33 protein-coding genes and 1 pseudogene are annotated in these 47,011 nt (G+C 33.7%); 14 read left to right on the top strand and 20 right to left on the bottom strand.

Annotated elements, in window-relative coordinates; all coding sequences use genetic code 11:
* The 6 genes and pseudogenes from BUB89_RS18285 to BUB89_RS17210 all read right to left on the bottom strand — a co-directional run.
* A pseudogene (locus BUB89_RS18285) lies at positions 1-94 on the bottom strand (transketolase); the annotation flags it as partial.
* A gap of 189 nt (positions 95-283) precedes the next feature.
* Positions 284-1,303, bottom strand: coding sequence for a glycoside hydrolase family 43 protein (locus BUB89_RS17230; protein WP_073247385.1), 1,020 nt, complete (start codon positions 1,301-1,303; stop codon positions 284-286).
* 36 nt (positions 1,304-1,339) lie between these two features.
* Positions 1,340-2,773: an MFS transporter gene (locus tag BUB89_RS17225; RefSeq protein WP_073247383.1), complete on the bottom strand. Its 1,434-nt coding sequence runs from the start codon at positions 2,771-2,773 to the stop codon at positions 1,340-1,342.
* A gap of 28 nt (positions 2,774-2,801) precedes the next feature.
* Complete coding sequence (locus tag BUB89_RS17220; RefSeq protein WP_073247382.1) at positions 2,802-3,926, bottom strand: endo-1,4-beta-xylanase; 1,125 nt, start codon at positions 3,924-3,926, stop codon at positions 2,802-2,804.
* 24 nt (positions 3,927-3,950) lie between these two features.
* Positions 3,951-6,842, bottom strand: coding sequence for a glycosyl hydrolase 115 family protein (locus tag BUB89_RS17215; protein WP_073247380.1), 2,892 nt, complete (start codon positions 6,840-6,842; stop codon positions 3,951-3,953).
* Positions 6,843-6,863: 21 nt separating this feature from the next.
* On the bottom strand, positions 6,864-9,044 hold the full coding sequence (locus tag BUB89_RS17210; RefSeq protein ID WP_083552985.1) for an alpha-glucuronidase family glycosyl hydrolase: 2,181 nt from the start codon (positions 9,042-9,044) through the stop codon (positions 6,864-6,866).
* Positions 9,045-9,246: 202 nt separating this feature from the next.
* On the opposite strand from BUB89_RS17210, the gene BUB89_RS17205 reads away from it, so the two are divergent.
* Complete coding sequence (locus BUB89_RS17205) at positions 9,247-11,487, top strand: glycoside hydrolase family 3 N-terminal domain-containing protein (RefSeq protein ID WP_083552982.1); 2,241 nt, start codon at positions 9,247-9,249, stop codon at positions 11,485-11,487.
* A gap of 174 nt (positions 11,488-11,661) precedes the next feature.
* On the top strand, positions 11,662-13,587 hold the full coding sequence (locus BUB89_RS17200; protein WP_083552979.1) for a sialate O-acetylesterase: 1,926 nt from the start codon (positions 11,662-11,664) through the stop codon (positions 13,585-13,587).
* A gap of 59 nt (positions 13,588-13,646) precedes the next feature.
* On the opposite strand, the gene BUB89_RS17195 is transcribed toward BUB89_RS17200, so the two are convergent.
* The gene (locus tag BUB89_RS17195) at positions 13,647-14,678 is read right to left on the bottom strand and encodes a LacI family DNA-binding transcriptional regulator (RefSeq protein WP_073247378.1); all 1,032 of its coding nucleotides are present in this window, start codon (positions 14,676-14,678) and stop codon (positions 13,647-13,649) included.
* Positions 14,679-15,093: 415 nt separating this feature from the next.
* On the opposite strand from BUB89_RS17195, the gene BUB89_RS17190 reads away from it, so the two are divergent.
* On the top strand, positions 15,094-17,865 hold the full coding sequence (locus tag BUB89_RS17190) for a glycoside hydrolase family 2 protein (RefSeq protein WP_073247376.1): 2,772 nt from the start codon (positions 15,094-15,096) through the stop codon (positions 17,863-17,865).
* A 105-nt stretch (positions 17,866-17,970) separates the two neighbouring features.
* Positions 17,971-18,465 (top strand): hypothetical protein, encoded by a 495-nt coding sequence (locus BUB89_RS17185; protein WP_073247374.1) that lies wholly within the window; start codon positions 17,971-17,973, stop codon positions 18,463-18,465.
* Positions 18,466-18,688: 223 nt separating this feature from the next.
* On the opposite strand, the gene BUB89_RS17180 is transcribed toward BUB89_RS17185, so the two are convergent.
* Positions 18,689-19,336 carry a nucleotidyl transferase AbiEii/AbiGii toxin family protein gene (locus tag BUB89_RS17180; protein WP_073247372.1) on the bottom strand — a complete coding sequence of 216 codons (648 nt, stop codon included), beginning with the start codon at positions 19,334-19,336 and terminating at the stop codon, positions 18,689-18,691.
* Entirely contained in the window at positions 19,336-19,833 is a 498-nt protein-coding gene (locus BUB89_RS17175; protein ID WP_073247370.1) for a helix-turn-helix transcriptional regulator, read from the bottom strand. Before BUB89_RS17175 ends, BUB89_RS17180 begins: the two co-directional genes overlap by 1 nt.
* 232 nt (positions 19,834-20,065) lie before the next feature.
* Here BUB89_RS17175 and BUB89_RS17170 point away from each other — a divergent pair, with 232 nt between their 5' ends.
* Genes BUB89_RS17170 through BUB89_RS17160 form a run of 3 tightly spaced genes read left to right on the top strand, consistent with a single transcriptional unit; the run spans position 20,066 to position 21,508 of the window.
* A complete protein-coding gene (locus BUB89_RS17170) occupies positions 20,066-20,275 on the top strand; it encodes a helix-turn-helix domain-containing protein (RefSeq protein ID WP_073247368.1) in 210 nt (69 codons plus the stop codon).
* A 2-nt stretch (positions 20,276-20,277) separates the two neighbouring features.
* Positions 20,278-20,592: a HipA N-terminal domain-containing protein gene (locus BUB89_RS17165; protein WP_073247366.1), complete on the top strand. Its 315-nt coding sequence runs from the start codon at positions 20,278-20,280 to the stop codon at positions 20,590-20,592.
* Positions 20,585-21,508, top strand: a complete 924-nt coding sequence (locus tag BUB89_RS17160) for a HipA domain-containing protein (RefSeq protein ID WP_073247364.1) — start codon at positions 20,585-20,587, stop codon at positions 21,506-21,508. The genes BUB89_RS17165 and BUB89_RS17160 overlap by 8 nt, the downstream gene beginning before the upstream one ends.
* Before the next feature lie 33 nt (positions 21,509-21,541).
* On the opposite strand, the gene BUB89_RS17155 is transcribed toward BUB89_RS17160, so the two are convergent.
* From BUB89_RS17155 to mnmE, 6 genes are all read right to left on the bottom strand, one after another.
* The gene (locus BUB89_RS17155) at positions 21,542-22,912 is read right to left on the bottom strand and encodes a 5-methylcytosine restriction system specificity protein McrC (protein WP_073247362.1); all 1,371 of its coding nucleotides are present in this window, start codon (positions 22,910-22,912) and stop codon (positions 21,542-21,544) included.
* Positions 22,913-22,915: 3 nt separating this feature from the next.
* Positions 22,916-24,607 carry an McrB family protein gene (locus tag BUB89_RS17150; protein ID WP_234982690.1) on the bottom strand — a complete coding sequence of 564 codons (1,692 nt, stop codon included), beginning with the start codon at positions 24,605-24,607 and terminating at the stop codon, positions 22,916-22,918.
* Positions 24,582-26,348 (bottom strand): restriction endonuclease subunit S, encoded by a 1,767-nt coding sequence (locus BUB89_RS18035; RefSeq protein WP_073247360.1) that lies wholly within the window; start codon positions 26,346-26,348, stop codon positions 24,582-24,584. Before BUB89_RS18035 ends, BUB89_RS17150 begins: the two co-directional genes overlap by 26 nt.
* The gene (locus BUB89_RS17140; protein ID WP_073247358.1) at positions 26,345-27,958 is read right to left on the bottom strand and encodes an HsdM family class I SAM-dependent methyltransferase; all 1,614 of its coding nucleotides are present in this window, start codon (positions 27,956-27,958) and stop codon (positions 26,345-26,347) included. Before BUB89_RS17140 ends, BUB89_RS18035 begins: the two co-directional genes overlap by 4 nt.
* A 6-nt stretch (positions 27,959-27,964) precedes the next feature.
* The gene (locus BUB89_RS17135; RefSeq protein ID WP_073247356.1) at positions 27,965-31,039 is read right to left on the bottom strand and encodes a type I restriction endonuclease; all 3,075 of its coding nucleotides are present in this window, start codon (positions 31,037-31,039) and stop codon (positions 27,965-27,967) included.
* Positions 31,040-31,323: 284 nt separating this feature from the next.
* A complete protein-coding gene (mnmE, locus tag BUB89_RS17130) occupies positions 31,324-32,727 on the bottom strand; it encodes a tRNA uridine-5-carboxymethylaminomethyl(34) synthesis GTPase MnmE (RefSeq protein ID WP_073247355.1) in 1,404 nt (467 codons plus the stop codon).
* A 146-nt stretch (positions 32,728-32,873) separates the two neighbouring features.
* On the opposite strand from mnmE, the gene BUB89_RS17125 reads away from it, so the two are divergent.
* The gene (locus tag BUB89_RS17125) at positions 32,874-33,707 is read left to right on the top strand and encodes a universal stress protein (protein ID WP_073247352.1); all 834 of its coding nucleotides are present in this window, start codon (positions 32,874-32,876) and stop codon (positions 33,705-33,707) included.
* 73 nt (positions 33,708-33,780) lie between these two features.
* Positions 33,781-35,553 carry a MutS-related protein gene (locus BUB89_RS17120; protein ID WP_073247350.1) on the top strand — a complete coding sequence of 591 codons (1,773 nt, stop codon included), beginning with the start codon at positions 33,781-33,783 and terminating at the stop codon, positions 35,551-35,553.
* Positions 35,554-35,816: 263 nt separating this feature from the next.
* Here the strand turns inward: BUB89_RS17120 and dnaN are convergent, their stop codons facing one another.
* The 4 genes from dnaN to BUB89_RS17100 all read right to left on the bottom strand — a co-directional run bounded on the left by dnaN (position 35,817) and on the right by BUB89_RS17100 (position 40,392).
* Positions 35,817-36,935, bottom strand: a complete 1,119-nt coding sequence (dnaN, locus tag BUB89_RS17115; protein ID WP_073247348.1) for a DNA polymerase III subunit beta — start codon at positions 36,933-36,935, stop codon at positions 35,817-35,819.
* Positions 36,936-37,113: 178 nt separating this feature from the next.
* Positions 37,114-38,799, bottom strand: coding sequence for a gliding motility-associated ABC transporter substrate-binding protein GldG (gldG, locus tag BUB89_RS17110; RefSeq protein ID WP_073247346.1), 1,686 nt, complete (start codon positions 38,797-38,799; stop codon positions 37,114-37,116).
* Complete coding sequence (gldF, locus tag BUB89_RS17105; protein ID WP_073247343.1) at positions 38,799-39,524, bottom strand: gliding motility-associated ABC transporter permease subunit GldF; 726 nt, start codon at positions 39,522-39,524, stop codon at positions 38,799-38,801. Before gldF ends, gldG begins: the two co-directional genes overlap by 1 nt.
* Positions 39,525-39,567: 43 nt before the next feature.
* Entirely contained in the window at positions 39,568-40,392 is an 825-nt protein-coding gene (locus BUB89_RS17100) for an SAM hydrolase/SAM-dependent halogenase family protein (RefSeq protein WP_073247341.1), read from the bottom strand.
* A gap of 195 nt (positions 40,393-40,587) precedes the next feature.
* Here BUB89_RS17100 and BUB89_RS17095 point away from each other — a divergent pair, with 195 nt between their 5' ends.
* From BUB89_RS17095 to BUB89_RS17080, 4 genes are all read left to right on the top strand, one after another.
* Positions 40,588-41,538, top strand: coding sequence for a PhoH family protein (locus tag BUB89_RS17095; RefSeq protein WP_073247338.1), 951 nt, complete (start codon positions 40,588-40,590; stop codon positions 41,536-41,538).
* Positions 41,539-41,721: 183 nt separating this feature from the next.
* Positions 41,722-42,537, top strand: a complete 816-nt coding sequence (locus tag BUB89_RS17090) for an SDR family NAD(P)-dependent oxidoreductase (RefSeq protein ID WP_073247336.1) — start codon at positions 41,722-41,724, stop codon at positions 42,535-42,537.
* Between the two features lie 104 nt (positions 42,538-42,641).
* Entirely contained in the window at positions 42,642-43,472 is an 831-nt protein-coding gene (locus BUB89_RS17085; RefSeq protein ID WP_073247334.1) for a Cof-type HAD-IIB family hydrolase, read from the top strand.
* A gap of 262 nt (positions 43,473-43,734) precedes the next feature.
* Positions 43,735-44,691: a phosphoribosylaminoimidazolesuccinocarboxamide synthase gene (locus tag BUB89_RS17080; RefSeq protein ID WP_073247333.1), complete on the top strand. Its 957-nt coding sequence runs from the start codon at positions 43,735-43,737 to the stop codon at positions 44,689-44,691.
* Between the two features lie 183 nt (positions 44,692-44,874).
* On the opposite strand, the gene BUB89_RS17075 is transcribed toward BUB89_RS17080, so the two are convergent.
* Positions 44,875-45,963 carry a M42 family metallopeptidase gene (locus tag BUB89_RS17075; protein WP_073247331.1) on the bottom strand — a complete coding sequence of 363 codons (1,089 nt, stop codon included), beginning with the start codon at positions 45,961-45,963 and terminating at the stop codon, positions 44,875-44,877.
* Positions 45,964-46,045: 82 nt separating this feature from the next.
* On the opposite strand from BUB89_RS17075, the gene BUB89_RS17070 reads away from it, so the two are divergent.
* Positions 46,046-46,729 (top strand): DUF4294 domain-containing protein, encoded by a 684-nt coding sequence (locus BUB89_RS17070; protein ID WP_073247329.1) that lies wholly within the window; start codon positions 46,046-46,048, stop codon positions 46,727-46,729.
* The last annotated feature ends 282 nt before the right edge of the window (positions 46,730-47,011 follow it).

The raw sequence follows: 47,011 nt of genomic DNA, 5'->3' as shown, positions 1-47,011 counted from the left end.
CCGGATGCCCTGAATTAACAGCGTGTACCATTCGAAGGATGTCTCTTCTTACTTGGATAATTAAATCGTTTAATTGTTGAGTGTTAGGTTTCATTGTGTTATATTATTAATTCTTTTTAGATGTACTTTATAAAATTATTTTGGACAGATAGTTTCAAAAAAAAACGTACTATTCAATTTTTATAACGAATGCTTTTATCGAAATTTTTATTTAATAGTTATTTAGTAAAAGCAATGACTAAAAAGGAGGAAACAATTATGTAAGTGTTTTTTATTTTAAAATTTATTCCTGATACGCATTTACAGGAACTATTGTACCGTCTTCCTTATAAGTGATTTCGGTTACTTTAATAGATCTTAAATGAGTTATTCCTTCGGACAACGAAGAATCGTGATAAAACAAATACCATTTTCCTTCTACTTCACAAATGGAATGATGAGTAGTCCATCCCACTACTGGTTCCAAGATAATTCCCTGATAGGTAAAAGGGCCATAAGGACTATCTCCTGTGGCATAACAAATAAAATGAGTATCACCTGTTGAATAGGAAAAATAATATTTTCCATTGTATTTATGAAGCCACGGACCTTCAAAAAAGCGACAATTATGGTCACCTGCTAAAAGTTCATTTCCTTCTTTATCTAAAATTTTAATTTCTTTTGGAGTTTCCGCAAATTCTTTCATATCATCTGAAAGCATTGCCACAATTGGTCCTAAAGCGACTTGGTTTTCAGTAGGCTCTTCATTTTCTTCAGCATACGTATTGTTTCGGTATTTTTGCAGTTGTCCTCCCCAGATTCCTCCAAAATACATATAATACTTGCCATCTTCATCTTCAAAAACGGCTGGATCAATACTGTAGCTTCCTTTTATTGGTTCTTTTTCAGGTATAAAAGGTCCGGTTGGTGAATCGCCAATAGCAACTCCTATCTGAAAAATACCATCTGCACGTTTGGCAGGGAAATAAAAATAATATTTTCCATTTTTATGTGCAGCATCGGGAGCCCACATTTGGCGTTCAGCCCAGGCAACATCCTTTACATGCAATGCCACCCCGTTATCTTTTGCTTCAGAGTTAATACTATCCATAGAGATAACGTGATAATCTTCCATCCCAAAATGATCTCCATTATCATTAAAAGGAATCCCGGCATCTATATCATGAGATGGATAAATATATATTTTTCCATTGAATACATGAGCGGACGGATCAGCCGTATATATATGGGATACTAGTGGTTGCGATATAGATTTTTTTACTAATTCTTTGAAATCTATATGTTCGATACTTTCTTCTGGCATATTGTTATTTTTAGTATTTGTGTTTGTGTTATGTAATTATGATCGTCTGTGTTTTAAATCGGATTCTATTTGATTTTCCATTTTTTTATTGATTTCATAGAAAAATAATAAGCCAACACCAATAAGGAATGGAATGGCAGGAAAGATGCTCACTAATAATTTTATTCCGTTAATAGCGCTTTCCGGCTGTTGTAATGAATTAGGAACATAGTTAAAAAGTCCTAATAGGGATGTGGTTAAGGCTCCGCCAATACTTAAACCCGCTTTTAATCCCACCATCATGGCCGAGAAAATGATAGCGGTAGCACGACGGTTGTTTTTCCATTCCGAATAATCGGCAACATCAGCAATCATGGCCCATAAAATAGGAATCGTAATTCCGTAGAAAAAACCATGTAATATTTGAGAAACAAACATTAAAGAAACCGATTGCGGAGGATAGAAATAAAAGGCAATAATAAACAGCGTAGAGATGAATAGGAAAAGTCCAAAAATGTCTCTTTTTCCATATTTATCAGCTAAGTTTTTTGACAATGTTATACCTACAATCATGAAAATAATACCTCCGGCATTAAACAAGCCAAATCCGGCGGAAATAGGATCATCGCCAAAATGGTTTAAACCTACGGAAGAAAGAAAATCCAATATTGGTTTAATAAAGGTGGCTAATTGTTTTTTGTCAACGTAATTTTCAAAATAATACACATAAGAACCTCCTTTTAAGGCTAACGTAATAAATACTAATGTGGTAAGTGTTAGCATTATTAACCAGGGTTTGTTTTTTACCAAATCTCTTAAATCTTCACTGACACTTGATTTTTGTTCCGGTTTTGGTACAATACGTTCTTTAGTGGTAAAAAAGGTAATCAACAGCATGATCGTCCCTACAATAGCCAGTACTGTCATTACTTTTTCGATACCAATGGCTTTATCTCCATTTCCGGCACTTTTAATAATACCTAACATAAATACCTGTACAAAAAACTGAGCAAACATTACCGCAACAAAGCGGTAGGAGGAAAGGCTGTTTCGTTCGGACATATCTCCCGTAATTACTCCGCTCAAAGCAGAATAGGGTAAATTATTGGCAGCATAAAGCAATAACAAAAAGGAATAGGTTACTACCGCATAAATTACTTTTCCTTCATAAGAAAAATTGGGAGTACTAAAAGCTAATAAAGCAACGACTCCTAATGGAATTGAAGTCCATAAAATCCAGGGACGAAATTTTCCCCATTTGCTGGTGGTTCTATCAGCAATTGCTCCAATAATTGGATTAAAAATAAAGGCAGCAATTAGCCCTACCACTAACATAATTATAGAGGAATGGGTGGGTGATAAGCCATAAATATCGGTGTAAAAATAAGCCAGATAAGTCATCAGGGTTTGAAACACCAGATTTGCAGCCAAGTCTCCTAAGCTATATCCAATTTTTTCTTTTATGGATAATTTTTGTGAAGTAGAAGTCATTTAATTATTTTGTATTAAGTAGATAGATTTATTTTTTTACTTTCAAAGACATCACACTTTCATAGGCTTTCTTTGGTTGCAAATTAGCATCGAATAATAAAGGATAATCGGTTCTTCCTTTGATAGGAAAATCGTTTAACCAGGACTGAGTGTCATTAACCCCCCAAAATGTTACTCTGCTTATTTTATCTTTATGTTTTAAAAACAATTTAAAGATATCGTTATAGCGTTGAGCGAGTTTAACCTGCATAGAATCCGGTAAAGATTTAGGATAAGGATTCATTCTTTCATTATTTTCAAATCTTTGGCTTATTTCAGCACCTTGTAGCCCATAAGGACTTGGAAGTACAGAAATGTCTAATTCAGAAAAAGATACTTTTACTCCCAGAGCAGAAAAATCCAGAATGGTTTTTTCTATTTCTTCAAGAGTTGGTCTGTCTAAATGCCAATGTCCTTGTTCTCCAACTCCGTCAATTTTAGCTCCGTTTTTTTGAAGGTTTTTTACCAGCTCAACAGCTCCTTGTCTTTTTTTAGCATTGCATAAGTTATAATCATTATAATATAATTCTACTTTTGAGTCTGTTGCAGCTGCTGTTTTAAAGGCATGCGTAATAAAATCTTTTCCGTACGTTTTTAAAAAAACCGATTTTCTTAAAGTTCCATCTTCGTTAAGCGCTTCATTAACTACATCCCAGGAATCAATTTTTCCTTTGTATTTTTTTACCACCGTAGTAATATGATTGGTTAGCATTTTAGCCATGCTTGCACTGTCTTTTATTTTTGTCATCCATGGAGCTAATTGGCTATGCCATACTAAGGTGTGCCCGTGAATAAACATTTTGTGTTTCTGCCCAAAAGCTACATATTGATCACTGACATCAAAATCAAACTTATTTTCTTCCGGTTGAAGAAACATCGATTTCATAATGTTTTCGGGAGTAATGCTATTAAATTCTTTCGAAATTAAATGAGTCACTTTAGGATCTTTCTGTTGAATTTGATTAATATCTAAGGCTGTTCCCATGTAAAAGTCACCATTATAAGCGTCTTTAAGCGAAGTGTTTCCGGTTGATTTTGTATTGATTTTATTATTGCAACTGCTTAAAGCAATTACAGCAGAGAAAAACAACAGAAAGGTTTTGGTTGATTTCATATACTTGATTTTTATATTTTTTGATTAATTTTTGATGTTTATACTTTCAGCAGGACCCAATAGCGTTGGTTTTAATTCGCTTTTTTCTGTTTCGATAATAATTTTTTGAAGTACCAGGCCTTCATCCATTCGATAGTAATTTAAAGTATGATTTCCTGCTTTATCAATTTTAAATTCGGTTGTTATAACCTTGATGTTGTCAGTAACATTTTTATCCCAGTTTTTTGTCACTTTTCCATTATAATCAAAAATTACAGGATCTGAGGCGTAGTTTACTTTAACCGGACTTTCTTTATCGAATGATAATCCGTAATACATTCCTTCTCTGATAGAATAATGAATAGTAGGAGAAAAATGCAACTGCACTTTTACTTTTCCCGGGGTTTTAAAATGAACATTATACGATAGTTTTGGAGCATTTTCATTCAGTTCCACTCTGCCTTTTTTAACAGGCGATGAAATAACTGCTCCATCCGTTTTTCCTAAATTAGCTACCACCTTCCATTTAAAAGCTTCCGGTTCGTATTTATTAGAAAAATTCACTGCATTTATAGCGATAAATCCATTGTTTTCAATAAATCCTTTAGCATTTTCTGCTTTTGAATTATTTATTTTGATAGTGATTGGAATATTCTTGCCTGCTCCAGATACCATTACAACAGCCGTTTGACTGCCTTTAGGTGCTTTTTTCCAATCTATTTGCACTATGATTCTTTCCTGTTTATCAATACTTCCTTTGGTTTTAGAAAATTGTATCCAATTTGATTTTGATGTAATTTTAAAATCAAAAGACGTCGTTCCTCTGTTGAAAATATCGATATAAGAAGTAATATTTTCAGTAGCATTAAAGCTTGGTAATGTAGCCGCTTCTGTAGCTTCTGGCCACCATTTTGTAGATCCTTCAACTGCAACACCTAATTCAGCTTTAACAGGGACTTCAATAGTGGTAGTTTTTGGAATTATGTTAGTTCTTGGATCTTGCCAATTTTTATATCCAATATGTGTTTGTGACATCATATGGTTCCATTTTCCATTTGCCATGGTTTTATTATAGTATGTCGAAAGTTCCGCATCTTTATCGAATAATGTTTTTACTTTTTCGGCATATTCATTGGTTGCAGCTCTTCCTTGACTGGCATACCAATTGTTTTTTGCTGTAGTAACATACAATTCATTCAAATTAGCACTGGCCAGAATAGGATATAAAAGCAACTGATAAAAAGCATCTTTATATTCCGGTTGAAGCTGTTCATTGATTTCTTTGGCTTTTTGAGCCAATTTATTATAGTCTGAAACTACATTTTCCGCTTCGTTATAATGGATTAAACTATAGCTGGAAGGATCTAATAATTCCGGTTTTCTATTGGCATTGTATTTAGAATACATCTTTAACAGATGAGCAATTTCTTCGGTATTTTGTCCTCCAAAATTATCCTTTGCCCATTGGAAATAATAGTCATTTAAGTTCGTTTCGTTCCAGTATTCCGGATTCCAGGCATAATCTAAAAAGAATTCTATAGGAAATTCAACTGGTTTTATATCACCCACATTTACAATCCAAACTTTATCGACACCATGCTCGTAAGCCAGGTGCATTTGTTCCCAAGTACGTTCAATTTGGTTGGTATTAATCCATTTGTAACTTCTGGGACCTCCCACATAATCAAAGTGATAGTAAATTCCATAGCCACCTTTTCTGGGTTTTGCATCCAGTGCAGGTAATTTTCTTAAATTTCCCCAGTTGTCGTCACATAGTAATAAAGTAACATCATCAGGTACTTTCATTCCTTTGTCATAATACTCCTGAACTTCTTTGTACAAAGCCCAAATTTGTGGGGTTTGTTCAGCCGGTTTTTTAGTAACAGTGGTTATAATTTCACGTTGTGTTTTAACAATGTTTTCTAAAAGTTCAATTGCTGTGCCTTCAGTCATAGGCTCGTCACCATCACCTCGCATACCTATAGTTACCAGCGTTTCTTTATTGCCCATTCGTTCTATTCCGTCTGTCCAGAATTTCTTTAAACCTTCCGGATTTTTATTAAAATCCCATACTCCATTAACAGACTTATTCCATTCTTGATGCGCTTTCGCTAAAGGTTCGTGATGAGAAGTTCCCATAACAATTCCGTATTCGTCAGCCAGAATTCCGTTTTGAGGATCATCGGCATAAAATTTTTCTCCCCACATGGCTGGCCATAAATAATTGCCTTTCATTCTAAGGATTAATTCAAAAACGGTATCGTAGAATTTAGCATTAAATTTTCCGTAATTCTGACGAACCCAACCGGTAAGAGCGGGAGCTTCATCGTTGATAAAAATGCCACGATATTTTACTTTTGGTTCTCCAAGTGTGTGGACACCAGGAAGAACATGCAGTTCCGATTGTTTTTTTGCCGGAACATCAGCCCAAAAATACCATGGAGTAACACCTATTTGATTAGAAAGATCATAAATCCCGTAAATAGTTCCTCTTTTGTCCGATCCTGCAATAACTAATGCTTTTTGTACTCCTGCAATAGGGTTATTGACAATTTGAGTGGTGAATTTTTCCCATTTCCCTTGCAGTGCACTGGCATCAATTTTTCCTTCCCGGGCTAATTGATCAATAATGGGATTTTTACCTAAGGTACCAATAATTACAACGTAGTTTTCGGCAGCTATTTTATTAGTAATTGTTGGTGAAATAGTAGTCACTAAACGAATATCATTTTGAAGATGATTCACCACACGCAACACTCCCGGAAAGTCCATATCACTTACCAATAGAGAAGCTGCTTTTCCATTGGAAGCCAAAGGAAAACTTTCTTTAGAAGATTTATTAGTTACATATTTATTTGGATTTATGGCATAGCCAATATTAACTATTGAAAAGAATAATAGTCCTAAAAATGTACTTTTTTGAATAGAAACTTTCATTATTTACGCTGTTTTCTTTTATTAATTCCCGGGTGCAAATGGAAATTTTAATGATTTAAAATAACTCAATGTTTGTGTTGGTTTTTCAACTCCTTTGGGTAATTCTTTACCCGAATATTGTTGAAAATACAACAGGCAGGCATCACGCCACCATTTGGCTTCTTTATGCTGAATGTTGAGCAACATTTGAACTTCTTTAAATGGTACTTCATCTACATAATTTCCCATTGTATTCCAGGTGGTATTCATTGCAGCTACCTGATTAACGCCTTCCTGATATTTCAATGCTAAGGAATTCCAAAGAGTTTCCCCGTTTTTTAATTTGTAATCCCAGGAGAGATGATGAAACCATAACAAATCTTTTTCCGGACAAGTTGCTGTATTATCAAACATTTTAGCTACTTCGGGAGCATATTGTGCCGTTGCATTGCTTCCAGTTGATGAGCGGTCAAATCCTATTCCGTTTTTATCAGCTTTGTGATAATACGTTGGATTCCATTCGGGTCTGGATAAATTACTCACCCACGGTCCCGGACCATAATGATGACCGGTATCCATAATATGGTGTAATCCTAACGGTGTCATGTAATTAACAACTGCTTCTCTGGATTCCAGCATCATTTCTTTTACCGGCTTAATGAATTTTTCTTCGTTCGAAAAAGTCATTCGTAACCAGTCTTCAGCGATAGTTTTCGAATCTTCATAGGGATTCCATGCCAGTCGTCCAAATCCATACCAATTAGCTTGCGCAAATGGATGTCCTGTCCAGTTAAGGTCATTCCCAATATTAGCCACTCCGGCTATTCCTGTAATTTTATGGTTGTCTAAACTTCCGTCAATTATTTTGGCAACAGTAGAACCTTTCCCTTTACTATAGGTGTCCGATTCTAAAACTTCCTGATATAGTTTAGGTAAATAAACTAAATGAGTACTAAAACCGAGATATTCCTGAGTAACTTGGAATTCCATCATTAAAGGTGTTTTAGGCATAGCGCCAAACATGGGATGAAAAGGTTCGCGGGGTTGAAAATCGATCGCTCCGTTTTTTACCTGAACAATTACGTTATCTCTGAATTTCCCATCATAAGGAACAAATTCACTATAGGCTTGTTTGGCGCGGTCGTCTGCGTCATGTTCTGAATACACAAAAGCTCTCCACATCACAATTCCTCCAAACGGAGCCACAGCATCAGCAAGCATATTAGCGCCATCTACGTGATTTCGACCGTAATTTTGTGGTCCGGGCTGACCTTCTGAATTGGCTTTTACTAAGAATCCACCAAAATCAGGAATTCGAGCATAAATTTCAGCCGCTTTGTCTTTCCACCATTTTTGTACTTCAACATCATAAGGATCGGCAGTTTTAAGTTTCCCAATTTCAATAGGAGCGGAAAAACGAGCCGTTAAATATACTTTTATTCCATAAGGTCGGAACACTTTGGCTAAAGCCTCCACTTTTTCTAAATACTGTGGTGTTAGTATCAAAGCATTGGCATTTACATTATTAATAACAGTACCATTGATACCAATAGATGCATTGGCACGGGCATAATCGATATAACGCTGATCAATAAATTCAGGAAGTTTTTGCCAATTCCAAAGTGAAAATCCGGCATATCCTCGTTCTACTGTTCGGTCTAAATTATCCCAATGATTCAGCATTCTGATGTTTATTCGTGGTGAATCAGTTATTGCTAAATTTTCAATAGATTGGTTGGTTTGAAGTAGTTTTAAAAAATGAAATACGCCATATAAAACTCCTGTATCTGTTTTTGCTGTAATCAGAATTTGTTTTTTATTTCCTGATTGGATGGTTTTAATAACAAAACCTTCATTATTTATAGATGCTGTTTCCTTTTTCGTATTTTGTTGTAAAACTGTTGAAAGTTGGTTCACAGTTCCTAATACTAATGTATTAGTAGTGTTTTCATTAGTTGACGAATTGATTTCATGACCCAGCAAACCACTTAAACCCTGTTGTAATTCTTTGTTTGCAATTGCAATAGTTTCGGATTTTCCAAAAGCATGAATCCCTTTAATAGCAGATTGATATTCATTAAGAATTTTGGAATTTGTTACCTTATTATATTGTAACCATAATTTATAATCTTTTTGTGCTGTCAATGTTTGAATACCCAAAAGCATAAGTACGTATAAAATTGCTTTTTGGTAATTACATCTTTTTTGAAATTGTAGTGACATTTATAAATATTTTATAGAAATAGGTTTCTGGTTTTTTTAGTCGATTTCCACCGATTTTAAAATTTTTGTAAATATAATTTTTTTTCCTGTATATTTGCAATCGGTTGCGTAAAAGTAAAACATTAGAATATATAAAAAAAATTTTACTGTGTTTTTTTTATATTCGTAAAAAAAATATTAAAAATCAATTAAATCAATATTTATGAGGGATATTTCCAGATACACCGTTTTAGTTTTATTATTAGTTGTTCATCTTCATTCTGTGGCACAAACAAAAAATAAAAACAGTCAGTCCATGGCTTTTTATAATACTTCTTTATCCATTGACGAACGCGTACAAGATTTAATTTCGAGGCTGACTTTAGAAGAAAAAGCGGCTCAAATGATGAATAGTACTCCGGCAATTGAACGATTAAACATTAAGCCTTACGACTATTGGAATGAAGCTTTACATGGAGTGGGACGTTCAGGAGTTGCTACTGTTTTCCCTCAGGCAATTGGTCTGGGAGCTACTTTTGACAGTGATTTAGCCTATCGGGTTTCTTCAGTAATATCCGATGAAGCAAGAGCTATGTATAATGTCACTAATGCTAAGGGGTATCATACACAATATGGAGGACTGACATTTTGGACTCCAAACATCAATATTTTCAGAGATCCAAGATGGGGACGAGGACAGGAGACGTATGGAGAAGATCCTTTTTTGACTTCTAAAATAGGAACTTCATTTGTAAAAGGTCTACAAGGCGATAATCCCAATTATCTAAAAACGGCGGCTTGTGCCAAACATTTTGCCGTACACAGCGGTCCTGAAAAAGTAAGACACGAGTTTAATGCCGAAGCGACTCCTAAAGATTTATGGGAAACGTATTTACCTGCTTTTCAATCTTTAGTCGAAGAGGCTAAAGTAGAGTCGGTGATGTGTGCTTATAATAGTACGAATGGGGAACCTTGTTGTTCTAATAAATATTTAATTACAGATGTTTTAAGAAAACAATGGGGTTTTAAAGGACATGTAGTAACAGATTGTGGAGCTATAAGTGATTATTATACTGCTAAAGGTAAAGGAGGACACGGCGTTGTTGCTACTAAGGCCGAAGGTGCTGCTCTTGTAGTCAAAAGTGGCGTTAGCCTGAACTGCGGAAGCTCTTATGATGCTTTACCGGAAGCTGTAAAGAAAGGTTTGATTACAGAGAAAGAAATAGATGCACAATTAGCAATCCTTTTAAAAACAAGATTTAAGTTGGGCTTGTTTGACAAAGTAGGAAGCAATCCTTATGATGCTATTTCGTATGAAGTAGTGAACAGTAAAGAGCACAGAGCATTAGCCAGAGAAGTGGCGCAAAAAAGTATGGTTTTGTTAAAAAATAATGGAATTTTGCCTCTTCAAAATGATCTTCAAAAATATTTTGTTACCGGTCCCAATGCTTCCAGTATCGAAGTACTTTTAGGAAATTATTATGGTATCAATCCAAATATGGTAACTATTTTAGAAGGAATTACTGCGGCTATAAAACCGGAAAGTAAGTTAGAATACCGATTAGGAGCTATGCTGAATAAACCTTCTATAAATCCAATTAATTATGCTACCGGAAATGCAGGAAACAGTGATGTAACCATTGTTGTTTTAGGAGTTTCAAGTACTTTAGAAGGCGAAGAGGGCGATTCTATAGATTCTGATTCTGCCGGAGATCGATTAAATTATGATTTACCTGCTAATCAAATCGAATACCTAAGAGATTTAAGAAAAACAGCCGATAAAAAACCGGAAAATAAGAAACCAATAGTAGCAATTGTTACCGGAGGAAGTCCTATCAATTTATCCGAAGTACAAGAACTGGCCGATGCTGTTTTACTTGTTTGGTATCCGGGAGAGGAAGGCGGAAATGCAGTAGCGGATATCCTTTTTGGCAAAGTAGCACCTTCGGGGAAATTACCGATTACTTTTCCTAAATCATTAGCACAATTACCTCCTTTTGAAGATTATTCTATGAAAGGCAGAACCTATAAATATATGAATGTTGACCCCATGTATCCTTTTGGTTTTGGATTGAGTTATACCACTTTTTCGTATAGTGATATAAAAGCTTCTTCAAAAAATATTTCTAAAAAAGAGGATGTAACAGTCACCGTAAAAGTAACCAACACAGGAAAAGTGAAATCAGAAGAAGTGGTACAGCTGTATGTTTCCGATTTAAAAGCTTCAGTGGATGTTCCTAATTTTCAGTTGAATGCTATGAAACGAATTGTATTAGAACCCAATGAATCTAAAGAAGTTTCTTTTCAGTTGACTCCAAAAGCTTTTGAAATGGTAAAAAATGATGGTTCTAAAATCATAGAATCGGGAGATTTTAAAATTTATGCAGGAGGTTCCAGTCCTATGAAAAGAAGTTTTGAACTGGGTGCGCCACAAATGGCTGAAGTTATAATTAATGTGAAATAGTTAATAGAACTTTGAATTGCCTCCAGCTTTAGCTGGAGTAAAATAAATATGAAATTGGCTTTAGCCAAAAGAAAAATAATTTTGGCTAAAGCCAATGAATTCAATTCTTAATTCTATTTCTCCGTCTAAAGCTGGAGGCAATTCAAAGCTTTTATGAAAATAAAAACATACAAAATGAATAAATTAAAAATTGCACTAATTGTTCTGCTTTTCATTCCATCTAATATTATTCTTTCTCAAATTAAACTTCCTAAATTAATTAGTGATGGTGTTGTTTTGCAAAGAAATGAAAAAGTAAAAATTTGGGGTTGGGCTGCGCCAAATGAATCCATTAAATTAGAATTTAAAACTAAAATATATACTGCAAAAGCGGATGCGGAAGGAAACTGGAATATTCAGTTACCGGCTCAAAATGCCGGTGGCCCTTATGAAATGGTTTTTAGGGCAACTAATGAAATCCGGGTAAAAGATATTCTGTTTGGAGATGTCTGGATATGTTCCGGACAATCTAATATGGAGTTGCCCATGGAACGCTTAAAAGAAAAATATGATGCTGTAATCAAGAATGCTGAAAACTCAAATATCCGACAATTTTTAGTACCTGATAAATATGATTTTAATAAAGAACAAACAGACTTAGATGCCGGAAAGTGGGTTTCGGCAGATCCTAAAACTGTGCTGGAGTTTTCCGGAGTGGCTTATTTTTTTGCCAAAGCAATTTATGAAAAACAACAGATTCCAATAGGAATTATAAATTCAGCATTAGGTGGTTCTCCAATAGAATCCTGGTTGAGTGATGATGCTTTAAAGGCTTTTCCGGAAGCGTATCAGGAAAGTCAAAAGTTTAAAAATAAAGCGTTAATCCAGGAAATTGAAGCTGGTGATAAAAAACGAAATGATGACTGGTATGATGTATTGAATAAAACCGATTTAGGTTTAGAGAATCATTGGGATCTGGCAGGCACTTACGATAAAGATTGGGATACCATGCAAATACCCAATTATTGGGCTGATACTTCATTAGGAAATGTAAATGGCGTAGTCTGGTTTCGCAAAGAAATTGAAGTCCCAAAAGCAATGGTGGGTAAACCGGCTAAATTATTTATGGGACGCATTGTAGATCAGGATTTTATTTATGTAAATGACCAAATGATTGGAACTACCAGTTACCAATATCCGCCACGCAGGTATGATGTGAATGCTGATGTATTGAAGGAAGGAAAAAACACCATTTCGATAAGAGTAATTAATAATGCCGGAAGAGGCGGATTTGTAGAAGACAAACCTTATTTTTTGGCAGTAGGCAACGATACCATTGATTTAAAAGGAACCTGGAAATACAAGTTAGGTGCTGCAATGAAACCTCTACAGGGCCCCACATTTATCCGTTGGAAACCGAAGGGATTATTTAACGCTATGATAGCGCCTTTAACTCATTTGAAAATAAAAGGAGTCTTGTGGTATCAGGGAGAATCAAATGCCGGAAATCCTAAATTGTATGCTAAAACATTACCCGCGTTAATAAAGGATTGGAGAACAAAATGGGGGCAGGAAGATTTTCCTTTTCTATATGTGCAATTGCCTAATTATATGGAAACTTATGCAGAACCAAGAGAAAGTAACTGGGCAGTTTTAAGACAAGCACAATTAGAAACATTAAGTGTCCCTAATACGGCTATGGCTGTTGCTATTGATTTGGGCGAATGGAACGACATTCATCCATTGAACAAAGAAGACGTAGGAAATCGCTTGGCATTGTTAGCCCGTAAAATAGCGTATGGTGAAAAAGAGTTGAATGCATCCAGTCCCATGCCGGAGACTACGGTATTCGAAAAAGATAAAGTTATCATTACTTTCAAAAACACAGGTGGTGGATTAATAGTAAAAAATGCTAACGAATTAAAGTCTTTTGCCATTTCAAATGATGGAAAAAACTTTGTTTGGGCAAAAGCGAAATTAATTGGTAATAAAGTAGCGGTTTGGAATGAAAAAGTTCCTAATCCCATTATGGTGCGATATGCCTGGGATAACAATCCGGCTGATGCCAATTTATTTTCAAAAGAGGGATTGCCAGCAAGTCCTTTTGAGGTGAAAAAATAAAATCAGAATCAAACAAAAAAACTCATTGATAATCTTGTCAATGAGTTTTTTTGTTTTAATTATTTCCTTTTAGATGATTCCCTGATTAGCACTTCGGTATTTAGAAAAGTGATTTCTTTAACATCTTCTTTTTTAGGCGACTTAATATTTTTTAAAATAATTTCGGCAGAAATTTGTCCCATTTTTGCTGCCGGATGAGTAATCGTAGATAAATTAGGATCAATAATTTCAGAAATGGGGTCATTGTTGAAACCAATAATTGCAATATCTTCCGGAACTCTCATTCCCTTTTTCTTGGCACTTTGTATAGCACTTACCGCCATAATATCCCCTGAAGCAAAAATTCCATCAGGAGGTGTTTTTAAACTGAGTAGCTTGTTGCTGGCTTTTACCCCTTCGCTATAAGTTACCGATTCTAAGTCTACAATAAGTTCTTTATCTGTTGGTAAATTATGTTTTTTCAAAGCATCTGTATAACCACGCATCCTTTCAGTATATAAGTTACCAAATTTAGATCCCGCTGTTAAATGACCTATACGGGTACAGCCTTGTTCTATAAGATGTTCGGTAGCCTTGAAACCGGCTGCGTAGTTGTCAATTATTACTCGAAAAGTATTAAAATCTTTAGGAACCCTATCTACAAAGACCAATGGAATATTGTTGCCTACAAATTGATGGAAATGGGAAGTATCTGTTGTTTTCATTGCTAAAGAACAAATAACGCCACTCACTCTGCTGCCATATAATGATTTTGCCATACTAACTTCCGCTTCATAGGAGTCATTAGATTGCATAATAATAACATTATAACCTGATTTTTGTGCGGTGATTTCGATACCACTAATAAGGGAAGATAAGAAAGGTTGCGTAACAGTAGGAATTAATACACCTATTGTTTTAGTCTTGTTACCACGTAATCCGGCTGCTAAAGTATTGGGAACATATCCCATTTCTTCGGCTGTTTTTTTTACTTTTTTTATAGTTTTTTCACTAATGGAATGGTGGTCTTTCAAGGCTCTCGATATAGTTGATGTGGCCAGATTTAATTTGCTTGCTATATCGTAGATAGTAATGTCTTTATTTTCTTCCATAAAAAAATAGTGTATGAATTACAAATGTACATATTTTAAAGTATTTTGTTGTAATGTGTTAAGCGGATGTTTTTTTGAAAATAAAACAGATAACAGCGATTTTTGTAGATACACTAAATTCAGCTTGCTGTCGAAAGTAAGAATAAAGTTTTAATTGCACAATATGTAAAAGAATGTTTACACTAAAGTAAATAAAACAAATGTTTAATTAAAAAAGAGAATCACTTATTCCTGCCGGCAAATTTGTGAAAAGAAATATAACTTTAAATAGGCAAGTGGGGCGAAGCTGACACAATTTGTTTTAAAGTATTTATAATTAAATAATTAGTTTTTTGGGTTGTAATTTAAATATCAATTATATTACACAGTTTTTTGATATAATCTAGCTTTTATTTTAATATTAATACAAAAATCTATGAAAAAAGTCTTTTTACTTTTTCTAATAATTTTTCTGCCGGCACAATCGCAAGCTCAGCAATCTCTTATCCAGTATTTATCAGGTACAGGGGCTGATAACACCACCACATGGGAATTTTATTGTACCGCCGGTGCCAATAGTAAAACATGGAAAACCATCCAGGTTCCTTCTTGTTGGGAACAGCAGGGATATGGTAGCTATAATTACGGGCATGACAAATTTGAAGACAGAATAAATGAAGAAGGACTTTATCGATTTTCCTTTGAAGGAAATGAAAATTGGAAGAATAAACAAATTGACTTGGTTTTTGAAGGGGTTATGACAGATTGTGAGGTGAAACTTAATGGAAAAGTTATAGGCACCCATCAAGGAGCCTTTTATGAATTTTCATTTGATGTGACTAATGCGTTAAAGTTGGGACAAAGTAATTTATTAGAAGTTAGGGTAAAAAAACATTCTGATAATGAATCCGTAAATCAGGCGGAACGAAATGCCGATTACTGGATTTTTGGTGGCATCTTCAGACCTGTTTATTTGCGGGTTAATCCCAAAGAATATATAGACCGGGTTGCTATCGATGCCAGAGCCAATGGGGATTTTAAAGCTGACGTATTTTTAAAAGGAGTCAAAAATGCTTCTTCAGTTGAAGTTTCTATTGTAGATTTTAAAAATAATATCCAGAAAGTATTTGAGCAAAAAAATATAAAAAACGGTGATTCTATAAGAGTGAATGGCGTTTTTTCTAATCCAAAGGTATGGTCACCGGAACATCCCCACCGCTATATTGCACTATTTAAGTTGTTGAATAGCGAAAAAAAAGTGCTGCATCAATATTCGCAAAAAATAGGTTTCAGAACTGTTGAAGTTCGTGAAGCCGATGGAATTTATGTTAATGGCATGAAGACTAAATTCAAGGGGGTAAACAGTCATACTTTTCACCCTGATTTTGGAAGAACTTCAAGCGAGAAACTGAGTCTACAGACGGTAAATATCATCAAGGATATGAATATGAACGCCATTCGATTCTCTCATTATCCACATGATAAGCATTTACTAAATGTTTGCGATTCGTTAGGATTGTATGTATTAAATGAATTAGGCGGATGGCAAGCACCAAGTTACGACACAAAGATTGGAAAAAAGCTATTGCGTGAAATGATCAAACGAGATGTGAATAATCCGTCTATTATTTTATGGGATAATGCTAATGAAGGTGGTTGGAATACAGCCTATGATCAGGATTTTGCAAATGTTGATATTCAAAAAAGAGAAGTACTGCACCCATGGGGAGCTTTTGAGAAAACAGTTACATCACATTATATTGATTATGATTATCTGGCTTTTGATCACTTTGCAGCCCGACAAATATTTTTTCCAACAGAATTTTTACATGGTTTATATGATGGTGGTCATGGTGCAGGCCTTGATGATTACTGGCAAAAAATGTGGAATCATCCACTGAGTGCAGGTGGGTTTTTATGGGTACTGGCAGATGAATCTATCAAAAGAACTGACACAGGACTGTTAGATTCCGATGGAAATCATGCTCCTGATGGAATTGTGGGGCCGTATCTTGAAAAAGAGGGGAGTTTTTATACCATTAAGAAAATTTGGTCTCCCATTCAATTAGAAGAGAAATACATTACTCCGCAATTTGAAGGAAAATTAAATATTGAAAATCGATTTCAGTTTACCTCTTTAGGCGAATGCAAATTGGAATACCGTTGGGTCAATTATTCTGAAAATGGAAAAAAAATTATTGTTAGCAAGGGAACTCCTTTAATTTCAGATTTAAAACCAATGGAAAAAGGGGTATTGCAAGTACCATTAGTGGAAGGCTGGAAAAACACCCATGCTTTAGAATTGATAGCAACGGATCCTTTTGGAAGAAACATTTATAATTGGACGTATGCAGTGACTACTCCCAAAAAAGAAGCCACAGTACTGAATAGATTTTCAATAGATGAGAAAATAAATTTCAGTGAAAGCGATTCTGAATACATTTTTATTACAAGTAATGGAGTTAAAATTGCTATTGGCAAAAAAGATGGATTGCTTAAATCAGTAAGTCGTAAGGATGGAATCATTCCTTTTACCAATGGTCCTGTAATTATTGAAAACACAATTGTTGTTGCTGGCGTGAAGCATGAAACGGAAGGATTATCACATAGTATACGTGTTTCTTTTGAAAAAGACAGGCAGGCTTTCAAATGGACCATTGAACCATCAGGATTATTAAAACTGGATTTGGAATATGAACCTAAAGGCAAGACCTACACAGCAGGAATTGATTTTGATCTACCCGAATCGGAAATGGTAAAAGTGAAAATGATGGCAAATGGTCCGTATCGTGTTTGGAAAAACAGGCTAAAAGGTGCTGAATTCGGAGTTTGGGAAAAAACTTTTAATAATACTATTACAGGACATTCCGGTTTTGAATATCCTGAATTTAAGGGGTATTATTCGAATTTATACTGGGCTGAATTTTCGTTAAGCGAAGGGAAAACATTCAAAGTATATTCTCAATCAGATGATTTGTTTTTAAAATTATATAATCCGCAAGAAGCTCCTGATCCGGCTAAAAGTACCGTTTCCCATTCTGCTGGTGCTATTTCATTTATGAATGGAATTCCGGCCATTGGAACTAAATTCAAAAAAGCCGATGCCTTAGGGCCACAATCACTTCCTTACACCTTTGCTTCTAAAAGGGTTTTGGGAGGTAAATTGTCGATAAAGCTGATTTTTGATTTTACGATTAATAAAAAATAGGAGTCATTCAACTATAAGATAGAAATCCAATTTATTGTTTGTAAAATGATGCAGTAAAAGCCCTGCTTTTAGCGTTATAGTAGTGAAAAATTTAAATAAAATACAATGTCTCAACACAATGATTTAAAGCAAATGCCTTTGTACCAAAAGGCAGAACAGATCCTGAAAATCACGATGGGTCTGGCAGAAATAGTGCCTAAAGACAATGCGTTTTTACAGGAAACGACTGTTCGGTTTATGATGGAAAATGCTTTTTTAATTCCTGCTAAAATTGCAGGAGTTGCCGGGATAGGTTTATATGATTTAAAAATGGAAAATGCTACCATTATCAGGAAAGCTGCACGTGAATTATACGTTCAAGCGGGAAGTTTACACTATGAAGAAACAATTTCAGATAAAGATTATATTGATTTACTCCGTGCTGAAATTGAAGAATTCAGATTACTCTTTATAGATTGGGTTGCCGGTTTTGATCAATGGAATTATATCATTGACAGATGGGGTTTGTTTAATCCGCCAGGAGTAAGCGCCCATGATAAAGATCCGGATGATGATATTCCCTTTGATCCTGATACTTTTTTTGATTCAGACGATGATTAGGATTAGATTTGTTTTTAATTATTGAAAATAGGGAGAAGTACCATGCTAGGACATTCAGACAAGTTAATGATTTAAAGGTAGCTGATATTTATAACCGCAAATTTATTTATTTCCTGATACAATATGTAATAATCCTTATTTTTAAAGGGTTTGTAAGGGTGGAGGTGTACAATAGGAGTACGTTTCTTAATAGAAAAACTATATTAAAGGTGTCAAAAAGAAATTATGTCTTTTTAAACTCATTAATGACTTCTTCAAAATCTTCTTTGATAAATTCCCAATATTTACCTTTAAAACAAATTGGATTGAAATCTTCATCAGCTTGTTCAAAGGATGTGAAGTTTTGGATTATTAAATCTCTATCATGTGTGTAGGGGTATCTTTGCTGGTGTAAATCTAACATTTGATTGATATTGTATGATTGTAATAAATCATGCAAATCCCAAAAGTCTTTTTTTCTTCCTCCTCGTTGTACAACATCTATTTTCATTGCAATAATTTCCTCAATAGTTGCCATTCTAACACCATCAACTTCAACATAAGGTTGGATATAAGTATCAGTATAATATACATCTAACTTAACCGTATTTTGTTTATTTTCTCCAATAAAATAGGATTTTCCCATTGCTGGAATTGTATTCAAAAAATCTACATATTCAAAGTTTGCTTTTAAATAGTTTTCAATAGAATTAAAATCTAATGTTCCATATTCTGAATCACTAAATAGATCAATATCAATCGATTCTCTGTGACCTATTTGTAAACTCAATGCCGTACCGCCAACAAGCCTAAAATCATTGAATACATCAGATTGCATTAATTTTATTAAACTGTTTTTCAATAAATCGTTTACAGTATTATAATATAGCATTATGTATTTTCTTTGTTTTTATAAATAGTGTATGGTTTACGAACTGTTTGATCAAGTGCTTTTTTTATTTGATCACTTTTATAGAAACGTTTAATTTCTTCCATTTCAATAGCATTACCACGTTCAAATACCCGTTTAATAACGGCTATACTTTTTTTTTGCCAATCAATTTTAGAAATGTCTGTATCCCAAAATAAAGATTTCCTTAAAAGAGTTAAGTCTGGAGTATTTTGTTTTGCTTTACTTTTTTCTTCCTTAATATCAAAATAGGTTTGTAGAAGAGCAAGAGATCCTTCTTCTAAACTTAGTTTTTCTTCAATTTTCAAAGCCAGAGCGATATTGAGTTTTCTTTTGCCTTTAGTAATTGCATTTAATGTTTGCGGATGTTCACCAATAGAGAGGGCAAAAGGACGCTGTGAAATCGCTTTTTTCTTAAGTAAGCGTTCCAATATTATTCCAGGGTGGATACCTTTGTATTTTTCTATTAAAATATTCATAATACAAATATAAACAATTTTGTTTATATTTTTGTATTGACCTTTCTAATTTTGATACTACATCTTAATTTTACCGCAATAACAGTAATTTAAGTTATTTGTTCATTTCTGCAAGGTCAAATACTATTTTTAATCATTTTATTACCGTTATAGCAGTAATATCATGTTGTTTAAATGAAAATATACTTTTGTATTTGTAAAATGATTATTTTTACCGTAAAAACAGTAAAAAATGGATGATTTTGATTTAGGAGCTTTTATTAAAGAGCATCGAAAAAAAGCCGGATTGACTCAACTTGAATTAGCCAACTTAGCAGGAATAGGGAAAACGACTATTTTTGATATTGAAAAAAATAAAGAAACGGTTCGTTGGAACAATCTATTGGCAGTACTCAGAGTACTGAATATTAAAATAGAATTCAAAAGTCCATTAAATAAATAATTATGAGACAGGCAATTGTATATGCACATGGAAACAGAGCAGGAATTTTAACAGAAATGAACGCTAACGAATATTATTTTGAGTATGATGAAAATTATCAAGGTGAAGCGGTTTCATTAACCATGCCTGTAAATCACATAAAATACAGTTATAAATCATTTCCTCCGTTTTTTGAAGGTTTGTTACCTGAAGGTATTATGCTAGAAGGTTTATTACGCATTGCAAAAATTGATAAAATGGATTATTTCTCCCAACTGATAGCCACAGGGAATGATTTAGTAGGAGCAGTAACGGTTAAATTGTTAGAAGATGAATAGATGTCCAATAACATATGAATTGTGCGGAACGAATAAATACAGTGAAAAAGGACTTCGAATGATAACACCTAAATTGACTTATTTAAATGATTTGCCTTATACGGCAGTTGAACTTCGTCAGGAAGCGGCTAACAGAGCTAAAAAGTTATCTATTCAAGGAGTGCAACCAAAGCTTAGTGCAGCTATTTCGATAGTAGATCAGGAATTTAAAATTGTGGACCAATTTGGAACTTACATTATAAAGCCACAGAATGACTTGTTTCCACAATTACCAGAAAATGAAGATGTGACCATGCGAATGGCTAAGGTATTTGGTTTAGAAGTTCCTTTTCACGGGATGGTATATGCTAAGGATGGTAGTTTGTCTTATTTTATTAAGCGTTTTGATCGTTATGGTAAAGGAAAAAAATTAGCAACAGAAGACTTTGCCCAATTGACAGCAAATACACGAGATACAAAATACCGTTTTACAATGGAGAAATTGATTCCTGTGCTTGACGAATTTTGTTCTTTTCCAGCTATCGAAAAAGCATATTTTTTTAAAAGAATTCTTTTTTGTTATGTGACCGGAAATGAAGACATGCATTTGAAAAACTTTTCGTTGATTACCAAAAATGGTAAAACAACGCTAACTCCTGTATATGATTTTCTAAACTCTACGATAGCTATTAAAAATCCTGAAGAAGAAATTGCACTGAGCTTGAAGGGGAAAAAAAGTAACCTAAAAGCAACTGATTTTGTTGATTATTATGCGAAAGATAGATTACAGCTTAATGACAAAACGGTATCAACAATTTTAAATCAAATGGAACAAGTGATTCCAAAATGGAAAGGACTACTTGAAATCTCTTTTCTTTCTGATGTAATGAAAGAGAAATATTTGGAGTTGTTGGAAAATAGAGTAGGGATGTTTTAATGCCTTAGATATAGTGATTATTCTCCGCATTTTTTAAATTAAGTTAGTTGGTAATTTTAGCTCTTGTAAAAACATTTCACGATATGTAGATGATTTTCGTAAGTCAGATTCTAATATTATTTTTGAATCAAAAGTAATCTCTTCTAATAAATCCATTTCTATGTTTTCAAGATCATCTAAAGTATTTGTTTGAAGATTAGCAGGATAAATGAAATAGGCAGGAATGATTGTATTATCAGTAATTCCTAGCTCTCGATAAACACTATTTAACCTTGTGTAACCAGATAACTGTCTTGCATCATCCATAGATGGATTTCCACTTGAATATCTTGGTTTGTATTTGGCATCAACAACAGCTTTAATATTTGGTGTATTGATAATAAAATCCAATTCTTGACGATTACGTTTTTCATGATATTTGACCTGTCCTTCTTCAGGAAACTGTTGTTTTAGTTGTTTGAAAACATAGAGTTCAAACAATTTACTCATGTCTATCCAGAAAGGAGGATGTTTAGTAGTTTCTTGTTGATTCTGACAAGAAATATTATAATCCTGTAATGCCAGGATTTGATTGCCAAGCTTTATGGCTTGATTGTAATTTCGATAAAAAGTATTGTTCTCTTTGTATTTTAATTTTTCAAAATCTCTATTACTTACTTGATAAAATCCACCGTTACAGTAATGCAATACCTCTTGTAACTGTCCAAATTGCTTTTCCTGATTGAAATCAGTTAATAAATTTGGAATCACTGAAAGGACATACTTTAAAAATTGATTGGCTTCTGTATCAAAACCAAATTCTTGATATTGACAAATTGTTTTTGTTAATCGATTTTTTAATAGGTTTTGTTTAATTTGTTGACCAACTAGTATTTTCCCCTTTACTCTAGAATTCAAATTTTCCTGTACGGTATAATACGATTTCTTCAATCCTTTTTTAACCAAATCTTTAACTACAGAAAGAAACTGTGCTATCAAAAAGGGAGTCAAAATGGGTTTAAGATCACTTTTAATCTCAATCCAATCTTCCTTTAATTTTGTTTCAATCAATCCATCTAAATGCTTGAAATTTTCAGGTGCTTTCAAGGCCTCCAAAAGCATTGAAATGTAATCTAATTTTATTGTTGCATCATTTAGTTTTGGCTCTACATATACATTTAGATTTAACTTTGGGAATCTATCTAAACCTATGTAATAAGAGGATTGAATGTTGCAAGTATAAACTTCACTTTGGTCTTGCTTTAGCAAACTAACAATAACACAATTACGATCTTTATCATTTAAAAAATCAATACGATCTTCCTTAACTGAATCAATATAATAGTTCTCCCAATTAGTTACTTCTTTAAAAGTAGATAAATGGTTTCTGTTGTAAAATTCGAAATGTTCAGAAATTTGAAGCATAAACTAGATACTCGCTGTTAGTTTTTCAATTTCTGCTTTAACAGTTTCTTTTAAAATTCCGTCTTTTACATATTCTCTTAAAATAGGTTTTATTTCATATTCTAGTCTTATTGACATTGAACCTCCTTCATCTGTTTTATCAATAAAATAGGAATGCCCCAATGCTACTTCTTTTGGGTCAAAATCCGTTGATAAATGATTCGAATGAGTTTTATAATTATCAGTTGTAAACAACTCTTGAACCGAATTAAATAATTTAGAATCAAATGTAATTTCCTCTTCTTCGGATAAATCTTTTGGTAATACATCTACAAAAGCAAAACGTCTCCTGATAGCATAATCAATATGTCCCACACTACGATCAGCAGTATTCATAGTTCCTATAATGTAAAGATTGGGAGGAAGTATAAGTTCGTTATTTTCTTCTACTGCGTAAATTGATTCTACCGATTTTCCACGATATTCCAGTGCGTAAATCAATTCTCCTAAAACAGATGATAAATTAGCACGATTGATTTCGTCAATGATTAGCACATGATTTTTCAAAATCTGTTTTTGTTCAATGCTCTTATCTGAAACTTTTTCTGTTTTTATAAAATCATCGTATTTGTCTATAATCTCTTTAAAATAAGTTGCGTGGGATTTGGTAAGTGAATCAAGTCCTGATATTTTTTTTATATCTGATCTTTCTTTTACATTAGAAGCAATAATTTTTTCAATTTCAGAATATTTCATATTAAGACCTTTTGGATGAGATAGCCAATTGTCTCCTTTATATTTGAACCTCTTATCATCTGATTCAAAAATGTAGACATTATCAGTTAGCATATATTTATTTGGGTGACTTTCTTTTGCATCACTTTCATCTCCATCTAATATATTTTGAATATGATCAATAAACCTTTCTAATTTAGTTTTTATTATAACTCTCTCTTTGCTCTCAATATCTTTTTGAGAATCTTTGTAATTTTCTAATGCTTCTTTTGCAAATTTTGCCAGTATTTTATTTTCAGCTTCATATATAATTCCTTCACCTTCAGGATTAGGTTTCGCGACTACTCCACGCACAAAATCTTCGTAGGTGTAACTAGGATGAAATTGAATAAGTTTGAATTGATCGTTATTTTCTATACCTTTTATATCAGAAAGCCCCAGCATCTCTTTGGCAATTTCTTTCGCCAATTTAGTTTTACCAGTACCAGGAGGACCTTGTAAGATGACTTGTTTTTTATATTCCAGTATTTTTTTATATGATTCTATTTGTGTTTTTTGATTTAGAGAATCCATAAATGATGTTATATGTTTAACAGTTGTTGTATTAGATATTCTAATAATTCCCTGCTGAGCATCGTAGGTAAATGTTGGTTTTTTTATTGGTATTATAGAGGCATTGTAATATACAAGTCCTTCTTCAAAATAAATCTGTTTTTCTTTAAAGTAAGTTTCTTTATCTATTAATTCCTGTATAGGACGTTTTGTAGATAAAGTTCTTGCGATTCCGAGCGGAGTAAAACCATCCGTTAATAAAATAATTGAATCTTTACCAAAATCTAAATGATCCCAACTAATTACTATGTTTTCCTTAATTAAAAGATCAAAAAATAAAGGTTTCCCTTCAGTTTTCTTTCCCCATCTACAACCTAATTTCCAAAAATTCATATAATTGTTTTTATTTCTTTGCTCTTCTAATCTCATTTCCCCAACCATCTGGAATAATTGCATTTTCACGCATCCATTCTAAAGCTTTATCTAATCGATCTTTATATCTAGCTTTCTGTGTATCCCATTCTAGAAAATCTTTCTTTAGTAATTCATCTGTAATTATTTCATTACGGATTATACGATTGTTCCAAACGGCATATAAAGTTGAAACAATCTCAGGGCGTTCATAATTAGTATTTTTAAATTCACCAATAAAATCATTAATCATCAATTTTAAATCATCTGATAAATAGCCATAATCAGCTAATGATTTTGAATGATTTTCGGCAGGCATAATACGTTTAAGCATACCAAATTCCACGATTTTAAACCATTTAGCCTTTGTAACTTCATTCCAAAATACTTTTGTAAAACCGCCATCATACGGACCAGCTGCTTGAATGGAATACCTTTGATTATAATCTCCTTTTACGATGTGACATTCTATGAGATGAAGTAACTTTTCAAACTTTGTTTTTCCAAAAGAAATATCATTTAATGATTGGTTGATAATATAAGTAGCCAACATTTTTCGACGAATCTTTTTTTCTTTATCTGTAAGGTTCAATTGGTAATTACCTGAACTCTCCGCAACCATCCCCAACTCATTATCATCTTCAACCTCATAGCCACCCACCGTAACCTGTCCATTCATCAACATGGGTAATAACCAATCACGAAGTGAAGCTAGTTCTTGGTTTTGAAAAATATTAGCTTTTATCTTGCCATAAAAACTAGAAACAAGTTTTTCAAATTGAATAGCTATTTTTTTACTTGGAACTATTATAGTAGAGTCTTTTAAAAATTTAAAATGTCTTGCATAACCATAATTAGACAAATCAATTTTTAATAAACAATGATAAAATAAGTGTTGAGGCATTTTTTCATTGTTAGATAATAATACTTGTGTTCCATCAGCTCCACGTGCAAAATCAAAATTAATTAACTTTAATATTCTGGTGTGATCACCGAAAACAATTCTAGCTTTTTCAGCTTTAATTAATGCGGTTTTATCATTAGTAAATCCTTTTATATAATTTGTACTTTGGTCTACAACAGGAATTAATCCTTCTTCTAATATTTCAGATGAAGGGATTTTTGTAGTTGTCAATTCTTTTGCTAATAAATCATCAACAATTTTTACTTTCCAATTCTCAGGAATCTCCCTTTTCAACTCTTCATTCCAAACCATTTTTCCTCCAGAATTTTTATACGGTTTCCCATTTGAGTCAGGAAAATCAAACTGAACAAACCAATAGTCATAGAGTGTTTTTGCGATTGCTTCCAGCTCGTTATTGATGCGGTTATTGACTTCTATTTTAGCTTCTAAATCAGAAAGGACTTTGGCGATTTTTTTTTGAATATCTAATGATGGTAAATTTACTTTAACTTGATAATACGCACCAAAAGTCATACTTGGAACACCAGTTCCAGAATTTAAGTAACTTAAATCTAACTGCTTTAAATAATGATATAGATATAAAGGATTTGCTTTTTCTTTATTAATAACGGTGTAATAAATTGTATCGACAGTCCAAAATGGTTTATTAACAAATTGAATATTAGTTAAACTTCCTTTTCTTGGTAATAAAATACTTTCATCGTTATAAATAGCTTGATTTCCATATCGCATTATTCCTCCGCTTCCAAAAACAGGAATGTTTCCTTCAGATAAATGTTTATGATCTCTACCATTTTTAATTTGAAGTAATTCCTCTAAAAAGTACTCTTTCATATTTTAATACTTTTCATATTATTCTGAATCTCTATTTCCAAAGCTTTACTTTCGCTGAAAAGCACATTTAAATTGGTTTCAAAAGTTTTCATTTTGTCCTCAAATTCTTTTGCGGAAATATCGGTATATTGAATTTTTACTTCAAAATATTGTCCGGCTGAGAACGAATAATTTTTTGTTGCTATTTCTTCTTTTGAAACGACAACGGATAAATCTTCAATTGCTGTTTTGTCATTGAAAGTTTCAATAATTTTTGCTTCTTCTGAAGAGGTTAAAATTGTCCGTTGGTTTTTATTTTCTTTAACTATTTCACCTAGTTTTGAAGCATCCATTAAAACAATTTTTGAGCTGTCTGCTTTTTTGTCTAAAAAAATCACGGAAACATTCGTGCCCGTACTGGCAAAAATGTTACTAGGCATACTCACTACACCACGTAACCAACCATTGTCAATTAATCGTTCCCTAATTTTCCTTTCGATACCACTTTGAGCCGTAATAAAACCTGTAGGAACAACTATAGCTGCTTTACCTGTATCACTCAAACTATGCATAATGTGCTGAATGAATAAAAGGTAAATTGACATCGATTCTTTTTTGCTTTTCGGAATATTAGGAATTCCTGCAAAAAATCTTTTTTTAAAAGCATCTTTATCTAAACTAGCATGAAAATCAGAGAAATCTAATTTAAAAGGCGGGTTTGAAACGATGTAATCGAACTTGGTGTCTAAGTAAGAAGGTAAAGCAATAGTATTGGTTTTAATGATATTTGGGATAGAATGGGTTAGGTTATTCAAAACCAAATTCAAACGGAGCATATTACTCGATTTCTGCGAAATATCTTCTGAATAAATAGTGCAATTATCTTCTCCAATTTGGTGGGCAATACTCATTAATAATGTGCCAGATCCCGCACTTGGATCATAGCATTTTACCTGCTTTACTGGTTCTGGTACTAGTATTTGTGCCATAATGCGTGCAACTGCGTGAGGCGTATAATATTCGGCATATTTTCCTCCTGAATCGGTATTGTAATCTTTAATTAAATATTCGAAAATAGTAGCAAAAAAATCGTATTTCTGTTCGAACATTTCTTCAAAACTAAACTCAAACAACTTATTAATTAAAGCTTTACAAAAAGCATCACGCTGTGAAGAATCGGATATGTACTGACTTAATTCATCAAATAAAGTATCTTTTGCACCTGTAAATGATTTTACAGAGAAAACTTCGGCATTGTCAATGCTAATTTGGCGCAAGGTATCATCGAACAATTTAGCAAAATCATCATCGTTTTGTTTGGTAAACAAATGGGAAATTAAGTGCTCTGGCTGTAATCGTGGAATATTTGGATCGAGTAAATCGATAAGATCAGAATAATCATCATCTGAAAGTTCCTTTAAAGCAGCCGAAAAAGATTCTGAATCCGCTAATTTGGGATTTTCCTGTTTTACGGCATATCTAAATTTGTCGTTTAGGAATTTGTATAAAAATACCTGGGTTATAATTTTAAATTCGTTTCCATCATTTCCTAAACCATAATTAGCACAAACACTCTTTAAATTATCAATTAAAGCTTTGGTTTTAGTCATGAAGTTAATATCCTGCGTCATATTCTCTTATCTGTATTGAAATTGTTGTAAATATTCGTTGGCAATTAAATTGCTGACCTTGTTTTTCATGTCCTGATCCATTTCGATCTGTTCTTTCTTTTTAAATTCCTGTACTACAAGCTGAAGTAAGAAGCGTTTAAAGTAAGCTTCGTTCTTAATCATGTCTTCTTGTCCTTCGAGCTTGTCATCCACTTGTTGTTTTACTTGCATTAAGGCATTGTGTAACTGCATTTCTTTGGCATTCAACGTGCCTTTTTCGTTCAGGCGTTTGTGAATTCGGGTATATTTCTCGTCATTTTCATATTTTGCTTTCAACAAAGCATTTTTCCGATTGAGTTCTTTAGCCTGATCGTATATTTTTTGCAACAAATGCATGTTTTCAATCATATCGGCTTGGGTCACTTCGCTCAAATTTTTCTTTTTGAAAATGCGTTCCAGCTCTTCGCGCAAACTTACGAATTGTGGATCGTATTGGTCAAAATTATTTTGCAGTGATTCTCTGGTCTTGCGTAAGATGTTTTTGAATTCATCTGCCAAAACCAATTCACTCTCATCAACTTTTATAAATTCAAAAATAATGTCTTCAAGTGCAGTGTTAATTAAGTTTCTTGAAGTCTCTTCATTACCAATGCTTTCCACAAAGTTTAAATTATTTAAACGATTTTGCGCTTCTAATAACAATCGATTCCAAATGTCAAAATCGGCAATACCATCTAATGCATCATAACCATTTAGGGCAATGATATTTTTTAATTCTTTTGCGGTTCGTAAGACTTTTATTAAACGAACTAACTCTGTTTTATCAGTAATCTGTTCAATCTGCCGTGAAAATAATTCCCTATTTTGGGTTTCATAGTGAAATAAGGTTTCTTTTATTTCTTTGATCTCCTGTTGAATTTCTTCTTCGGTTTTGAATAAGTAGGAATACATTTCCATTTCATCTCCCAATTGTTCTTGTAATTCATCAAAATACAATTTGTTGGTACGGTCAAAAGCTTTAGAAATGTCAGCAAAATCAACGACGTAACCATATTGGTAGTGTTTATAAGGACGATTGACACGGGTTAGGGTTTGCAATAAATTATGATCCTGAATGACACGCGCTAAATACAATTTTTTCAAACGTTTGGCATCAAAACCAGTCAGTAACATATTGTAAACGAATAAAATATCTACTTTGGATTTTTTATACGCTTTAATTAGTTCTTTACGAATATATTTGTCGTTCTCATCATGTAAAATTAGGGCGGCGGTCAATTGAGGCTCCTCTTTCAATCCATATTTGGCAGGAGGTTCGGCAGCCATTAATATACTGGCATCAGTTTCTTGTACACCATATTTTTCCTGGAACAAACTAAATAATTCTTTGGCTTGATCTGCTGAATCGCAAACGACCAAACCACCTAAAGAGTGGTCTTGGTTATCATGCCTGAATTTGATTAAATCTTTAGTGATATAATCTAACAGAGGTTGGGAAAATTTAGGATGTGCATAGATCGCTCTTGTACTGATATCGCCTTGCAAAATCTTAATTTCATCCATTACTTCTTTCATCTGCATCTTGAAGTTACCTTCAATTTGCTCCCGTATCAGGCGTAAAGTATAACCGTCTGCGATAGACATGTTGTAGTAATATTTGTGAAAATAATTACCAAACAACATTTTTGAATCGTATTCCTTGGCAACTTCTTTTAATAATGGTGTTCCGGTCAAAGCAATGATTACCGCATTTCGATCGGAGTTAATCAAATTGGCCAAATAATTTCCTTTCGGATTATAGCTTCGATGGGCTTCGTCTAAAAAGTAAACTCGTTGTATGTTGATGTCATAAGCCAGGTTTGTGATAGCCGTAGCATCTTCTGAAAATTTTTGAATATTGACTACTGTAATTTCAGGAACACCGCTGTCATTATGAATAGCGCCCACAACCTTTAAATCAGTAATAAAATCTTGTTTTGAATTAACTTGCTTTACCTGTAAACCTCTATTGGTAAATTCGCTAGTAGCTTGAATCATCAAATCGATACGATCCACAATAAAGTAGAACTTAGGTATGATTTGTTTTTTGGCAAAGTAATTTGTTAGGTGCTTTACGTTGTAATAAGCCAGAGCTGTTTTACCAGAACCTTGCGTATGCCAGATAATACCTTTGTTTTGTCCCTGATCTAATTTTGTGGCTATGGCTTGCGTTGCAAACAACTGCGGATAACGCATGATGTGCTTCTGATGTGAAATTTTACCCGCGTTTTCTTCCTCGACATAAGCAATAGCATATTTTAAAATAAATTGTAATCGTTCCTTACTGAACAGAGAAGTAAGGATTCTGTTAGTTGGTGTATTGTCTTGCTTATTGGTTATGTATTCAGGAGAATGTTTGATAACCATCAGGTTATTATCTTTCAATAATGCATTTTCCAAATTTTCGGGAATACTTTCTAAATGTTGTTTTACGGGATAATCTCGGTCTTCCCTGAAATAATTAAAATGGACCTGATCGTAAGAAGGAGTGGCATAAAAAGCACCAAAAATGGGCTCGACAATCCCATCTTCATATTCCATATTATTAGAAAAAACTAATAACTGGGAAATATTAGCAAATCGTCTGAAGTGTTTGTTTTTAAACCGAGTATTTATTCGATTGCGTTCATCAATGACACCTTGCTTGTTATGCGGTTTTTTTACTTCAATAAAAGCTAATGGCATTCCATTAATTAAAACCGTAATATCGGGTCTAAATTCTTCGTCACCTGATTTGCAGGTCAATTCAGTTGTGATATGAAAACTATTGTTTTCAAATTTATCAAAATCAATTAATTTAATTCCAGAGGTTGAAGTAAGTCGTTCATAGAATTTTTTACCCAAGTCTTCATAATCCAATTCGAGATTAATCTCGTCTAATATTCTTAAAGCTTCTGCTTCTGAAATATTATTGATTTCACAAATTTTAGTAATAAAAATAGAAGAAAATATGTTGTTTTCTTCTATTCGAATTTGTTCTTTAAGTGGAATATATTGATAACCTAACCTTATTAAATGCAATAATGCAGGTATTTTTACTCTTGAATCTTCGTTGAACTTCATGTAGCGTTCTTATGTTTAGCGGTAAATGTAAGAAATGTTGAAGTGTTTTGGAAGAGAAAGTAAAAGAAAGTAAAGGAAACTTGAATTAATTTTTACAGTAGTAGGGATATTTATGAAATTCACAAATAATCTTTAACTAATTGCATAGTTTAAAAGGGATGGGTATTTATATTAATTTTGTAAAAACAATTGATTCTGATTGAATTAATATAAGAAAGTTAAAATACATCTAAATCAATGGTAGTAAGCTATTAGAAAGTTAAAGAAACTTAAGTAAAGTACTTTTACTTCCCGATACAAAAATTAGCAAAAATATTCCCCAGTAATTCGTCGTTTGTAACCTGCCCTGTGATGGTTCCGAAGTGGTATAAGGCTTCACGGATATCTAATGCCATCAGGTCACTGGAAAGATTAGTTTCCAGACCGTATTTTACTTTTTGTATTTCGTCTAAGGCTTTTAGTAAGGAGTCATAATGACGCGTATTAGTAACAATTGTCTCGTTATTACGTAAAGCACCTGTGTTAACAAAAGATAAGAGTTCATTTTTTAAATCATCAATTCCTATTTTGTTTTTAGCGGAAATGAATTGGAGTTGGGTGTTATCAGTTGTGAGTTGTGTTTCAATTAATTTAATCTTTTCTTCTGAAAGTAAATCCATTTTATTGATGACAATCAAAAGTGGTTTTAAGGGAAATTGGTTTTTAACTTTTTCAATCTCAATTTTTAATGCTTCCAGGCTCACCACCGACAACTCATAACTGTCAACTAAATAAAGAACTACTTGTGCCTGTTCCATTTTTTCGAAAGTCTTCTTGATTCCAATGCTTTCTACATAATCTTTAGTTTCGCGAATTCCGGCAGTATCGATGAATCTAAAACCAATTCCGCCAATAACTAATTCGTCTTCGATGGTATCGCGTGTTGTCCCAGCAATGTCCGAAACAATGGCGCGTTCTTCATTCAGCAAAGCATTCAGAAGAGTTGATTTCCCTACGTTTGGTTCACCCACAATGGCCACAGGAATTCCGTTTTTGATGACGTTTCCTATCGCAAAAGAATCTACTAAACGTTTCAGTACAAACTCGATTCGGTTAATCAGTTCGTTAAATTGGGTTCTGTCGGCAAACTCTACATCTTCTTCGGCAAAGTCTAATTCTAATTCGATTAAAGAAGCAAAATTTAATAATTCCTCTCTCAGTTTAGCAATTTCATTCGAAAATCCACCGCGCATTTGCTGCATTGCAATTTGGTGTGACGCTTCATTATCAGACGCAATTAAATCGGCTACGGCTTCGGCTTGTGATAAATCGAGTTTTCCGTTTAAGAAAGCTCTCAGTGTAAATTCTCCTGCATCGGCCATGCGACAGCCTTTTCGAAGCAATAACTGAATAATTTGCTGCTGGATATAAGTAGAGCCATGACAGGAAATTTCAACGGTATTTTCGCCAGTATAAGAATTTGAACCTTTAAAAACAGAAACTAATACCTGATCCAGCGTTTTATTGTCGTCAACAATATGTCCTAAATGTAAACTATGTGTTTTTTGTTTAGTCAGATCTTTGTTTTTGACGGATTTAAATACCGAATTGGCAATCACTATCGCATCCTGACCTGAAATACGGATAATTGCTATGGCGCCTGCACCGGAAGCTGTTGCCAGTGCTACTATAGAATCGTTGTTTAGCATTTTCTTAATTATTGGCTGTAAAGGTACTAAATCTACCCAAGTATTGTAGAAACAACAAATATAAAACCACAATTTTTTGGGAATTAAAGCGTTAAAATCGTATCTTTATTCTGTTACTGAATGTTTACTTTTAAAAGTCATTTAAAATGAAACGCATCTTATTTCCTACCGATTTTTCTGAAGCGGCAACCAATGCATTTGTACATGCTTTAGAGTTTGCCAATAGTATTGACGGTGAGTTAGTATTGTTGCATACTTTTGATTTGCCGGTGTTTGATAACCAGTATTTTCCTGAAAACTACATGATTATATACGAATCAGTAGAATTGAGTCAGTTTGAAATGTTTAAAGATGAATTGCCTAAACTTCATGCCATTGCACAAAAACGCAATTTAGGTGCTATTAAAATGACCCATCGATTGATGGACGGAGGTTTATTACATAATATTGAAAAAACCATTCAGGAAGACCGTATTGATTATATTGTTATGGGAACCGAAGGAGCTTCGGGCTGGTCTAAATTGTTTTTGGGAACCCACACTACCGATGTTATTTCGGATGTTTCTATTCCGGTGCTAAGTATTCCTGTACAATCACACTATAAATCGGTTAAAAATATTGCTTTCACCACCCGATACAGACCTAAAGACAAAGCGGCGTTGAGAGAAGTACTGGAAATTGCAAAAAAAATGAAAGCTAAAGTCAAACTGGTATATGTCAAAACCAGTTATTCGGATGTGAAGAAAGAAACAATGAAAGAATGGGAAGCAGAATTTGCCGATGAACCTGTAGAATTTAGTGTTATTTACAGTGATGAGGTAAAAGAAAGCATTATGGATTTTATTCTGTTTAAACAAATTTCTATTTTGACGATGCTGACTTACAAGCGAAATTTTTTCGAAAATTTATTTCACCACAGTCTTACGCAGGATTATGCGGCACAATTTGATATTCCTATTTTAGCAATTCCTATCAAATAATTTACAGATTAAATTTAAAATTGGCTAATTAGAGACTGAGCTTGGTTTATATTTGTATTTCATTTGATACATTATGAATAGTTACAAGTCCAAAGCCGATTTTTTTACCACCGAATTAAGCAAAATCAATACAAAGTACAATACCGTCAGTTTGCTGAGGCTGCTGAGCATTATTCTGTTTATAGTTTTGTTGTATTATTATTTTCAAAATTCAGCAATTGCTTTACTTTTTTTAGCGGGATTATTTTTTGCATCTTTCATTATATTGATGCGAATTCATTCGAAATTGCAGTTCAAACGCAAAATTAACCAAGCCTTATTAGCCATTAATACTGATGAAATTAGTTTTCTCGAAAGAAAAACAATTCCTTTTGAAAACGGAGAAGAATTTCAGGATTTTCAGCATCCGTATGCGTATGATTTGGATATTTTTGGCAATCATTCTTTGTTTCAGCATCTTAATCGAAGCGCCACTTTTATAGGAAAAAAAACATTAGCAACTACCTTATTGCATAAATCGGACAATGATGAAATTCTGTCTAATCAAGAAGCTATTGCCGAATTGAGTCAAAAATTAGACTGGCGTCAGGAGTTTTTGGCTTTCGCCAAAGTAACTAATGATAGCGAATCCAGTTATAAGACATTATTGCAATGGAGTACTTTTAATAGTGAGTCTTTGCCTAAATGGCTGGTGTTTTTTTCGTATGCAAGTCCGTTGTTTTTTGTTGTAATTTTTATAAGTTATTTGCTTACTTCTAATCTTTTTTTACTGAGTTGTTTGTCCTATTTGTTTGTTTTGAATTTAATGGTTCTGGGTCGCTTTTTTAAACGAATTCAATTAGAAATAGCTAATTCAGATAATATTGATAAATTAATTGGACAATATGGCATGTTGCTGGAGAAAATAGAAACAGAGCAATTTGTATCTAAAAGGCTTTTGGATTTGCAGCAAAAACTAAAATTCAAAACCGAAAACGCCAGTATTCACTTGAAAAAATTATCCGAATTATTTTCCAGAAATGATGCTATTGCCAATTTATTTACGGCCACTTTATTCAATGGAACATTCTTGTTTAATATCCATGTTTTAAAAGCATTATTACAATGGAAAAAAGAACATGCTGAAGCTCTTGAAGATTGGTTAATTGTAATTGGCGAATTCGAAAAATTGAATAGTTTAGCTAATTTCTCTTATAATAATCCTGATTTTGTGTTCCCGGAATTGAATACTGATTATAAAATTAATTTTTCTGATCTCAGTCATCCTTTGCTAAATCCGGAAACCAGAGTAGGGAATGAGCTGTATTTTCATCCACAATCGTTTATGATTTTGACAGGATCAAATATGTCCGGGAAAAGTACGTTTTTACGAAGCTTAGGGATAAATATGGTTTTGGCAGGAATGGGATCAGTAGTTTGTGCCACTGAGGCTCATGTGCATCCTTTGCCGGTTTTAGTATCCATGCGATTATCGGATTCTTTATCGGATAGTGAATCCTACTTTTTTGCCGAAATCAAACGCTTGAAGCAAATTATGGATGCTTTAGAACAACAGCCGGCATTTGTTTTACTGGACGAAATTTTAAGAGGAACAAATTCAGATGATAAACGAAACGGTACCATCGAAGTACTGAAAAAAGTAATTACTAAAAAAGCAATTGGCGCCATTGCAACACACGATATTGAAGTTTGCTTAACTACTAATGATTATCCGGCTGTTTTAACTAATAATTGCTTTGAGGTGGAAATAAAAGACGACGAATTGTACTTTGATTACAAACTAAGGGCAGGAGTGTGCCGCAACAAAAGCGCTACTTTCTTAATGAAAAAAATGGAGATTATTTAAATTTTCAGCCACGAATTCACGAATGCTTTTTAATATTGATGTATTTGAGATTAAATTTCTCAAATCAGACTTTTAAGAAGTGTGATTTATAAAAAATGTATTCTTAAACAATTTGTTATTCTTTGGCTAATAATCAAAAAAAAAAACCGCTTACCTAATGGATTCGCGGTTTTTTTAAATATAAAAAATGGTTGGTTAATAGTGCAATAGTAAGTATAAAAATTGAATATCAAAAATTTTATCCTAAAAAAAATGCAATATTCTTAACTATTCAGCATAACTGGCATAACAAGCATCGTTACTGTTTCGCCGTCTTCTAATCCGTCTACAGGAGTTAATATTCCGGCACGGTTAGGCAATGACATTTCAAGCATGATCATGTCTGATTGTAAGTTAGTCAGCATTTCAGTCAGAAAACGGGAATTGTATCCTATTTGCATATCGTCTCCCTGATAATCACAAGTCAGTCTTTCTTCTGCTTTATTAGAATAATCAATATCTTCAGCAGAAACATTCAATTCAGCACCTGCAATTTTCAAACGAATCTGATGCGTAGTTTTGTTAGAGAAAATCGCCACACGACGTACAGAACTCAAAAACTGAGCGCGGTCAATCATTAATTTGTTTGGATTCTCTTTTGGTATTACCGCCTCATAGTTTGGATATTTTCCGTCAATCAGGCGACACATTAAAACATAATTATCGAAAGAAAAAGTAGCATTCGAATCATTGTATTCAATTTTTACTTCAGCATCTGATGTGGACAGAATATTTTTTAAAATAGTCAATGGTTTTTTAGGCATGATAAAATCAGCTACCTGAGAAGCAGTAACATCTGTACGGGCATATTTAACTAATTTATGAGCATCTGTTGCTACAAAAGTCAAACCTTGCGGAGAAAACTGAAAAAATACTCCTGACATTACCGGACGCAAATCATCATTTCCGGCAGCAAAAATAGTTTTACTTACCGCAGTGGCTAATACATCAGCAGGAACTAAGGTTACTGATGGTTCCTCTAAGTTTACGGCTTTAGGAAATTCTTCTCCCGGAGCATAGGCTAAAGCATATTTTCCTGAATTAGAACTAATTTCTATCGTGTTATTTTCTTCAACTGTAAAAGTCAAAGGTTGTTCCGGAAATGTTTTTAGGATTTCCAAAAGCAATTTTGCCTGTACAGCAACACTTCCCTGGCTAGTAGAATCGATGGCTAAAGTAGCAGACATGGTTGTTTCTAAATCAGAAGCAGAAACGGTTAATTCGTTATTGTCTAATTCAAATAAGAAGTTGTCCAGAATAGGCAACGTATTGCTGCTGTTGATAACACTTCCTAAAACTTGTAATTGCTTTAATAAGTACGAACTCGATACTATAAATTTCATATGAAGATTATATTTGTTTTTTATTGGAATTTGGTACCGCCATTATTCTTGTTTGAAAACAGGGCGATTTCAGCTGTTTTGTCTTATTTTTTAAGTATCTTTTTTTAAAATTAGTAAAAGATACATTTCTACAAATATATCGTAAACAAATCTAGTTTTGAAAAATTTTTATTAACATCTATCGACTGTATTTGCGTTTTCTCAGAAAGCCAAATGCAACTCCAAAAATCCCTAAAATTAGGATTGGAAGCCCGATAGTTAAGACTTGTGTTCGGGTATAATTTTCATAAACTTTCTCTTTATCCAATAAAGGCAAATCTAAATCCTTAGATCGAATGTTAATAAGTCCCGTATCATCCAATAAATAATTGACGCAATTGAGCAGAAAATCTTTGTTATCATATAAATTTCCGGAGCGTTGATCAAAACCTAATTCTACAGGTTCGTAATTTTTATCCAGTTGATTTTTGATGACATCACCATCTGAAATGACAATCATTTTAGCGCTCTTTCCTGTAGCTTCAAAATTATTTTGATCGAAAGCTAAAACCCGGTTTTGAAATACCGACTTGAAGTTACCTTCGAGTAAAACTGCCATTGGCATGTATCCGGTATTAATGTAATGATTCGGGCTGGTTTCTTCGGCTACGATATTCAGATTGATTTCGGCCGGTGTTCCCACTTTTTTAGAATATTGAGAGGATTGTAGTAAAACCGTTTTTTTGATTCCGTTTTTCAGAGTGTCAATCGGATTGGCAAAATCAAATTTAATCCCACCCAGATTTTTTACAATCGGATGCTGGCTCTCCGGATAAACCAGTGGTGCAAATTTCCAGTTGAATGTTTGGTATTGCGTAGCGCTTCCTTGTTCGCCAGTCGCCAGTTTTATTGGACTTCCCTGTTCATCTTTTACAATATCAGGATTGATTCTGATTCCGTACTTAAAGAACATATCGTTTAAATTCAAATCTCTTGGAAAAGCAAATGTAGCTCCTGAAGCATTGTATAAACTATCCATTTCTACAGCAACCTGATCCAGTAACCAAATTGTTTTTCCTCCGTTTATAATAAACTGATCCAAGACTTGTTTTTCGGCATCGGTGAAAGCCTGAGTTGGTTTGGCAATGATAGCCAAGTCGTATTTTTTTAAAGCTTCTAAACTCGGAACAGGACTTTTAGCAACAGAATCCAAAGTGAATGGACCAATGTGGTAGCTTTCTTTTACTTGCAGTAAAAATTTAGCAATAAAAACATCCTGAATTTCTCCGTTTCCTTTGATAACCGCGATCTTTTTTTGTTTTTCTTTGGTTACTTTATTCAAAGCATCAGCAATCGAATATTCTAAATGCTGTACTGACCCAATTACTTTTTCGGTAGTAGAAGCGCCCATGATATTTTTTAACAGCGGGATATTCACTTCTTTATTGTGGTAAACTGCAATTGCCCACGGAAAAACCATAGCCTGAGATTGCTTTCCTTTATCATCAACGGTAATGTTTACAGGAGTCAGGCCTTTCATATACAAAGTTTTTATATTGTCCATGCTGGCTTCTTCGTTTTCTAAAGGATTGACAAATTCGAAATTTATATTCGAATTATAAGCCTGAAATTCTTCCAGTAATTCTCGGGTTTCCTGTTGTAATCTTTTGAATTCAGCAGGCAAATCGCCTTCCATATAAATTTTTATCGAAAGTGGTTCCTGTACCTGTTCAATAATGTTTAATGAAGTTTCGGATAATGTATACCGATGATCCTTAGTTAAATCAAACCGATAAAAAAACGAATTCCCTACAAGGTTGATCAATAAAAGAATTGCAATGGTAATCAGTACTGATTTAAGATTTCTTTTTTTAGTCGCTTTCATTACAGTTTAAAAGATTTAAGTTGGTAAACAGTAAACGAAAGAAAAGCCACCATAAGGCTTACGAAGTAAAGAATATCACGGGTATCAATCACACCGCGGCTCATACTTTTAAAATGATTTTGCATTCCTAAAACCGAAATAAATGAAGAAAAAGAAGGAATCAGAGAGGAAAAACCTTCGAATCCAAAATAGAAAAAGAAACATAAAAAGACCGCCAGAATAAAAGCTACAATCTGATTGTCAGAAAGGGTAGAAGTGAAAATTCCGATAGCAGTGTAGGCACCAATTAAGAATAAAAGTCCAAAATAAGAGCCAATAGTGCTTCCCATATCGATATTACCTTCGGGCATTCCTAAGTCAGAAATTACGGCAACGTAAATAAAGGTGGGAATGATGGCGATAATAATTAATACTACAGCTCCAAGAAATTTCCCGTTTGCTATTTGCCAGATAGATAGTGGTTTAGTTAATAATAATTCAAGTGTTCCTTGTTTTCTTTCGTCAGAAAAAGAACGCATGGTTACTGCCGGAATTAAGAAAATAAAAATCCACGGAGCCAGGCTGAAAAAAGGAGTCATATCAGCAAAACCCGAATTCAGGATGTTGTAATCGCCTTCAAAAACCCACAGAAATAATCCGTTGATGATTAGAAAAATGGCGATCACTAAATAACCTATCGGCGAACCAAAAAAGGATTTAATTTCACGTAATAATAAGGCTTTCATATATAGTAATTCGTGTATTTGTTAATTGGGTTATTTGAAAATCTTAATTCTTAAATTCAATAGTAACGGCATCGCGATAATTGAGTCCCAATAAACTGCTTGCAGAACCAATTTTAGACGGATTACTTCTGAAAATAGCAATTTCCAGATAACCCGCTTCGTTGAAAATAGCGAGTTTTTCACCTTCGTAATTCTTAATTGGATATTTATCTGAAATAGCAATTGCCGAATAATTAGGCAAAATGGTTTTGATATTTTTGGTCTTCATCTGGATTTCATAAGGTCTGCCTTTTGCCACTTCCAGAAATTGTTTTTTAGTAATATTAGTCACCACATTCCCAAAATGATCAATGTAAATCACGTGACCTTTTATAGTATCAGTTGTGATTACCGCTTTCATTTCAGTGACTTCCTTAACTGAGTTGATTTCCCGCCCAATTACGTTCAGCAAACCGCCTCTGGCAATATGACAAGCCACGGTTACAAACACATCCAGTCCCGAAGCATCGCTGGGTAAACGGTCGTGAATATTGATAGCTACAATCTTTTGCGGAACTATCTTTTGCGAAAGCATACTTAATATTCCATTATCGGCAGCAATAAAATAGGAATCGTTCCATTGCATTACAATATGAAGATTTTCTTTGTTTAATTCCATGTCAACCCCAATAAGATGAACCGTTCCTTTAGGAAAACTGGCATAAGCAGCACTGATAATGTAGCTGGCTTCTACGGTGTTAAATGGATCTATGTCATGTGAAATATCAATAATCTGAGCTTCCGGGTATTCTGATAAAATTTTCCCTTTCAATGCACCTACAAAGTGATCTTTCAAGCCGTAATCGGTAGTAAGGGTAATTATTGACATATTTTTGTTTATAACTATTGGTGAAATCTAAACTTAATTTTCATTAAATTTGAGAAATGCAAAGCTAATAATAGTAAATTCAAAAAAGCAAAAAAGCAAAAACAAATTCTAAATATTAACCAAATAAAACCCAAGTGTATTTGCACAGTGGATTAGATTTTTAATCGATTTAGTAATATTATAAAACTATACCCTTTGAACGAAAGAATTATCGAGCTCATAGACATCGCTCCAAAAGAGTTTTGGGGTGCTCAAGACACTCATCTTGAAACCATTAAAAAATACTATCCAAAATTAAAAATAGTTGCCAGAGGGACAACTTTAAAAGCATTTGGAGAAAAAGACATTCTGGACGAGTTCGAAAGGCGTTTTCAAAGATTAATGCTTCATTTTACCCGATACAATAATATTGATGATAATGTTATTGAGCGTGTGATTTTAGGAGATGCACAGGACGAAAAACGCATGAGTCCAAATGACAAAATTTTAGTGCACGGAGTAGGAGGCAAAATGATAAAAGCCATGACTCCTAACCAACAAATACTGGTAGATACTATTAATAAAAATGACATGGTGTTTGCAGTAGGACCAGCCGGAACGGGTAAAACCTATACCGGTGTGGCTATGGCGGTAAAAGCGTTGAAAGAAAAACAAGTCAAGCGTATTATTCTGACACGTCCGGCAGTAGAAGCAGGGGAGAACTTAGGATTTCTTCCGGGTGATATGAAAGAAAAACTGGATCCTTACATGCAACCGCTTTATGATGCTTTGCGCGATATGATTCCCAATGAAAAATTAGAAGATTATATTGCCAAAGGAATTATTCAGATTGCACCCTTAGCTTTCATGCGAGGACGAACTTTAGATAATGCCTTTGTAATTCTGGATGAAGCACAAAATACAACGCATTCGCAAATGAAAATGTTTTTAACCCGTATGGGGAAAAATGCTAAATTCATGGTCACAGGTGATCCGGGACAGGTCGATTTGCCCCGAAGAACCATTTCCGGACTTAAAGAAGCCTTATTGGTTTTGAAAGATATTGAAGGAATTGGGATTATTTATCTGGATGACAAAGATATTGTAAGACACCGATTAGTTAAAAAAGTGATTGATGCTTACAAATACACTGAAAATCAGGACTAAATTCACTTATTTACAGCGATTTTACAAAGTGATTAGGAAAGAAAAGCGGTGAAAACCTTTTTAGTCTGTAGCAAATTTTGTTGTTTTGCCACAAGCTTAATTTTATAGTTACTTAATAAATAACAAAATATTCTATCTGCGACCTCAATTGAGGTCGCAGCTTTTTAATAAATAGTACCAATATTGAAAAACGTAATCATAACAGGAGCATCGGGAGGAATAGGAAAGGAATTAGCATTACATTTTGCAAAAAACAATTGGAATGTAATTGCAACAATGCTCTGTTTAGGACAAGGAAAAGAACTAATAAACATAGAAAATATTCATTGTTATGAACTTGATGTAACTTCTACAGAAAGTATTGCAGAAGCCAAAAAGCAAATTTTGGAAGATTTTAAAACCATCGACGTTGTTATCAACAACGCCGGAATAGGGTACAGGAGTTTTGTGGAATTCTCCGAAGATGAGGAAATCAGTAATATAGTTGATGTCAACTGGCTGGGAGTGGTCAAGGTTTGCCGAGCTTTTACACCTGTTTTTAGAGAGCAAAATAAAGGCCATTTTATTAATATTTCGTCTATTGCCGGTCTGGTTAACTTACCATTAGGAAGTTTTTACCATGCTACCAAGCATGCTGTAGAGAGTTTCTCAGAATGTATGGCATATGAATTGATGAATTTTAATATTAGCGTATCAACGGTGCAATTTGGAAACACACCTTCCAATTTCCAAAAAAACGTCAGTAAATGCGATACTACTCCGTTGAAATGCTACAACGAATTAATGCACAAAATAAGTGGTATTGTTGAAGGCAAAACCAGGAAAAATACCGACTTAAAACAAGCTATCATCGAGAAAATCTTAAAAATTGCCGAGAATCCACCTAAAAAATTCAAACGCAATACGATTGGTTTTGATGCCAATGCACTAAGTGTACTTCGTAATTTTCTGGGTTATCGATTATTTGGGAGAATTATCAGGTATTCGGTTTTTAAGTAAAAGTGAAATTAGCAATACGTTAATTTGCTGTTATTTCAACAATTATTTGCTGTGCTTTCCCTGTATTTTCAATATTTTTGCAATGAATTAGAGCGTAAGCGAATATGATAAAAGAAGATATAAAAGTAATTATAAGTGATTTAGACGGAACATTACTTAACAGCGACCACCGAATTTCAGAATATACTAAAGAAATTTTTAGAGAATTACACAATCAGAATTATTTAATCATTGTGGCCACCGGGCGTCATCACCTGGATGCCATGCCTATAATTGAAACTTTAGGTTTTCCTATTTATTTGGTTACTTCGAATGGTGCCCGAATTCATTGTCCCAAAAAAGAATTACTGTTTTCCACTAATATGGTAGCCGAAGCCGTAAAATCAGTGCTGGAGATGGATATTCCGGCTGAATATACTACGGTTCTTTTTAAAGAAAATGTCTGGCAAACGAACAAACACAATGATAAATTACTGGAATTTCAAACCGAACTGAATTACGTTCCTGAATTAGTGAATTATAAAGAAGTGACCGATTTTGATGTGATTAAAATATTTTTTACTCACGAGAGCCACGGAAAACTACTTGAATTAAGAGAAACAATTCTGGAAAAGCATCCTGATGTTTTCAGTCATGCTTTTAGTTTGCCGCATTGTCTGGAGTTTATGGATAAATCAGTTGATAAAAGTGTCGCTATTGCCCGTATTCTTGAAATAGAAGGGTATGAGTTTCATCAGTCCATTTCTTTTGGGGACGGCTATAATGATGAAAAAATGCTGATCACTACTGCTAAAGGTTTAATAATGGGAAATGCTCCTGATAGTTTAAAAAATAAATTATCCCATCTTGAAGTGATTTCTAACAATCATAAAGACGGAGTTGCAAGTTATCTGGTAGAAAAATTGCTAAACAAGTTAAGTCTGGAAACGGAATAAAAATAGGTTTCAATCGCAGATTTCACAGATTTTCACAGATAATTTGTAAACAGAAATATTTTAATTTGTTTTAAAAATTTTAACCGCAAAGAATAGTAAAAGTTAAGCAAGAACACAAAGATGTAAAAAGATCGGTGCTAATCTGTTTTATCCGTTTAATCTGTGTTCCATAATTTTTGTGATATAGAATACTTTCTTTGTTTTTCTGTCTAAAATAATCCTAAATTTGCATTCTTATAAAATCAACGCAATACCTATCTAAATGAGCAATACAATCACTACCACTAATTTTAATTTTCCAGGTCAAAAATCGGTTTACAGAGGAAAAGTAAGAGAAGTTTATAATATCAATGACAATTTATTAGTAATGGTGGCAACCGACAGGCTTTCGGCTTTTGATGTGGTTTTACCAAAAGGGATTCCGTATAAAGGACAAATTCTGAACCAAATCGCTACTAAATTCATGGAATTAACTCAGGATATTGTTCCAAACTGGTTGATTGCTACTCCGGATCCAAGTGTTGCTGTAGGTCATTTATGTGATCCGTTTAAGGTAGAAATGGTTATTCGCGGTTATTTGTCAGGACACGCTTCCCGCGAATATGCTGCAGGAAAAAGAACCATTTGTGGTGTAACGATGGCAGAAGGTTTAAATGAAAATGATAAATTTTTAGAGCCTATTATAACTCCGACAACTAAAGCAGATAACGGGGAACATGATGCCGATATTTCCAGAGAAGAAATTCTTTCTAAAGGAATTGTAAGTGAAGAAGATTATGTTATTTTAGAAAAATATACCAGAGCTTTGTTTAAAAGAGGTACTGAAATTGCTGCCAGTCGCGGATTAATTTTAGTGGATACCAAATATGAATTTGGAAAAACTAAAGAAGGTGAAATTGTTTTAATTGACGAAATTCATACTCCGGATTCTTCTCGATATTTTTATTCTGAAGGATATCAGGAAAGACAGGATAAAGGCGAAGAACAAAAGCAATTGTCTAAAGAATTTGTACGTCGTTGGTTGATTGAAAATGGGTTTCAGGGTAAAGAAGGACAGCAAATTCCGGAAATGACGGAGGCATATATTGAAACAGTTTCTGAAAGATATATTGAATTATACGAGAATATCATTGGAGAAAAATTTGTAAAAGCAGATATTTCGAACATCAATGAAAGAATAGAAAAAAATGTTTTAGCTTATTTGGAAAGTGTAAAATAATTTTCGAAAAGCTTTTAAAAATCAAATCCGTCTTGTATTGAACAAGACGGATTTTTTTTAGCCCTGATAGTTCCGAAGTTTCGGAAGAAATCCTCTTGTTGTGCGATAGCTAAGACAAGAGATATAGCGTCCCGAAGCCTCGGGAGCAGGTCCCGATAGCTATCAGAATAGTTCCTGAAAATATTATTTAAAATAAGAAAAAGTTTCGTTGTTTTCTATTTTAAGTATAGTTTCATAAATCAATTTGATCACATTTTCTACATCTTCTTTGTGAACCATCTCAACAGTAGTGTGCATATAACGCAGCGGAAGCGATATCAATGCCGAAGCTACACCGCCATTGCTGTAAGCAAAAGCATCGGTATCTGTTCCTGTTACTCTGGAAGAAGCTAAACGTTGAAAAGGAATTTTTTTCTCTTCGGCAGTAGTTACAATTAAGTCTCTTAAATTATTTTGTACAGCAGGAGCATAGGTAATAACCGGGCCACTACCTATTTTTGTTTCTCCCTCAATTTTTTTATCAATCATTGGAGTAGTAGAGTCGTGGCATACATCAGTAATAATGGCTACGTTTGGCTTGATGGTTTGAGTAATCATTTCGGCACCACGCAAGCCTACTTCTTCCTGAACGGCATTAGTAATATAAAGCCCAAAAGGCAGTTTTACTTTGTTTTCGTGTAAAAGTCTGGCTACTTCGGCAATCATAAATCCTCCCATACGGTTATCTATAGCACGGCAAACAAATTTGTTTTCGTTTAAAACCATAAATTCGTCAGGATAAGTAATCACACAGCCTACATGAACACCCAATTTTTCAACCTGTTCTTTCGTTTCACAACCTAAATCAATAAAGATATTACTGATTTTTGGGTTTTCTTCCTTGTCTCTGTTTCGGGTATGAATTGCCGGCCAGCCAAAAACACCTTTTACAATACCGTTTTTAGTATGAATGTTGACACGTTTTGAAGGTGCTATCTGGTGATCAGAGCCTCCGTTTCTGATCACGTATATTAAACCGTCTTCGGTAATGTAATTAACATACCAGGAAATTTCGTCAGCGTGTCCTTCTATAACCACTTTAAAAGCAGCGTCAGGATTAATAATTCCCACAGCTGTTCCATAAGTATCCGTTATAAAGGTGTCTACATAAGGTTTAAGATAATCCATCCATAGCTTTTGACCACTACTTTCATAACCAGTGGGTGAAGCATTATTAAGGTAGCTTTCTAAAAAAGCCATTGAATCGTTGTTTAGTATTGATTTTATGCTCATAAAAATATTTTTTTGCTAAATTATAAATTTGGTATTACAGTTGTGTATATAATGTATAATTTTACATCAAAATATTGTCTTTATGAAATCCATCTATATTTTAATATTCTTTTTATTATTGTCATTATCTGGTTATAGTCAGGTAGAAACGCCTTATGATCCAAATGCAATGGGGTATGTCTTGACAGAAAAAGATAGTACATTAAATGATACTATAAAATTACCTGAAATTATAGTTGCAAAAGACAAACAGGATCCTGAAGCTAAAAAGCAATTTTTGATTTTGCAAAGCAGAGTTTACAGAACCTATCCTTATGCAAAACTGGCAGCAGACAGATTGACTAATTTGAACAAAGGAATGGAACGACTTACCTCTGAAAGGGAAAAGAAAAAGTATTTTAAAATAGTAGAAGACTATCTTACAAATGAGTTTGAAGCCCGACTTAAAAAATTATCCCGAAGCCAGGGACGTATTTTAGTTAGATTAATTGACAGGCAAACAGGCAAAACTACGTATGAACTCATAAAAACATTAAAAAGCGGTTGGAAAGCCTTCTGGTCTAACACGACAGCAAGTGTTTTTGATATTAATTTGAAATCTAAGTATACCCCTTTTGAATCCAATGAAGATTATTTGATAGAAAATATCCTTAAAGAAGCCTTTGAAACCGGAAGATTGCAAAATCAGCCCGCTGCTGTTCCTATAGACATTGATAAATTAAATGAATACTGGGATACTAAATTATCTTCCAAGCCTAAAAGCTAAATTACAACAAGCTCTCACATTATAAGTGGGAGCTTTTTTTTTAGTAGCTCTTTCCCGCTATCGGCTATATCTCTAGTCTCGTCTTAGGGACGAGACTAGAGGATGCCGCTACTATCGGGGCTAGGGTTGCAGTTGTTTAAGTAAAGTTTTGTTTGTCGCTTCGAGTGATTTTAAATGATAATGCGAAAGCTTTATTGTTTAAAATTGTATCGAGAAGCTTTGTTTTAGCTATTGTTGTTGATATTGGCTTGGTTTTTTTGTGCTTTTCTAATAAAAAACCTT

This window comes from Flavobacterium flevense (assembly GCF_900142775.1).
Classification (GTDB): Bacteria; Bacteroidota; Bacteroidia; order Flavobacteriales; family Flavobacteriaceae; genus Flavobacterium; species Flavobacterium flevense.
The sequence above is the reverse complement of the archived record's forward strand: the minus strand, read 5'-3'. Positions and strand labels throughout refer to the sequence as shown.

Bases quoted from the DNA above. Each gene is read 5' to 3' on its own strand.
- BUB89_RS17120 (WP_073247350.1), top strand. From the start codon at position 33,781: ATGAATAGTTACAAGTCCAAAGCCGATTTTTTTACCACCGAATTAAGC.
- BUB89_RS17185 (WP_073247374.1), top strand. From the start codon at position 17,971: ATGTCTCAACACAATGATTTAAAGCAAATGCCTTTGTACCAAAAGGCA.
- BUB89_RS17075 (WP_073247331.1), bottom strand. From the start codon at position 45,963: ATGAGCATAAAATCAATACTAAACAACGATTCAATGGCTTTTTTAGAA.
- BUB89_RS17195 (WP_073247378.1), bottom strand. From the start codon at position 14,678: ATGGAAGAAAATAAAGACATTACTATCTACGATATAGCAAGCAAATTA.
- BUB89_RS17205 (WP_083552982.1), top strand. From the start codon at position 9,247: ATGAGGGATATTTCCAGATACACCGTTTTAGTTTTATTATTAGTTGTT.
- BUB89_RS17170 (WP_073247368.1), top strand. From the start codon at position 20,066: ATGGATGATTTTGATTTAGGAGCTTTTATTAAAGAGCATCGAAAAAAA.
- BUB89_RS17100 (WP_073247341.1), bottom strand. From the start codon at position 40,392: ATGTCAATAATTACCCTTACTACCGATTACGGCTTGAAAGATCACTTT.
- BUB89_RS17140 (WP_073247358.1), bottom strand. From the start codon at position 27,958: ATGACGCAGGATATTAACTTCATGACTAAAACCAAAGCTTTAATTGAT.
- BUB89_RS17155 (WP_073247362.1), bottom strand. From the start codon at position 22,912: ATGCTTCAAATTTCTGAACATTTCGAATTTTACAACAGAAACCATTTA.
- BUB89_RS17125 (WP_073247352.1), top strand. From the start codon at position 32,874: ATGAAACGCATCTTATTTCCTACCGATTTTTCTGAAGCGGCAACCAAT.
- BUB89_RS17135 (WP_073247356.1), bottom strand. From the start codon at position 31,039: ATGAAGTTCAACGAAGATTCAAGAGTAAAAATACCTGCATTATTGCAT.
- BUB89_RS17085 (WP_073247334.1), top strand. From the start codon at position 42,642: ATGATAAAAGAAGATATAAAAGTAATTATAAGTGATTTAGACGGAACA.
- BUB89_RS17080 (WP_073247333.1), top strand. From the start codon at position 43,735: ATGAGCAATACAATCACTACCACTAATTTTAATTTTCCAGGTCAAAAA.
- gldF (WP_073247343.1), bottom strand. From the start codon at position 39,524: ATGAAAGCCTTATTATTACGTGAAATTAAATCCTTTTTTGGTTCGCCG.
- BUB89_RS17165 (WP_073247366.1), top strand. From the start codon at position 20,278: ATGAGACAGGCAATTGTATATGCACATGGAAACAGAGCAGGAATTTTA.
- BUB89_RS17160 (WP_073247364.1), top strand. From the start codon at position 20,585: ATGAATAGATGTCCAATAACATATGAATTGTGCGGAACGAATAAATAC.
- BUB89_RS17175 (WP_073247370.1), bottom strand. From the start codon at position 19,833: ATGAATATTTTAATAGAAAAATACAAAGGTATCCACCCTGGAATAATA.
- dnaN (WP_073247348.1), bottom strand. From the start codon at position 36,935: ATGAAATTTATAGTATCGAGTTCGTACTTATTAAAGCAATTACAAGTT.
- BUB89_RS17220 (WP_073247382.1), bottom strand. From the start codon at position 3,926: ATGAAATCAACCAAAACCTTTCTGTTGTTTTTCTCTGCTGTAATTGCT.
- BUB89_RS17070 (WP_073247329.1), top strand. From the start codon at position 46,046: ATGAAATCCATCTATATTTTAATATTCTTTTTATTATTGTCATTATCT.
- BUB89_RS17230 (WP_073247385.1), bottom strand. From the start codon at position 1,303: ATGCCAGAAGAAAGTATCGAACATATAGATTTCAAAGAATTAGTAAAA.
- BUB89_RS17225 (WP_073247383.1), bottom strand. From the start codon at position 2,773: ATGACTTCTACTTCACAAAAATTATCCATAAAAGAAAAAATTGGATAT.
- BUB89_RS17210 (WP_083552985.1), bottom strand. From the start codon at position 9,044: ATGTCACTACAATTTCAAAAAAGATGTAATTACCAAAAAGCAATTTTA.
- BUB89_RS18035 (WP_073247360.1), bottom strand. From the start codon at position 26,348: ATGAAAGAGTACTTTTTAGAGGAATTACTTCAAATTAAAAATGGTAGA.
- BUB89_RS17150 (WP_234982690.1), bottom strand. From the start codon at position 24,607: ATGAGATTAGAAGAGCAAAGAAATAAAAACAATTATATGAATTTTTGG.
- BUB89_RS17215 (WP_073247380.1), bottom strand. From the start codon at position 6,842: ATGAAAGTTTCTATTCAAAAAAGTACATTTTTAGGACTATTATTCTTT.
- BUB89_RS17180 (WP_073247372.1), bottom strand. From the start codon at position 19,336: ATGCTATATTATAATACTGTAAACGATTTATTGAAAAACAGTTTAATA.
- gldG (WP_073247346.1), bottom strand. From the start codon at position 38,799: ATGAAAGCGACTAAAAAAAGAAATCTTAAATCAGTACTGATTACCATT.
- BUB89_RS17190 (WP_073247376.1), top strand. From the start codon at position 15,094: ATGAAAAAAGTCTTTTTACTTTTTCTAATAATTTTTCTGCCGGCACAA.
- BUB89_RS17200 (WP_083552979.1), top strand. From the start codon at position 11,662: ATGAATAAATTAAAAATTGCACTAATTGTTCTGCTTTTCATTCCATCT.
- mnmE (WP_073247355.1), bottom strand. From the start codon at position 32,727: ATGCTAAACAACGATTCTATAGTAGCACTGGCAACAGCTTCCGGTGCA.